General features: G+C 57.1%; 52 protein-coding genes (1 of these 52 running past the window's edge). 37 read left to right on the top strand and 15 right to left on the bottom strand.

What is annotated here, in order from left to right:
* Positions 1-253: 253 nt before the first annotated feature.
* From metA to aceK, 4 genes are all read left to right on the top strand, one after another.
* Positions 254-1,183: a homoserine O-succinyltransferase gene (gene metA, locus IM271_RS13705; RefSeq protein WP_045631510.1), complete on the top strand. Its 930-nt coding sequence runs from the start codon at positions 254-256 to the stop codon at positions 1,181-1,183.
* 270 nt (positions 1,184-1,453) lie between these two features.
* Positions 1,454-3,055, top strand: coding sequence for a malate synthase A (gene aceB / locus IM271_RS13710; RefSeq protein WP_047362605.1), 1,602 nt, complete (start codon positions 1,454-1,456; stop codon positions 3,053-3,055).
* Between the two features lie 31 nt (positions 3,056-3,086).
* Positions 3,087-4,391 (top strand): isocitrate lyase, encoded by a 1,305-nt coding sequence (aceA, locus tag IM271_RS13715; RefSeq protein WP_028015114.1) that lies wholly within the window; start codon positions 3,087-3,089, stop codon positions 4,389-4,391.
* A 51-nt stretch (positions 4,392-4,442) separates the two neighbouring features.
* Positions 4,443-6,206: a bifunctional isocitrate dehydrogenase kinase/phosphatase gene (gene aceK, locus IM271_RS13720; RefSeq protein ID WP_062936164.1), complete on the top strand. Its 1,764-nt coding sequence runs from the start codon at positions 4,443-4,445 to the stop codon at positions 6,204-6,206.
* Here aceK and iclR read toward each other — a convergent pair.
* Entirely contained in the window at positions 6,160-6,987 is an 828-nt protein-coding gene (gene iclR / locus IM271_RS13725) for a glyoxylate bypass operon transcriptional repressor IclR (RefSeq protein WP_072201792.1), read from the bottom strand. The two genes, aceK and iclR, sit on opposite strands and share 47 nt — an antisense overlap.
* Before the next feature lie 193 nt (positions 6,988-7,180).
* Between iclR and metH the strand changes: the two genes are divergently transcribed.
* Together metH and IM271_RS13735 are read left to right on the top strand one after the other, a co-directional pair.
* Entirely contained in the window at positions 7,181-10,864 is a 3,684-nt protein-coding gene (gene metH, locus IM271_RS13730; RefSeq protein ID WP_193052745.1) for a methionine synthase, read from the top strand.
* A 113-nt stretch (positions 10,865-10,977) separates the two neighbouring features.
* Positions 10,978-12,609, top strand: a complete 1,632-nt coding sequence (locus IM271_RS13735) for a Na/Pi cotransporter family protein (protein ID WP_193052746.1) — start codon at positions 10,978-10,980, stop codon at positions 12,607-12,609.
* Here the strand turns inward: IM271_RS13735 and IM271_RS13740 are convergent.
* Together IM271_RS13740 and IM271_RS13745 are read right to left on the bottom strand one after the other, a co-directional pair.
* Positions 12,606-12,893 carry an addiction module antidote protein gene (locus tag IM271_RS13740; protein WP_021242718.1) on the bottom strand — a complete coding sequence of 96 codons (288 nt, stop codon included), beginning with the start codon at positions 12,891-12,893 and terminating at the stop codon, positions 12,606-12,608. The genes IM271_RS13735 and IM271_RS13740 overlap by 4 nt on opposite strands.
* A gap of 6 nt (positions 12,894-12,899) precedes the next feature.
* Positions 12,900-13,202 carry a type II toxin-antitoxin system RelE/ParE family toxin gene (locus IM271_RS13745; RefSeq protein ID WP_028015119.1) on the bottom strand — a complete coding sequence of 101 codons (303 nt, stop codon included), beginning with the start codon at positions 13,200-13,202 and terminating at the stop codon, positions 12,900-12,902.
* Between the two features lie 197 nt (positions 13,203-13,399).
* Here IM271_RS13745 and rluF point away from each other — a divergent pair, with 197 nt between their 5' ends.
* The gene (gene rluF, locus IM271_RS13750; protein WP_022646725.1) at positions 13,400-14,272 is read left to right on the top strand and encodes a 23S rRNA pseudouridine(2604) synthase RluF; all 873 of its coding nucleotides are present in this window, start codon (positions 13,400-13,402) and stop codon (positions 14,270-14,272) included.
* On the opposite strand, the gene IM271_RS13755 is transcribed toward rluF, so the two are convergent.
* The 3 genes from IM271_RS13755 to lysC form a co-directional block, all read right to left on the bottom strand.
* Positions 14,273-14,545 (bottom strand): DUF3811 domain-containing protein, encoded by a 273-nt coding sequence (locus tag IM271_RS13755; RefSeq protein ID WP_003860346.1) that lies wholly within the window; start codon positions 14,543-14,545, stop codon positions 14,273-14,275.
* Between the two features lie 50 nt (positions 14,546-14,595).
* Positions 14,596-15,540: a ketopantoate/pantoate/pantothenate transporter PanS gene (gene panS / locus IM271_RS13760; protein WP_063943940.1), complete on the bottom strand. Its 945-nt coding sequence runs from the start codon at positions 15,538-15,540 to the stop codon at positions 14,596-14,598.
* A 93-nt stretch (positions 15,541-15,633) separates the two neighbouring features.
* Positions 15,634-16,983, bottom strand: a complete 1,350-nt coding sequence (lysC, locus tag IM271_RS13765; protein WP_041911575.1) for a lysine-sensitive aspartokinase 3 — start codon at positions 16,981-16,983, stop codon at positions 15,634-15,636.
* Between the two features lie 374 nt (positions 16,984-17,357).
* Between lysC and pgi the strand changes: the two genes are divergently transcribed.
* From pgi to IM271_RS13790, 5 genes are all read left to right on the top strand, one after another.
* Positions 17,358-19,007, top strand: a complete 1,650-nt coding sequence (gene pgi, locus IM271_RS13770; protein WP_193052747.1) for a glucose-6-phosphate isomerase — start codon at positions 17,358-17,360, stop codon at positions 19,005-19,007.
* 366 nt (positions 19,008-19,373) lie between these two features.
* On the top strand, positions 19,374-19,616 hold the full coding sequence (gene yjbE, locus IM271_RS13775) for an exopolysaccharide production protein YjbE (protein ID WP_013095034.1): 243 nt from the start codon (positions 19,374-19,376) through the stop codon (positions 19,614-19,616).
* Between the two features lie 63 nt (positions 19,617-19,679).
* Positions 19,680-20,318, top strand: coding sequence for a YjbF family lipoprotein (locus IM271_RS13780; RefSeq protein ID WP_028015124.1), 639 nt, complete (start codon positions 19,680-19,682; stop codon positions 20,316-20,318).
* Entirely contained in the window at positions 20,315-21,055 is a 741-nt protein-coding gene (locus IM271_RS13785) for a capsule biosynthesis GfcC D2 domain-containing protein (RefSeq protein ID WP_193052748.1), read from the top strand. The genes IM271_RS13780 and IM271_RS13785 overlap by 4 nt, the downstream gene beginning before the upstream one ends.
* Positions 21,052-23,148, top strand: coding sequence for a YjbH domain-containing protein (locus tag IM271_RS13790; protein WP_028015126.1), 2,097 nt, complete (start codon positions 21,052-21,054; stop codon positions 23,146-23,148). The genes IM271_RS13785 and IM271_RS13790 overlap by 4 nt, the downstream gene beginning before the upstream one ends.
* Before the next feature lie 78 nt (positions 23,149-23,226).
* On the opposite strand, the gene IM271_RS13795 is transcribed toward IM271_RS13790, so the two are convergent.
* Entirely contained in the window at positions 23,227-23,679 is a 453-nt protein-coding gene (locus IM271_RS13795; protein ID WP_028015127.1) for an acyltransferase, read from the bottom strand.
* A 96-nt stretch (positions 23,680-23,775) separates the two neighbouring features.
* Here IM271_RS13795 and psiE point away from each other — a divergent pair, with 96 nt between their 5' ends.
* Positions 23,776-24,186: a phosphate-starvation-inducible protein PsiE gene (gene psiE, locus IM271_RS13800; protein ID WP_000202963.1), complete on the top strand. Its 411-nt coding sequence runs from the start codon at positions 23,776-23,778 to the stop codon at positions 24,184-24,186.
* 96 nt (positions 24,187-24,282) lie between these two features.
* Here psiE and malG read toward each other — a convergent pair whose 3' ends face one another.
* The 3 genes from malG to malE form a co-directional block, all read right to left on the bottom strand.
* Positions 24,283-25,173 carry a maltose ABC transporter permease MalG gene (gene malG, locus IM271_RS13805; RefSeq protein ID WP_006810496.1) on the bottom strand — a complete coding sequence of 297 codons (891 nt, stop codon included), beginning with the start codon at positions 25,171-25,173 and terminating at the stop codon, positions 24,283-24,285.
* Positions 25,174-25,187: 14 nt separating this feature from the next.
* Positions 25,188-26,732 carry a maltose ABC transporter permease MalF gene (gene malF / locus IM271_RS13810; RefSeq protein ID WP_193052749.1) on the bottom strand — a complete coding sequence of 515 codons (1,545 nt, stop codon included), beginning with the start codon at positions 26,730-26,732 and terminating at the stop codon, positions 25,188-25,190.
* Positions 26,733-26,852: 120 nt separating this feature from the next.
* Positions 26,853-28,043, bottom strand: a complete 1,191-nt coding sequence (gene malE, locus IM271_RS13815) for a maltose/maltodextrin ABC transporter substrate-binding protein MalE (RefSeq protein WP_032644952.1) — start codon at positions 28,041-28,043, stop codon at positions 26,853-26,855.
* 370 nt (positions 28,044-28,413) lie between these two features.
* Between malE and malK the strand changes: the two genes are divergently transcribed.
* The 8 genes from malK to IM271_RS13855 all read left to right on the top strand — a co-directional run bounded on the left by malK (position 28,414) and on the right by IM271_RS13855 (position 36,556).
* Complete coding sequence (gene malK / locus IM271_RS13820; protein WP_028015130.1) at positions 28,414-29,523, top strand: maltose/maltodextrin ABC transporter ATP-binding protein MalK; 1,110 nt, start codon at positions 28,414-28,416, stop codon at positions 29,521-29,523.
* Positions 29,524-29,594: 71 nt separating this feature from the next.
* Positions 29,595-30,938 carry a maltoporin gene (locus tag IM271_RS13825; protein WP_028015131.1) on the top strand — a complete coding sequence of 448 codons (1,344 nt, stop codon included), beginning with the start codon at positions 29,595-29,597 and terminating at the stop codon, positions 30,936-30,938.
* Positions 30,939-31,051: 113 nt separating this feature from the next.
* Positions 31,052-32,005 (top strand): maltose operon protein MalM, encoded by a 954-nt coding sequence (malM, locus tag IM271_RS13830; protein WP_045631390.1) that lies wholly within the window; start codon positions 31,052-31,054, stop codon positions 32,003-32,005.
* Between the two features lie 180 nt (positions 32,006-32,185).
* A complete protein-coding gene (ubiC, locus tag IM271_RS13835; RefSeq protein WP_193052750.1) occupies positions 32,186-32,683 on the top strand; it encodes a chorismate lyase in 498 nt (165 codons plus the stop codon).
* A gap of 12 nt (positions 32,684-32,695) precedes the next feature.
* Positions 32,696-33,565 carry a 4-hydroxybenzoate octaprenyltransferase gene (ubiA, locus tag IM271_RS13840; protein WP_193052751.1) on the top strand — a complete coding sequence of 290 codons (870 nt, stop codon included), beginning with the start codon at positions 32,696-32,698 and terminating at the stop codon, positions 33,563-33,565.
* A gap of 200 nt (positions 33,566-33,765) precedes the next feature.
* Positions 33,766-34,737 (top strand): TRAP transporter substrate-binding protein, encoded by a 972-nt coding sequence (locus tag IM271_RS13845; RefSeq protein ID WP_060573129.1) that lies wholly within the window; start codon positions 33,766-33,768, stop codon positions 34,735-34,737.
* Positions 34,738-34,749: 12 nt separating this feature from the next.
* Positions 34,750-35,259: a TRAP transporter small permease gene (locus IM271_RS13850; protein ID WP_045260961.1), complete on the top strand. Its 510-nt coding sequence runs from the start codon at positions 34,750-34,752 to the stop codon at positions 35,257-35,259.
* A 10-nt stretch (positions 35,260-35,269) separates the two neighbouring features.
* Positions 35,270-36,556 carry a TRAP transporter large permease gene (locus tag IM271_RS13855; RefSeq protein ID WP_028015136.1) on the top strand — a complete coding sequence of 429 codons (1,287 nt, stop codon included), beginning with the start codon at positions 35,270-35,272 and terminating at the stop codon, positions 36,554-36,556.
* 93 nt (positions 36,557-36,649) lie between these two features.
* On the opposite strand, the gene zntA is transcribed toward IM271_RS13855, so the two are convergent.
* On the bottom strand, positions 36,650-38,821 hold the full coding sequence (zntA, locus tag IM271_RS13860) for a Zn(II)/Cd(II)/Pb(II) translocating P-type ATPase ZntA (protein WP_193052752.1): 2,172 nt from the start codon (positions 38,819-38,821) through the stop codon (positions 36,650-36,652).
* Between the two features lie 76 nt (positions 38,822-38,897).
* A complete protein-coding gene (locus IM271_RS13865) occupies positions 38,898-39,524 on the bottom strand; it encodes a lysoplasmalogenase (RefSeq protein WP_193052753.1) in 627 nt (208 codons plus the stop codon).
* A 129-nt stretch (positions 39,525-39,653) separates the two neighbouring features.
* Between IM271_RS13865 and IM271_RS13870 the strand changes: the two genes are divergently transcribed.
* Positions 39,654-40,010 (top strand): DUF2500 domain-containing protein, encoded by a 357-nt coding sequence (locus IM271_RS13870; protein WP_049137671.1) that lies wholly within the window; start codon positions 39,654-39,656, stop codon positions 40,008-40,010.
* Between the two features lie 59 nt (positions 40,011-40,069).
* Here IM271_RS13870 and IM271_RS13875 read toward each other — a convergent pair whose 3' ends face one another.
* Positions 40,070-40,351: a DUF1145 family protein gene (locus IM271_RS13875; RefSeq protein ID WP_014882110.1), complete on the bottom strand. Its 282-nt coding sequence runs from the start codon at positions 40,349-40,351 to the stop codon at positions 40,070-40,072.
* Positions 40,335-40,937: a 16S rRNA (guanine(966)-N(2))-methyltransferase gene (gene rsmD / locus IM271_RS13880; RefSeq protein ID WP_193052754.1), complete on the bottom strand. Its 603-nt coding sequence runs from the start codon at positions 40,935-40,937 to the stop codon at positions 40,335-40,337. The genes IM271_RS13875 and rsmD overlap by 17 nt, the downstream gene beginning before the upstream one ends.
* Positions 40,938-41,064: 127 nt before the next feature.
* Between rsmD and ftsY the strand changes: the two genes are divergently transcribed.
* The 6 genes from ftsY (at position 41,065) to livJ (ending at position 48,050) form a co-directional block, all read left to right on the top strand.
* On the top strand, positions 41,065-42,525 hold the full coding sequence (gene ftsY, locus IM271_RS13885; RefSeq protein WP_041911558.1) for a signal recognition particle-docking protein FtsY: 1,461 nt from the start codon (positions 41,065-41,067) through the stop codon (positions 42,523-42,525).
* 2 nt (positions 42,526-42,527) lie between these two features.
* Positions 42,528-43,199: a cell division ATP-binding protein FtsE gene (gene ftsE, locus IM271_RS13890; RefSeq protein WP_003861525.1), complete on the top strand. Its 672-nt coding sequence runs from the start codon at positions 42,528-42,530 to the stop codon at positions 43,197-43,199.
* Positions 43,186-44,241 carry a permease-like cell division protein FtsX gene (gene ftsX / locus IM271_RS13895; RefSeq protein WP_028015142.1) on the top strand — a complete coding sequence of 352 codons (1,056 nt, stop codon included), beginning with the start codon at positions 43,186-43,188 and terminating at the stop codon, positions 44,239-44,241. The genes ftsE and ftsX overlap by 14 nt, the downstream gene beginning before the upstream one ends.
* A 251-nt stretch (positions 44,242-44,492) precedes the next feature.
* Positions 44,493-45,350: an RNA polymerase sigma factor RpoH gene (gene rpoH / locus IM271_RS13900; RefSeq protein ID WP_028015143.1), complete on the top strand. Its 858-nt coding sequence runs from the start codon at positions 44,493-44,495 to the stop codon at positions 45,348-45,350.
* A 136-nt stretch (positions 45,351-45,486) separates the two neighbouring features.
* Entirely contained in the window at positions 45,487-46,752 is a 1,266-nt protein-coding gene (locus IM271_RS13905; RefSeq protein ID WP_048998301.1) for a 4-aminobutyrate--2-oxoglutarate transaminase, read from the top strand.
* A 197-nt stretch (positions 46,753-46,949) separates the two neighbouring features.
* A complete protein-coding gene (gene livJ / locus IM271_RS13910) occupies positions 46,950-48,050 on the top strand; it encodes a branched chain amino acid ABC transporter substrate-binding protein LivJ (protein WP_072201786.1) in 1,101 nt (366 codons plus the stop codon).
* 177 nt (positions 48,051-48,227) lie between these two features.
* On the opposite strand, the gene panM is transcribed toward livJ, so the two are convergent.
* On the bottom strand, positions 48,228-48,611 hold the full coding sequence (panM, locus tag IM271_RS13915; protein ID WP_045631384.1) for an aspartate 1-decarboxylase autocleavage activator PanM: 384 nt from the start codon (positions 48,609-48,611) through the stop codon (positions 48,228-48,230).
* A 424-nt stretch (positions 48,612-49,035) separates the two neighbouring features.
* Between panM and livK the strand changes: the two genes are divergently transcribed.
* From livK to IM271_RS13960, 9 genes are all read left to right on the top strand, one after another.
* A complete protein-coding gene (gene livK / locus IM271_RS13920) occupies positions 49,036-50,145 on the top strand; it encodes a high-affinity branched-chain amino acid ABC transporter substrate-binding protein LivK (protein ID WP_028015146.1) in 1,110 nt (369 codons plus the stop codon).
* 46 nt (positions 50,146-50,191) lie between these two features.
* Positions 50,192-51,118 carry a high-affinity branched-chain amino acid ABC transporter permease LivH gene (livH, locus tag IM271_RS13925; RefSeq protein WP_028015147.1) on the top strand — a complete coding sequence of 309 codons (927 nt, stop codon included), beginning with the start codon at positions 50,192-50,194 and terminating at the stop codon, positions 51,116-51,118.
* On the top strand, positions 51,115-52,392 hold the full coding sequence (locus tag IM271_RS13930; RefSeq protein ID WP_193052755.1) for a high-affinity branched-chain amino acid ABC transporter permease LivM: 1,278 nt from the start codon (positions 51,115-51,117) through the stop codon (positions 52,390-52,392). The genes livH and IM271_RS13930 overlap by 4 nt, the downstream gene beginning before the upstream one ends.
* Positions 52,389-53,156 carry a high-affinity branched-chain amino acid ABC transporter ATP-binding protein LivG gene (gene livG, locus IM271_RS13935; RefSeq protein WP_045260954.1) on the top strand — a complete coding sequence of 256 codons (768 nt, stop codon included), beginning with the start codon at positions 52,389-52,391 and terminating at the stop codon, positions 53,154-53,156. Before IM271_RS13930 ends, livG begins: the two co-directional genes overlap by 4 nt.
* Position 53,157: 1 nt before the next feature.
* Positions 53,158-53,871, top strand: a complete 714-nt coding sequence (gene livF, locus IM271_RS13940; RefSeq protein WP_008500102.1) for a high-affinity branched-chain amino acid ABC transporter ATP-binding protein LivF — start codon at positions 53,158-53,160, stop codon at positions 53,869-53,871.
* A gap of 257 nt (positions 53,872-54,128) precedes the next feature.
* Positions 54,129-55,445: a sn-glycerol-3-phosphate ABC transporter substrate-binding protein UgpB gene (gene ugpB, locus IM271_RS13945; RefSeq protein WP_041911554.1), complete on the top strand. Its 1,317-nt coding sequence runs from the start codon at positions 54,129-54,131 to the stop codon at positions 55,443-55,445.
* Positions 55,446-55,551: 106 nt separating this feature from the next.
* Entirely contained in the window at positions 55,552-56,439 is an 888-nt protein-coding gene (ugpA, locus tag IM271_RS13950) for a sn-glycerol-3-phosphate ABC transporter permease UgpA (RefSeq protein WP_023618241.1), read from the top strand.
* On the top strand, positions 56,436-57,281 hold the full coding sequence (gene ugpE / locus IM271_RS13955; protein WP_063943962.1) for a sn-glycerol-3-phosphate ABC transporter permease UgpE: 846 nt from the start codon (positions 56,436-56,438) through the stop codon (positions 57,279-57,281). The genes ugpA and ugpE overlap by 4 nt, the downstream gene beginning before the upstream one ends.
* 1 nt (position 57,282) lies before the next feature.
* Positions 57,283-57,671: the beginning of a sn-glycerol-3-phosphate import ATP-binding protein UgpC gene (locus IM271_RS13960; protein ID WP_028015154.1), read on the top strand. The gene runs 682 nt beyond the window's last position; only the first 389 of its 1,071 coding nucleotides appear in the window; its start codon is at positions 57,283-57,285; its stop codon lies off the right edge, out of view.

Raw genomic sequence — 57,671 nt, forward strand, 5'->3', positions numbered from 1 at the left:
CCGAACTCAGAAGTGAAACGCCGTAGCGCCGATGGTAGTGTGGGGTCTCCCCATGTGAGAGTAGGGAACTGCCAGGCATCAATCAAGAAGAACCCCGCACCGTAAGGTGCGGGGTTTTTTGCTTTTGTTTTTCTCCCTCTCCCTGAAACTTTCTCACCTTCGACTTGCAGGCTCGACATTCATATCATTTCTGAGTATCGTTAGCTGTCTGGATGTCTAAACGTTTATACGTATATTGTGAGGAAGTAAGGTTATGCCGATTCGGGTGCAGGACGAGCTACCAGCCGTCAATTTCTTACGTGAAGAGAACGTCTTCGTGATGACGGCTTCACGCGCGACAGGTCAGGAAATTCGCCCGCTGAAGGTTCTCATCCTCAACCTGATGCCGAAAAAGATTGAGACGGAGAATCAGTTTCTGCGTCTGCTGTCGAACTCCCCGCTGCAGGTCGATATTCAACTGCTGCGTATTGATGCCCGCGAGTCACGTAACACGCCCTCTGAGCATTTGAATAACTTCTACTGTAACTTCGAAGATATTCGGGGGGAAAACTTCGACGGACTGATTGTGACAGGCGCGCCGCTCGGTCTGGTTGAATTTAACGATGTTGCTTACTGGCCGCAGATCAAACAGGTGCTGGAGTGGGCAAAAGATCACGTCACGTCAACGCTGTTTGTCTGCTGGGCGGTACAGGCCGCACTCAACATTCTCTACGGTATTCCCAAGCAAACCCGCACTCAAAAGCTCTCCGGCGTATACGAACACCACATTCTTCATCCACACGCGCTGCTGACGCGTGGTTTTGATGACACCTTCCTGGCCCCGCATTCCCGCTACGCCGATTTTCCGGCCCAGCTGATTCGTGATTACACCGATCTGGAGATCCTGGCCGAAACGGAAGACGGGGATGCCTACCTGTTTGCCAGTAAAGACAAACGTATCGCGTTCGTTACCGGCCATCCTGAGTATGATCCCGATACTCTCGCATCAGAGTATTTCCGTGATGTCGAAGCGGGTCTTAATCCGGATATCCCGTACAACTATTTCCCGAAAAACGATCCGCAAAACAAACCAAGGGCCACCTGGCGCAGCCACGGAAATCTGCTGTTCACTAACTGGCTCAACTATTACGTCTACCAGATTACGCCGTACGATCTTCGCCACATGAATCCGACGCTGGAGTAATCGTCTGCATTAAACGATCCTAAAGCGTTTCAGCTATTCAGATCAGGCACCTTCGGGTGCCTTTTTTATTTCCGAAATCCCGTTCAACATGCCAGGAAACTTTAACTCCATATTAATCATCATGTTGCGTTGTAATTAAAATTAAAATGGAAATTGTTTTTGATTTTGGAAAAATTATAGATAGTCTTAATTCTGCTGAGCGAAAACTACACAACGATCTTTCGTTCGCATTGGGGGCGTGATTTTGGATCTTTGATGAGGAGCAGAACGATGACTCAACAGGCAACCACGGTCGATGAATTGACCTTTACCCAGCCGAATGGTGAGCAAGAACAGCAGGTTTTGACGGCCGAAGCGGTAGAGTTTCTGACTGAGCTGGTGACCCGCTTTACGCCGCAGCGCAATAAGCTGCTGGCGGCACGCATTCACCAACAGCAGGAAATCGATAACGGCAAGTTGCCAGGATTTATTTCGGAAACTGCTTCCATTCGTCGTGGTGAGTGGAAAATCCGCGGCATTCCTGAAGATTTACAGGATCGTCGCGTTGAGATCACTGGTCCGGTAGAGCGCAAAATGGTGATCAACGCCATGAACGCCAACGTTAAAGTCTTTATGGCCGATTTTGAAGATTCGCTGGCCCCGGACTGGAACAAAGTTATCGACGGGCAGATCAACCTGCGCGATGCCGTCAACGGCACCATCAGCTACACCAACGAAGCCGGGAAAATCTACCAGCTCAAACCGAATCCGGCGGTGCTGATCTGTCGCGTACGAGGTCTGCACCTCCCTGAAAAACATGTCACATGGCGTGGAGAAGCCATTCCGGGCAGCCTGTTTGATTTCGCACTTTATTTCTTCCATAACTACAAAAACCTGCTGGCAAAAGGTAGCGGTCCCTATTTCTATCTGCCAAAAACGCAGGCCTGGCAGGAAGCCGCCTGGTGGAGCGAAGTATTTAGCTACGCGGAAGATCGCTTCAACCTGCCGCGCGGCACGATCAAGGCCACGCTGCTGATTGAAACGCTGCCCGCCGTGTTCCAGATGAATGAAATTCTGCATGCCCTGCGCGACCACATTGTCGGCCTGAACTGCGGACGCTGGGACTATATTTTCAGCTACATCAAAACCCTGAAAAACTATCCCGATCGCGTACTGCCGGACCGCCAGGTCGTGACCATGGATAAACCCTTCCTGAGCGCCTATTCGCGTCTGCTGATTAAAACCTGCCACAAGCGCGGTGCCTTTGCGATGGGCGGCATGGCGGCCTTTATTCCGAGCAAAGACGCGGAGCGCAATAATCAGGTGCTCAACAAGGTGAAAGCCGATAAAGAGCTGGAAGCCCGTAACGGTCACGACGGCACGTGGATTGCCCATCCGGGCCTGGCCGATACGGCGATGGAGGTCTTCAATCGCGTACTCGGCGATAACAAAAATCAGCTGTTTGTCACGCGCGAAGAAGATGCCCCAACGGCTGAAGAACAGCTGCTGGCACCGTGCGCGGGCGAGCGAACGGAAGAGGGGATGCGTGCCAATATTCGCGTCGCGGTCCAGTACATCGAAGCGTGGATCTCCGGCAACGGCTGCGTGCCTATCTACGGCCTGATGGAAGATGCTGCCACGGCGGAAATTTCGCGCACCTCTATCTGGCAGTGGATCCACCATCAAAAAACGCTCAGCAACGGCAAGCCGGTCACCAAAGCCCTGTTCCGTCAGATGCTGGCCGAAGAGATGCGGGTCATCCAGGACGAGCTGGGCGAACACCGCTTCAGCAGCGGACGCTTTGACGACGCAGCGCGCCTGATGGAGCAAATCACCACATCAGATGACTTAATCGACTTCCTGACCCTGCCGGGCTACCGCTTCCTGGCGTAACTCACCACATAACAATATGGAGCATCTGCACATGAAAACCCGTACCCAACAAATCGAAGAATTAAAGAAAGAGTGGACTCAACCGCGCTGGGAAGGCATCCGCCGTCCTTACAGCGCGGAGGACGTGGTGAAATTACGCGGCTCGGTCAACCCGGAATGCACGCTGGCACAGAACGGTGCGGCGAAAATGTGGAAGCTGCTGCACGGTGGCTCCAAAAAGGGTTATATCAACAGCCTCGGTGCTCTGACCGGCGGTCAGGCATTGCAGCAGGCGAAGGCCGGCATAGAAGCCATTTACCTTTCCGGCTGGCAGGTCGCGGCGGACGCCAACCTGGCCTCCAGCATGTATCCGGATCAATCTCTTTATCCGGCCAACTCGGTACCGTCGGTGGTGGATCGGATCAACAATACCTTCCGCCGCGCGGATCAGATCCAGTGGGCCGCAGGCATTGAGCCCAACGATCCGCGTTTTATTGATTACTTCCTGCCGATCGTGGCGGATGCGGAAGCGGGCTTCGGCGGCGTGCTGAACGCCTTCGAACTGATGAAATCGATGATTGAGGCCGGTGCAGCGGCCGTTCACTTCGAAGACCAGCTGGCGTCGGTGAAGAAGTGCGGGCATATGGGCGGAAAAGTTCTCGTCCCGACCCAGGAAGCGATTCAGAAGCTGGTTGCCGCGCGTCTCGCTGCTGACGTGCTCGGCGTGCCGACGCTGGTGATTGCCCGTACCGATGCGGATGCGGCAGACCTGATCACCTCTGACTGCGATCCGTACGATAGCGAATTTATTACCGGCGAGCGCACCAGCGAGGGGTTCTATCGCACGCATGCCGGTATCGAACAGGCCATCAGCCGCGGCCTGGCCTATGCCCCTTACGCCGACCTGGTCTGGTGTGAAACGTCCACGCCGGATCTGGCGCTGGCGAAGCGCTTTGCCGATGCGATTCATGCGAAATACCCGGGCAAACTGCTGGCCTACAACTGTTCGCCGTCCTTCAACTGGCAGAAAAAGCTGGATGACAAAACCATCGCCAGCTTCCAGCAGCAGCTGTCGGATATGGGCTACAAGTACCAGTTCATCACCCTGGCAGGCATCCACAGCATGTGGTTCAACATGTTCGACCTGGCGCACGCTTACGCGCAGGGGGAGGGCATGAAGCACTACGTTGAGAAGGTGCAGCAGCCGGAGTTTGCCGCTGGTAAAGACGGCTATACCTTTGTTTCTCACCAGCAGGAAGTGGGTACGGGCTACTTTGATAACGTGACGACCATCATCCAGGGAGGCGCCTCATCCGTTACCGCCTTAACGGGGTCAACCGAAGAAGCACAGTTCTAAACTTTTCCCCCTCTCCCCTCCGGGGAGAGGGACGTGGTGAGGGGGGAATATATGTCGCGTGGCCTGGAATTGCTGATTGCCCAAACCATACTGCAGGGCTTTGATGCCCAGTATGGCCGTTTTCTGGAAGTGACCTCCGGCGCGCAGCAGCGCTTCGAACATGCAGACTGGCATGCGGTTCAGCAGGCCATGAAGCAGCGTATTCATCTCTATGACCACCATGTGGGTCTGGTGGTGGAGCAGCTGCGCTGTATTACCGACGGTAAAAGCCCGGACGCGGCATTTTTACTGCGCGTGAAAGAGCATTACACCCATCTGTTACCCGACTACCCTCGCTTCGAGATTGCGGAGAGCTTTTTCAACTCCGTCTATTGCCGGTTATTTGACCACCGCTCATTATCTCCTGAGCGGTTATTTATCTTCAGCTCCCAGCCTGAGCGCCGCTTCCGTACCATTCCGCGTCCGCTGGCGAAAGATTTCTTTCCCGATCGCGGGTGGGAAAAGCTCCTGCATCGCATCTTAACGGATTTGCCGCTGCGCCTTCCGTGGGAGAACAAGCTGCGGGATATCGGCTATATTCATGCGCATCTTCGTGAAACCTACGGCGAGGAGGTGCTCAGCCGCAGCCATTTGCAGGTGGCCAACGAGCTGTTCTACCGGAATAAGGCCGCCTGGCTGGTGGGCAAACTGGTTACGCCGACGGCCATTGTGCCGTTTCTGTTGCCCATTCACCGTACCGACGACGGCGAACTGTTTGTCGATACCTGCCTGACCACCAGCGCCGAGGCCAGCATCGTATTTGGCTTCGCCCGCTCCTATTTCATGGTTTACGCCCCGCTGCCTGCCGCCCTGGTGGAGTGGCTGCGCGAGATCCTGCCGGGCAAAACCACCGCCGAGCTGTATATGGCGATTGGCTGTCAGAAGCATGCCAAAACGGAAAGTTATCGGGAGTATCTGCGCTATGTCACCGCGGCGGATGAGCAGTTTATCGAAGCGCCAGGTATCCGCGGTATGGTGATGCTGGTCTTCACGCTGCCGGGCTTCGACCGGGTCTTTAAGGTGATAAAAGACAAATTCGCCCCGCAGAAAGAGATGACCGCCGCGCACGTCCGCGCCTGCTATCAGTTGGTAAAAGAGCACGATCGCGTCGGGCGAATGGCCGATACCCAGGAGTTTGAAAACTTTGTGCTGGATAAGCAGCAGATCGATCCGGCGCTTATGTCGCTGTTAATGCAGGAAGCGCCGACGAAAATCACCGATCTGGGCGATAAAATAGCGATTAGCCATCTCTACATTGAGCGCCGTATGGTGCCGCTCAATATCTGGCTGGAACAGTCAGAGGGCCAGGCATTGCGTGATGCCATCGAAGAGTACGGCAACGCCATCCGCCAGCTCGCCGCCGCCAATATCTTCCCGGGCGATATGCTGTTTAAAAACTTCGGCGTCACCCGTCACGGGCGGGTGGTGTTCTACGATTACGATGAAATTTGCTACATGACCGAGGTGAACTTTCGCGATATCCCGCCGCCCCGTTACCCGGAGGATGAGCTCTCCAGCGAGCCGTGGTACAGCGTTTCGCCGGGCGATGTGTTTCCCGAGGAGTTTCGCCACTGGCTGTGTGCGGACCCACGCATCGGGCCGTTATTTGAAGAAATGCATGAAGATCTGTTCCACGCCAGCTACTGGCGCGGGCTACAAACGCGGATCAAAAATGGGCACGTGGAGGATGTGTACGCTTACCGCCGCAAGCAGCGGTTTTGTGTGCGGTTTAACGAATCCCACCATACGCCAGCGTCACCTCTTTCGCGGCCTTAATCACCAGCGCGCCCAGCTCGGTCACCCGGTCGTCGGTCATACGTGAGATGGGGCCAGAGATGGAGATCGCAGCAAACGGCTCGCGATGTTCGTCGAAAATACAGGACGCGAGGCAGCGCAGCCCCAGCGCATGTTCCTCGTCATCAAACGAATAGCCGCGCTTGCGGGTCAACGCCAGATCTTCTTTCAGATGCACCGGCGACACCAGCGTGGCGTGGGTATAGGCGTGCAGCCCTTTTCGGTGCAGCAGCCCGGTCACCTGCTCTTCGCTCAGCTGCGAGAGAAACGCTTTCCCCGCCCCGGATGCGTGCATCGGCAGCTTGCCGCCAATCGGCGCGGACATGCGCATCAGCTGCGTGCACTGCACCTGGTCGATGATAATCGCCTGGTGGTCGCTCTGGTCGAGCACCGCAAGGTTCACCGTCTCGCCGGACTCCTCCATCAGCTTGCGCAGGATCGGGTGCACAATCGCCAGCAGGTTACGGCTCTGCAGGAAGCTGCTGCCCACGATAAACGCATGCGCGCCCACCGCCCAGTGCCCCAGCTCGCCGACCTGGCGGACAAAACCCAACTGCTGCATGGTGGTCAGCAGGCGGTGCGTGGTGGAGTTCGGCAGGCCAGCCTGCTGGGCCAGCTCCGTCAGGGCCACGCTACCGTGCGACTCGGCTATCCACTCCAGCAGCTTCAGACCGCGCGTCAGGGATTGAACCTGTCCGCCGGGTTGTGCTGCGGCGGTGGCGGCAGGTTTTCTGCCGCGTTTGGCGGGAACGGTCGCGACCATGACGATCTCCTTTTTCTGTATCGTGGAAATCATTTTCGTTTTATTTGGTGAATTTGCAACCGCTTTCCTGACTGATCGGAGGAGTGATGGTGAACATGTCTCATGTTACCGCGGCGTGACTTTTCCACCCTGCGAGATTGTGCCAGTATGGAACGCAGCCTTTTGGCCTTGTTGAGCGTTGTCGGGAGCAAGTGTGAGCAGCAAAGTAGAGCAACTGCGTGCGCAGTTAAATGAACGAATTCTGGTGCTGGACGGCGGCATGGGCACCATGATCCAGAGCTATCGTCTGAGCGAAGACGATTTCCGCGGCGAGCGCTTCGCCGACTGGCCCTGCGACCTGAAAGGAAACAATGACCTGCTGGTGTTGAGCAAACCGTCCGTCATCAGGGATATCCACAGCGCCTACTTTGAAGCGGGTGCGGATATCGTTGAAACCAACACCTTCAACTCGACAACCATCGCCATGGCGGATTACCAGATGGAATCCCTGTCGGCGGAGATCAACTATGAGGCGGCCAGGCTCGCCCGCGCCTGTGCCGACGAGTGGACGGCCCGCACGCCGGACAAGCCGCGCTACGTTGCCGGGGTGCTGGGCCCGACCAACCGCACCGCGTCGATTTCACCGGACGTCAACGATCCAGCGTTTCGTAATATCACCTTTGACCAGCTGGTTACGGCGTATCGTGAATCGACCAAAGCGCTGGTGGAAGGTGGCTCCGACCTGATCCTGATTGAAACGGTGTTCGATACCCTCAACGCCAAAGCCGCGATATACGCGGTGAAAGAGGAGTTTGAGGCGCTGGGCGTTGACCTGCCGATTATGATCTCCGGCACCATCACCGACGCCTCCGGCCGCACCCTGTCCGGCCAGACAACCGAAGCGTTTTATAACTCCCTGCGCCACGCCGACGCGCTCTCCTTCGGCCTGAACTGCGCGCTGGGACCAGACGAACTGCGTCAGTACGTGCAGGAGCTTTCGCGCATCGCCGAATGCTACGTTACCGCGCATCCGAACGCCGGTCTGCCGAACGCGTTTGGCGAGTACGATCTGGATGCTGACACCATGGCGGCGCAAATCCGCGAGTGGGCCGAGTCAGGCTTCCTGAACATCGTCGGCGGCTGCTGCGGCACCACGCCGGAGCACATCGCCGCCATGAGCCGCGCCGTGGACGGGCTGCCGCCGCGCAAGCTGCCCGAGCTGCCGGTTGCCTGTCGCCTTTCCGGTCTGGAGCCGTTGACCATCGGCGACGACAGCCTGTTTGTGAACGTGGGTGAACGTACCAACGTTACCGGTTCCGCTAAATTCAAGCGTCTGATCAAAGAAGAGAAGTACAGCGAAGCGCTGGACGTCGCCCGCCAGCAGGTGGAAAGCGGGGCGCAGATTATCGATATCAACATGGACGAGGGGATGCTTGACGCCGAAGCGGCGATGGTGCGTTTCCTCAACCTGATTGCCGGTGAGCCGGATATCGCCCGCGTGCCGATCATGATTGACTCCTCCAAGTGGGAGGTCATCGAAAAAGGGCTGAAGTGCATTCAGGGCAAAGGCATCGTTAACTCCATCTCGATGAAAGAGGGCGTGGATATCTTTATCCACCACGCGAAGATGGTGCGCCGCTACGGTGCGGCCGTGGTGGTGATGGCCTTCGATGAAGTGGGCCAGGCCGACACCCGCGAGCGCAAAATTGAGATATGCCGCCGCGCGTACAAAATTCTGACCGAAGAGGTGGGCTTCCCGCCGGAAGACATTATTTTCGACCCGAACATCTTTGCCGTCGCGACCGGCATCGAAGAGCACAACAACTACGCCCAGGACTTTATCGGCGCGTGTGAAGACATCAAGCGCGAGCTGCCGCATGCGCTGATCTCCGGCGGCGTGTCGAACGTCTCGTTCTCGTTCCGCGGCAACGACCCGGTGCGTGAGGCGATCCACGCCGTGTTCCTCTACTACGCCATCCGCAATGGGATGGACATGGGTATCGTCAACGCTGGACAGCTGGCGATTTACGACGATCTGCCTGCCGAACTGCGCGATGCCGTAGAGGACGTGATCCTCAACCGTCGCGACGACGCCACCGAGCGCATGCTCGACCTGGCGGAAAAATACCGCGGCAGTAAATCGGATGAATCGGCCAATGTTCAGCAGGCCGAGTGGCGTTCCTGGGACGTGAAAAAGCGTCTGGAATACTCGCTGGTGAAAGGGATTACCGAGTTCATTGAGCAGGACACCGAGGAAGCGCGTCAGCAGGCAGCCCGCCCGATTGAGGTGATCGAAGGGCCGCTGATGGACGGCATGAACGTGGTCGGCGATCTGTTCGGCGAGGGCAAGATGTTCCTGCCGCAGGTGGTGAAATCCGCTCGCGTCATGAAGCAGGCAGTGGCTTATCTTGAACCCTTCATCGAAGCCAGCAAAGAGAAGGGCTCCAGCAACGGTAAAATGGTTATCGCCACCGTGAAGGGCGACGTGCACGACATCGGCAAAAACATTGTTGGCGTGGTGCTGCAGTGCAATAACTACGAAATTATCGACCTTGGCGTGATGGTTCCGGCGGATAAAATCCTCAAGACCGCGCGCGAAGTGAACGCCGATCTGATTGGCCTCTCCGGCCTGATTACGCCGTCGCTCGACGAAATGGTCAACGTGGCAAAAGAGATGGAGCGTCAGGGCTTCACCATTCCGCTGCTGATTGGCGGGGCGACCACCTCGAAAGCGCACACGGCAGTGAAGATCGAGCAGAACTACAGCGGACCGACGGTTTACGTGCAGAACGCCTCGCGCACGGTGGGCGTGGTTTCCGCACTGCTCTCCGAGACTCAGCGCGACGATTTTGTGGCGCGCACTCGCCAGGAGTACGAAACCGTTCGCGTGCAGCACGGGCGCAAAAAACCGCGCACGCCGCCGGTGACGCTCGCTGCCGCACGCGATAACGACCTGGCCTTTGACTGGGCAAGCTATACGCCGCCGGTCGCGCATCGTCTGGGCGTGCAGGACGTGACGGCCAGCATCGAGACGCTGCGCAACTACATTGACTGGACGCCGTTCTTTATGACCTGGTCGCTGGCGGGCAAATATCCGCGCATCCTCGAAGATGAAGTCGTAGGCGAAGAGGCGAAGCGTCTGTTTAAAGACGCCAACGATATGCTGGACACGCTGAGCGCAGAGAAAACCCTCAACCCGCGCGGCGTGGTGGGGCTGTTCCCGGCGAACCGCGTGGGTGACGACGTGGAAATCTACCGCGATGAAACCCGTACCCACGTGCTGGCCGTGAGCCATCACCTGCGGCAGCAAACCGAAAAAGTGGGCTTTGCCAACTACTGCCTGGCTGATTTCGTTGCGCCGAAGCTGAGCGGGAAAGCTGACTATATCGGCGCCTTTGCGGTAACCGGCGGTCTGGAAGAAGACGCCCTGGCGGACGCGTTTGAAGCGCAACACGATGATTACAATAAGATCATGGTGAAAGCGATTGCCGATCGCCTGGCGGAAGCCTTTGCTGAATACCTGCACGAACGCGTGCGTAAGGTGTACTGGGGTTACGCGGCGAATGAGAACCTCAGCAACGAGGAGCTGATCCGCGAAAACTACCAGGGGATTCGTCCGGCGCCGGGCTATCCGGCCTGTCCGGAACACACCGAAAAAGGCACTATCTGGCAACTGCTGGACGTAGAAGCGCATACCGGCATGAAGCTCACCGAGTCGTTCGCCATGTGGCCGGGCGCATCCGTGTCGGGCTGGTACTTCAGTCATCCGGACAGCAAGTACTTCGCCGTGGCGCAGCTGCAGCGCGATCAGATCGAAGATTACGCCCTGCGCAAAGGCATGAGCGTGTCAGAGGTAGAGCGCTGGCTGGCGCCGAATTTAGGCTACGACGCGGACTAACGTCACTTTTCCTTACAACAAACAGGGCACCTCAACGGTGCCCTGTCTCTTTCTTACGTTTAAACCCTTATACTTAATCATAAAATCTATAACGATAAGGAGAACCCACTTCCGTGCTGACGTTGTTACATCTGCTTTCGGCAGTCGCACTGCTCGTATGGGGCACCCATATTGTCCGCACCGGCGTGATGCGCGTGTTCGGCGCGCGCTTACGTACCGTCCTCAGCGGCAGCGTTGAGAAGAAGCCGCTCGCCTTCTGCGCGGGGATTGGCGTCACGGCGCTGGTGCAAAGCAGCAATGCCACCACCATGCTCGTCACCTCCTTCGTGGCGCAGGATCTGGTCGCGCTCGCCCCGGCGCTGGTGATCGTGCTGGGTGCCGACGTCGGTACCGCGCTGATGGCGCGTATCCTGACGTTCGATCTCTCCTGGCTGTCGCCGCTGCTGATTTTCATTGGGGTTATCTTCTTTCTTGGCCGCAAGCAGACCCGGGCGGGGCAGCTTGGCCGCGTGGGCATTGGCCTCGGGCTGATTCTGCTGGCGCTGGAACTGATTGTGCAGGCGGTGACGCCTATCACCCAGGCAAACGGCGTGCAGGTCATCTTCGCCTCGCTGACCGGTGACATCATGCTGGATGCGCTGATCGGGGCAGTGTTTGCCATCATCAGCTACTCCAGCCTGGCCGCCGTGCTGCTGACGGCCACGCTCACCGCCGCCGGGGCGATCTCCTTCCCGGTCGCGCTCTGTCTGGTGATCGGTGCCAACCTCGGCTCTGGTCTGCTGGCAATGCTCAACAACAGCGCGGCCAACGCTGCCGCCCGTCGCGTGGCGCTCGGTAGCCTGCTGTTTAAGCTGGTGGGCAGCCTGATTATTCTGCCGTTTGTCCATCCTCTGGCAAACCTGATGGACAGCCTCCCGCTGCCGAAGGCGGAGCTAGTGATCTACTTCCACGTCTTCTATAACCTGGTGCGCTGCTTGGCTATGGTGCCGTTTGCCGCGCCGATGGCCCGCTTCTGCGAGCGTCTTATCCGTGATGAACCGGAGCTGGATGCGCGCCTTAAGCCGAAGCACCTGGATACCTCTGCGCTGGACACTCCGGCGCTGGCGCTGGCGAATGCCGCGCGCGAGACGCTGCGCATGGGCGATGCCATGGAAACCATGCTCGAAGGGCTGAAAAAGGTGATGCACGGCGAGCCGCGAGAGGAGAAAGAGCTGCGCAAACTGGCGGACGACATCAACGTGCTGTACACCGCCATCAAGCTCTACCTGGCGCGCATGCCGCAGGACGAGCTGGCGGAGGAGGAGTCCCGCCGCTGGGCGGAAATCATTGAGATGTCGCTCAACCTTGAGCAGGCCTCCGATATCGTTGAGCGTATGGGCAGCGAGATTGCTGATAAGTCGCTGGCCGCGCGTCGGGCGTTCTCCGTTGAAGGACTGAAGGAGCTGGAAGCGCTGCACGAGCAGCTGGTCAGCAACCTCAAACTGGCGATGCTGGTCTTCTTCTCCAGCGACGTGCCAAGCGCGCGCCGCCTGCGCCGCAACAAGCATCGCTTCCGCATTCTTAACCGCCGCTACTCGCACGCCCACGTTGAACGTCTGCACCAGCAGAACGTGCAAAGTATCGAGACCAGCTCCCTGCACCTGGGGCTGCTGGGGGATATGAAGCGTCTTAACTCGCTGTTCTGCGCAGTGGCGTATAGCGTGATGGAACAGCCGGATGAAGATGACGAGCGGGATGAGTATTAATCCCCGGCGTGTTTGAGTGTTAGCCCAAAGCCCAATGCTTTCATGACCGCGAGCGTGGTTTTGAGCGTTGGGTTTCCTTTATCACTGAAGGACCGATAAAGCTGCTCACGTGATAAGCCAGTTTGCTGTGAAATGTTCGACATTCCTTTGGCTCGCGCTACAACCCCAAGGGCTTTAGCGATATACGTCGAGTCGCCTGTTTCTAGTGCATCAGCGATAAACACGGCGATTTCCTCGTCATCCACCAGCGCGTTGGCGGGATCGTAAGGTGTTAATTTATGCATGCTCATTCACTCCTGCCATTGGGATACATTGCTCAGCATTTTTGCTGTCAGTATGTCTCTGTCCTGGCTGCTTTTGTCACCACCACATAACAGCACGATGATGCAATTGCCCTGGTCTTTAAAATAGATTCTGTAGCCCGGACCAATGTGGATCCTTAGCTCACTTATACCTTCTCCCACGGGTTTAACGTCACCCGCTAAGCCATTTGCCAACCGAAAGAGGCGGGAAGCGATAATGGTCTTCGCTCGTCGATCTTTTAAGTTTTGCTCCCAGCGTCGGAAGGATTCTGTCTGAACAATCTCCTTCATATTACTCCCTGTGATTTATAAACTACAAACATTTCTACATGGAGAGTAAAACTAAAAGGCTTGAACACATGGGTAAATGACAGGACGTAAAATCCTGAAAGCGTCTCGCAAACTTAAAAACCCGTCTCAGTTACCGTCGGCTAATCTTTTTTTCCAGTCCATACCTAAGGTATATTTCGCCCTTCACAGGAGAAACTATGCTGCCAACTCAATCAACCCGATTAAACAAGTACATTAGCGAGAGCGGGATCTGCTCACGTCGCGAGGCTGACCGTTACATTGAACAAGGTAACGTGTTCCTCAACGGCAAACGCGCCACCATCGGTGACCAGGTGGTCCCTGGCGATGTGGTTAAAGTAAATGGTCAGGTCATCGAACCGCGTGATGCAGAAGACCTGGTGTTTATCGCGTTGAACAAACCGGTTGGGATTGTCAGCACCACCGAAGACGGTGAGCGGGACAACATCGTTGATTTCGTGAACCACAGCAGCCGTATCTTCCCGATTGGTCGCCTGGATAAAGACTCTCAGGGGCTGATTTTCCTCACCAACCACGGCGACCTGGTGAACAAAATTCTGCGTGCCGGTAACGACCACGAGAAAGAGTATATCGTTACGGTGAACAAGCCGGTGACGGACGAATTTATCCGCGGCATGGGCGCAGGCGTGCCGATTCTGGGCACCGTGACGAAGAAGTGCAAGGTCAAAAAAGAAGCGCCGTTTGCGTTCCGTATCACGCTGGTGCAGGGCCTGAACCGCCAGATCCGCCGCATGTGCGAGTATTTTGGTTATGAAGTGACGAAGCTGGAACGTACGCGCATCATGAACGTCAGCCTGTCCGGGATCCCGCTGGGCGAGTGGCGTGACCTAACGGACGACGAGCTGATCGAGCTGTTCAAGCTTATCGAAAACTCCTCGTCCGAAGCGAAGCCGAAAGCCAAAGCCAAACCGAAAACGCAGGCGATTAAACGTCCGGTGGTGAAGGCACCGCAGGCGGAAGAGAAAGGGCGGGGCAAGCCGGGTAACGGAAAACGCTTTACCCAGCCGGGTCGCAAAAAGAAAGGGCGCTGATTAGCGCCTTCCACGGGTTGATGTATTGGCGGACCAGGAAAAGGTCGCCTCTGCATCCGGCTTATAAGCCTGCTCTTTTTTCAGCTTGCGGGCTTTTTTCGCCGCAGCCTCACGTTGCGCCATCAGCTTGTCGATATACTCTTTTTTAACCTGATTGGTTTCGGCGTTCGTCAGCGTGCGGCCATGGGCGATGCGGGCGCGGTCGAGAAGCGTTTTAAGTTCTCGCTGCTCGGCTTCCGTCATGTCTTTCTGGGTCAATCGTGGTGTAGCCATTGCTGAAGCCTCCTGATGGGGAGGCTTCAGTGTAAAGCAAGCCGCGTCAATTAACCCTGCTTCAGCGCATCTTTTTTCGGTTGCTCATCAATCGGTTTACCGGACCAGTAGCCCGCCAGCAGCGAGCCGGACAGGTTGTGCCAGACGGAGAACAGCGCGCCCGGCAGGGCCGCCAGCGGTGAGAAGTAAATTTTACCCAGCGCCGCTGCCAGGCCGGAGTTCTGCATGCCTACCTCGATTGCCAGCGTGCGGCAGGTGGACTCGTCAAAGCCAAACAGCTTCCCGCCCCAGTAGCCGCCCAGCAGGCCAATGGTGTTATGCAGCACCACCGCGACGATCACCACAAAGCCCACCGAGGCAATGTGCGACGCGGAACCAGCCACCACGGCGCTGATGATCGCCAGAATGCAGACCATCGAAAACGCGGGCAGGTACGGCTCAACCGCTTTCACCACGCGTGGGAACAGATGGTGAATGACCAGCCCCAGCGCAATCGGGATCACCACAATCTGCAGAATGCTGAGCAGCATGCCCATCACGTCCACCTGAATATGCGCGTCCACGTACAGGCGGGTTAACAGCGGTGTGGCAATCACGCCCACCAGCGTGGATACCGAAGAGATGGTCACGGAGAGCGCCACGTCACCTTTCGCCAGATAGATCATCACGTTAGATGCCGTACCGCTGGCGACGCTGCCCACCAGCACCATCCCGGCGGAAAGGTCCGGCGGCATCTTAAAGGCCATCGCCAGCAGCCAGGCCGCGAGCGGCATCACCAGGTAGTGCAGGAAGATCCCTGCTGCCACCGGCGCCGGGCGCGACAGCACGCGTTTAAAATCGTCGATTTTCAGGTGCACGCCCATGCCGAACATAATCAGCATCAGCAGCGTGGTGACCCACGGACCAATGCCCGTGAACGTGGTAGGGGTGTAATACGCGAGTACGGAGAGCAGCAGCGCCCATAGCGGGAACAGCCGGGTGATAACGGATAACATAGTGAATTCCTTGCAGTATTGTCGTGTTGTTTAGTTATGAAAAAGCCGGGTCTGTGCCCGGCTTATAGGTATTGTTTATCGTGCTAACGAATTTTATTCAAACAAATTCTGATGAAGTTTCTGCACCACCTGCTCGGCCTGATCGGCAGGGACCAGGAAGCAAAGGTTATAGCTGGAGGCACCGTAGCAGATCATGCGGATGTTGAACGGGTCAAGCACGCCGAACACCTCTTTGCCCACGCCGCAGGCGCGAGACAGCTTGTTACCGATGATGGCCACCAGCGCCAGGTCTTCTTCGACCTCCACGCGGCACAGCTCAGACAGCTCAATCAGCAGCGACTGCGTCAGCAGGGTGTCGCCGGTGGAGGTGGAGCCGGTGGTGTCCAGCGTCAGCGCAATGCTCACCTCGGAGGTGGTAATCAAATCTACAGAGATGTTATGGCGCGCGAGGATGCCAAACACTTCCGCCAGGAAGCCGCGGGAGTGCAGCATATTGTGGCTGTGCAGCGTGACCAGCGTCTGGCGGCGGCGCAGGGCCAGCGCGCGGAACAGCGGCGGGTTCTCGGTTTTCTTGCAGACCAGCGTCCCGCCCGCTTTTGGATCTTTACTGGAGCCAACGAAGACCGGAATATCGCTGCGCACGGCGGGCAGCAGCGTTGCCGGGTGCAGCACTTTCGCGCCGAAGGTGGCCATTTCCGCCGCTTCTTCAAAGGCAATCACGTCAATACGTTTTGCCGCGGAAACGACGCGCGGATCGGTGGTGTAAATACCCGGCACGTCAGTCCAGATATCCACGCGCGTTGCGTGCAGGGCTTCGCCCAGCAGCGCGGCGGTGTAATCGCTGCCGCCACGGCCAAGCGTGGTCGTGCGTCCTTTCGCTTCGCTGCCGATAAAGCCCTGGGTGATCACCATGCCTTCTGCCAGGCGCGGCGCCAGCTGCTGGTTGGTGAGCTCGGCCAGCATCTCAACGTCCGGTTCGGCGCGCCCAAAACGATCGCTGGTGCGCATCACTTTACGCACGTCAAACCACTGCGCCTGAACGTTACGCTCGCGCATAATTTCAACGAACAGCAGGGTAGACATCAATTCACCGTGGCTGACCAGTTCATCGGTCAGGGCGGTAGAGGTGGCCAGGGACGCCGCTTCTGCCAGGGTGGTGATATTTTCCAGCAGACGCTCCACCTCCTCACGAATAACGTTCGGGTTTTGCAGACGTTCAAGAATGTCGAACTGAATTTTGCGCAGTGCATCCAGCTTCACGAAACGTTCTGTCGCTTCCAGTCCTTCAGACAGAGAAACCAGCAGGTTCGTCACGCCGGCGGATGCAGAGAGCACCACCAGGCGGGTATTCGGATCGGCCAGCACCACATCGGCGCTGCGGTTCATGGCATCGTAATCGGCCACACTGGTGCCGCCAAACTTGGCGACCACAAAACTCGTCATAACAACCTCGTGTCAGGGAATGAATAAGCGACCTTGGCACAAGAATGAAACGAAAACAGGTGCAGGCGCAAAATACGGCCCTATAAATAAAATGCGGGGGAGGTCCTGTCAATGCTGGGATTATGCGGATTTTTTATGGGGGGGTACCCCTGAGAAACAGGACTTATAACAGGCCCATATTTTATGCTCCTTTTTACCCCCTTTTGACCGACATTTCGCCACGCCGGAAGGGCGCGACAGCAGCTATACTTTTCGGGTCTTTTCACCTGCGTTTGATGCAGACCAGGGCAATGGCATAAAAACCATCACAATTTTTATTTGCAGGCGCTACAATCGACCGCAGTCACAATTCTCAAATCAGAAGAGTATTGCTAATGAAAAACATCAACCCAACGCAGACCGCTGCCTGGCAGGCACTCCAGAAACATTATGATAAAATGAAAGACGTCACCATCGCGGATCTGTTCGCGAAAGATGCCGATCGTTTCACTAAGTTCTCCGCGACCTTCGATGACCTCATGCTGGTGGATTTCTCCAAGAACCGCATTACCGAAGAGACGCTGGCAAAACTGCAGGATCTGGCGAAAGAGACCGAGCTGGCCGACGCCATCAAATCCATGTTCTCCGGCGAGAAGATCAACCGCACCGAAGACCGTGCCGTGCTGCACGTGGCGCTGCGAAACCGTAGCAATACGCCAATCATCGTTGACGGCAAAGATGTGATGCCGGAAGTGAACGCGGTGCTGGAAAAGATGAAAACCTTCTCCGAAGCGATCATCTCCGGCAGCTGGAAAGGCTACACCGGCAAAGCGATCACCGACGTGGTGAACATCGGTATCGGCGGCTCTGACCTCGGCCCGTTCATGGTGACCGAAGCCCTGCGCCCGTACAAAAACCACCTCAACATGCACTTTGTCTCTAACGTCGATGGAACCCACATCGCCGAAGTGCTGAAGAACGTAAACCCGGAAACTACCCTGTTCCTGGTGGCGTCTAAAACCTTCACCACCCAGGAAACCATGACCAACGCCCACAGCGCGCGCGACTGGTTCCTGAAAACCGCGGGCGACGAAAAGCACGTGGCGAAACACTTTGCGGCGCTCTCCACCAACGGTAAAGCGGTAGGCGAGTTTGGCATCGATACGGCGAACATGTTCGAGTTCTGGGACTGGGTTGGCGGCCGCTACTCTCTGTGGTCTGCAATCGGTCTGTCCATCATCCTGTCCGTAGGCTTCGACAACTTCGTTGAGCTGCTCTCCGGCGCGCATGCGATGGACAAACACTTCTCCACCACCGCCCCTGAGAAAAACCTGCCGGTGCTGCTGGCGCTGATCGGTATCTGGTACAACAACTTCTTCGGCGCTGAAACCGAAGCGATCCTGCCGTACGACCAGTACATGCACCGTTTTGCGGCCTACTTCCAGCAGGGCAACATGGAATCCAACGGTAAGTACGTTGACCGTAACGGCAACGCGGTGGATTACCAGACTGGCCCGATCATCTGGGGCGAGCCGGGCACCAACGGCCAGCATGCGTTCTACCAGCTGATTCACCAGGGTACCAAAATGGTACCGTGCGATTTCATCGCCCCGGCGATCACGCACAACCCGCTTTCCGACCACCATCCGAAGCTGTTGTCTAACTTCTTCGCACAGACCGAAGCGCTGGCGTTCGGTAAATCCCGCGAAGTGGTTGAGCAGGAATACCGTGACCAGGGTAAAGATCCGGCCACGCTGGAGCACGTTGTGCCATTCAAAGTGTTCGAAGGCAACCGTCCAACCAACTCCATCCTGCTGCGCGAAATCACCCCGTTCAGCCTGGGCGCGCTGATTGCGCTGTACGAGCACAAGATCTTCACCCAGGGCGCGATCCTGAACATCTTCACCTTTGACCAGTGGGGCGTTGAGCTGGGCAAACAGCTGGCAAACCGCATTCTGCCAGAGCTGGGTGACGATAAAGCCATCGACAGCCACGACAGCTCCACCAATGGTTTGATTAACCGTTATAAAGCATGGCGTGCGTAATTAATATGTCATGAAAAATGCCGGCGATATGCCGGCATTTTTTTATCGGATAATTCCTGATGTCTGTTAGTTAACTCAAATTCTGACTCTGAGTTTAATCTGAAAAAGGCGGTTAACCTGCTAATTGCTGCGGTTTATTTTAAGAAAATACGTAGAGCTAAGATAATAAGGATATATTATAATTTATTGATTTTCATCGATTATTTATTCCAAATATTTGTTTTTCGTTTCTGTTTTATCCATTAGTCCGAAAACCATCCCCCTATTTCCCCCCACGGTAAACCCTCTGCTGTAGTTGTGTATACTCGATTCCGCCTGAATTTCTTTTCGGGCAAATCTCCATTCATTCATTGAAGGGAAATTGTTATGAAGAAAGTACTGTATGGCATTTTTGCCATATCTGCACTTGCGGCGACGTCTGTCTATGCAGCTCCGGTCCAGGTCGGGGAAGCAGCAGGGTCGGCAGCGACGTCTGCGTCTGCGGGAAGTTCTACCGCAGCCAGCACCAGCACCGTAAGTTCAGCCGTGGGTGTCGCGCTGGCGGCAACCGGTGGCGGTGATGGCTCCAATACCGGAACCACGACCACTACGACAACCAGCACCCAGTAATACAGGGTGTTTTAATCATAACCACACTTCGGTGTGGTTATTTCGCCCCTTCGGAGAAGAGTCGTGAAGCGACCTGCAATCATTCTGATTTGCCTGCTGTTGCAGGCGTGCTCAGCCACCACCAAAGGGCTGGGACATTCACTGTGGGAAAGCCTGTTCGGCACGCCGGGCGTTCATCTGACCGATGACGAACTTCAGAACATGCCGTACGCCAGCCAGTACATGCAGCTAAACGATGGCCCGCAGCTGTTTGTGGTGCTCGCTTTCGATGAAAACGGGCAGCAGAAATGGGTGACGCAGGATCAGGCCACCATCGTCACGCAGCATGCCCGAATCGTGAAAACGCTGCTCGGCGGCGACAACTTGCTCGAGGTGAATAATCTCGCCGAAGACCCGCTCATCAAGCCAAATCAGATCGTCGACGGCGCAAGCTGGACGCGCACGATGGGCTGGACCGAGCATAAGCAGGTGCGCTACGCCACGGCCCGCTCCACCTTCCGCTGGGACGGTACGGACAACGTGAAAGTCGGCAGCGACGAAACTCAGGTGCGCGTATTGGATGAGAAGGTGACAACCGACCAGGCCACCTGGCATAACCGCTTCTGGATCGACGAGGATGGGCAGATCCGTCAGTCCTTGCAGTATCTCGGTGCCGGTTTCTTCCCGGTGAAAACCACCCTGATCAAGGCGGCGAAATCATGAAAACGCTCATCCACGCTGCGCTTCTCGCCAGCCTTGCCGCGCCGCTCGCGTGGTCTGCAGGAACGGTAAAGGTCTACACGCCGGACAGTGAAAAACCCAAAACCTTAACCAACGCCGAGCATCTGCTCGATCTCGTCGGGCAGCCAAGGCTTGCCAAAAGCTGGTGGCCGGGAGCGGTGATCGGCGAGCGTCAGGCGACGGTTAAGGCGGAGCAGGAACACCGTGCCCTGCTGGCCCGCCTGACGAGCCTGGCGGAGCAGGAAGACGGCGACGATGCCGCGGCCATTAACAGCGTTCGCCAGCAGCTTCAGGCGCTGAAGGTGACAGGCCGCCAGAAAGTCAATCTTGATCCAGATGAAGTGCGCGTCACTGAAAAGGGCAACCCCACGCTTGAAGGGGAGTACACCCTCTGGCTTCCGGTGAAGCCGACGACGGTGACCGTGATGGGGCTTATCAGCAGCCCCGGTAAAAAGCCCTTTACGCCCGGTCGCGACGTGGCGAGCTATCTCGACGAACAAAGCCTGCTGAGCGGCGCGGATAACAGCTACGCATGGATTATTTATCCAGACGGGCATACGCAAAAAGCGCCGGTGGCGTACTGGAATAAACGCCATATCGAACCCATGCCGGGCAGCATCATTTTTGTCGGTTTTGCCGACCATTTCTGGACGAAGGCATATGACGGGCTTAACGCCGATATCCTTCACTCCCTGACACAGCGGATACCGGAAGAATGAAAAGAACCTATCTCTACAGCATGCTGGCGCTCTGCGTAAGCGCCGCCTGCCATGCAGAAACGTATCCGGCACCTGTTGGTCCGTCTCAGTCAGACTTCGGCGGCGTCGGTTTACTGCAAACGCCTACCGCGCGCATGGCGCGTGAAGGGGAAATTAGCCTGAACTACCGCGATAACGACCAGTATCGCTACTATTCCGCCTCCGTACAGCTTTTCCCGTGGCTTGAAACCACGCTGCGCTACACCGACGTGCGTACGAAACAGTACAGCAGCGTCGACGCCTTCTCCGGCGATCAGACCTACAAAGATAAAGCCTTCGACGTCAAGCTGCGCCTGTGGGAAGAGAGCTACTGGATGCCGCAGGTCTCCGTGGGTGCAAAAGATATCGGCGGTACCGGCCTGTTCGACGCGGAATACATCGTGGCCAGCAAGGCCTGGGGACCGTTTGATTTTTCTCTCGGTCTTGGCTGGGGCTATCTCGGCACCAGCGGCAACGTTAAAAACCCGTTCTGTACCTACAGTGACAAATACTGCTACCGCGATAACAGCTACAAGAAAGCCGGTTCCATCAACGGCGACCAGATGTTCCACGGCCCGGCCTCGCTGTTCGGCGGCGTGGAATACCAGACGCCGTGGCAGCCGCTGCGCCTGAAGCTGGAGTACGAAGGAAACGACTACTCGCAGGACTTCGCCGGGAAGATTGAGCAGAAGAGCAAGTTTAACGTCGGCGCCATTTATCGCGTCACCGACTGGGCCGACGTTAACCTCAGCTACGAGCGCGGCAACACGGTGATGTTTGGCTTCACGCTGCGCACTAACTTTAACGACATGCGGCCGCACTACAACGATAACGCGCGGCCTGCCTATCGGCCGGAGCCGCAGGATGCGATTCTGCAGCACTCCGTGGTGGCAAACCAGCTGACCCTGCTGAAATACAACGCCGGTCTGGCCGATCCGAAAATTCAGGTGAAAGGCGATACGCTGTACGTCACCGGCGAGCAGGTGAAATACCGCGACTCGCGGGAAGGAATCGAACGCGCCAACCGGATCGTGATGAACGATCTCCCGGACGGGATCCGCACGATCCGCGTGACGGAGAACCGCCTGAATCTGCCGCAGGTCACCACCGAAACCGATGTCGCCAGCCTCAAGCGCCATCTTGAAGGCGAACCGCTCGGGCATGAAACCGAGCTGGTGCAAAAACGCGTAGAGCCGATCGTGCCGGAAACCACCGAGCAGGGCTGGTATATCGATAAATCGCGCTTTGATTTCCACATCGATCCGGTACTGAACCAGTCCGTCGGCGGGCCGGAAAACTTCTACATGTATCAGCTGGGTGCGATGGCGACGGCGGATCTGTGGGTCACCGACCACCTGCTGACCACCGGCAGCCTGTTCGGCAACATTGCGAACAACTACGACAAGTTTAACTACACGAACCCGCCGAACGACTCGAAGCTGCCGCGCGTGCGTACCCGCGTGCGTGAATACGTGCAGAACGATGTCTACGTGAATAACCTGCAGGCCAACTACTTCCAGTACTTCGGCAACGGTTTCTACGGCCAGGTTTACGGTGGCTATCTGGAAACCATGTTTGGTGGCGCGGGGGCGGAGGTGCTGTATCGTCCCGTCGACAGCAACTGGGCGTTCGGGATTGATGCCAACTACGTTAAGCAGCGTGACTGGCGCAGCGCGCAGGACATGATGAAGTTCACCGACTACAGCGTCAAAACCGGCCACCTGACCGCCTACTGGACGCCTTCGTTCGCGCAGGACGTGCTGGTGAAAGCCAGCGTCGGCCAGTATCTGGCGGGCGACAAGGGCGGCACGCTGGATATCTCCAAACACTTCGACAGCGGCGTCGTGGTGGGCGGCTACGCCACCATCACCAACGTCTCGCCGGACGAGTACGGGGAAGGGGACTTCACCAAAGGGGTCTACGTGTCGATTCCGCTGGATCTGTTCTCATCCGGTCCGACCCGCAGCCGTGCGGCAGTGGGCTGGACACCGCTGACGCGTGATGGCGGCCAGCAGCTTGGGCGTAAGTTCCAGCTGTACGACATGACCAGCGATAAGAACATTAACTTCCGCTGATGCTTCACGCCGGGCGGCACTGCGTTTGCCCGGCCTACGGTTTTTGTAGGCCCGGTAAGCGCAGCGCCTCCGGGCGAATCACAAGCGGCGTAGCAGCCTCGCCGGGTTCCCGGCATAGACACCTTTCTCGACGATCGATTTCGTCACCACGCTTCCCGCCCCAATCACCGCTCCGTCGCAAATGGAGACCGCCAGGATGGTGGCACCGCTGCCAATCGACACATCATTTCCGATGGTAATGTGGCCCCAGCTGGTCCGGTCGGCGTTCGGTTTCCCCTCACGAAACATATCGTTCGCAAACATCACGCCATGGCCAACAAAGCAACGCTTACCGATGGTCACATACTCACAGATGAAGGTGTGCGACTGAATTTTGCTGTCGTCACCGATGCGCGAATTGCCCTGAATTTCAACAAACGGGCCGACGAACACGCCGTTGCCCAGTACACAGTCGTAAAGATTAGTGGGTTCATATACGGTCACATTGTCGCCGCACGTCACGTTGCGAACCCCGGTTGGTTTACGATCCATCGGTTACCTCCCTACATAAAACATAATTAAAAAATATAGATCCCCGTCACATTTTTGCGTTATACAGGAATCTCGTCCTGGAGAATGAGGTGCTGTATGACATCCCTGACTCGCCCGCGCGTTGAGTTTATCTCAACGATACTCCAGACCGTGCTGAACCTCGGTCTGCTGAGCCTTGGCCTGATCCTGGTCGTCTTTCTCGGCAAAGAGACGGTGCATCTGGCGGATGTGCTGTTCGCCCCTGAGCAAACCAGCAAATATGCGCTGGTGGAAGGCCTGGTGGTCTACTTTCTCTACTTTGAATTTATCGCCCTGATTGTGAAGTACTTCCAGTCCGGCTTTCACTTCCCGCTGCGCTATTTTGTTTACATTGGCATCACCGCCATTGTGCGGCTGATCATTGTCGATCATAAATCCCCGCTCGACGTGCTGATCTACTCGGCGGCGATCCTGCTGCTGGTGATCACCCTTTGGCTGTGTAACTCGAAGCGGCTGAAACGCGAATAAAAAAATGGCGGCCCGGAGGCCGCCTAACAACAGTCACAAGTTGGGTCAATACAATACGTCTAAAGTTGAGGGTTGCAGTGGCATAACAGATGAAACTTAACCTTTCACGCCGCCCGCCGTCAGGCCATTCACCAGCCAGCGCTGGGCCAGCAGGAACACCACGGTAATCGGGATGGCAGACAGTACGGCCGCCGCGGCAAAGTCGCCCCACAGGTAGTTTTGCGGGTTGAGGTATTGCTGCATACCTACGGCCAGGGTGTAGCTGTTCACATCGCGCAGTAACAATGAGGCGACCGGTACTTCGGTGATCGCCGCGATAAACGACAGGATAAACACCACCGCCAGAATCGGCACTGACAGCGGCAGCAGCACCAGACGGAACGCCTGCCACGGGGTAGCTCCATCCAGCGACGCCGCCTCTTCCAGCGAGCCGTCGATGGTTTCGAAATAGCCTTTAATGGTCCACACATGCAGGGCGATACCGCCAAGATAGGCAAAGATCACGCCGCCGTGGGTATTCAGGCCGATAAACGGCACGTACTGGCCCAGACGGTCAAACAGGGCATACAGCGCCACCAGCGACAGCACCGCCGGGAACATCTGGAAAATCAGCATGCCTTTCAGCAGCGTTGCTTTGCCCGGGAAACGCATGCGGGCGAAGGCATAAGCACAGGTGGTGGAGAGCGTCACGATGCCGATCGCGGTGATGGTTGCTACCTTCACCGAGTTCCACAGCCACAGCAGCACCGGGAACGGCGGCGGGGTGACGCGGCCATCGGCGTGCTCCACGCTGAAGCCCAGCGCGAGCTTCCAGTGCTCCCAGGAGATTTCATCCGGGATCAGGCTCCCGGTCGCAAAGTTACCCGAACGCAGGGAGATGGCGATAACCATCAGCAGCGGGAACATGATGGCCGCGATGAAAATCAGCAGGCCTAAGTGCGTCGCGAGGAGGCGCAGCTTCTGAGATTTGGGTTGTACCATTGCCATGTTCAGTGCCCTCCTTAATCAAATTTCATACGTGTGGCTTTCAGGTTCACAATCGCCAGAGCGCCAACCAGCAGGAAGATCAGGGTGGCAATCGCCGCCGCCAGACCAAAGTCCTGGCCGCCGCCGCCTTCAAAGGCGATACGGTAGGTGTAGCTCACGAGCAGGTCGGTATAGCCTGCCGGCGTGGTGGTGCCGAGACGGTCCGGGCCGCCGTTGGTCAACAGCTGAATCAGCACGAAGTTATTAAAGTTAAAGGCGAAGCTGGCAATCATCAGCGGCGTCAGCGGCTTAATAAGCAGCGGCAGCGTAATTTTAAAGAAGTTCTGGAACGGACCCGCGCCGTCCATCGCCGAGGCTTCATACAGATCGTCCGGAATCGCCTTCAGCAGCCCCATGCACAGGATCATCATGTACGGATAGCCCAGCCAGGTGTTGACGATGATAATCATCGAGCGGGCGGTGGTCGGGTCGCTGAACCAGGCCGGTTTGATACCGAACAGCGCGCTCAGCATCATGTTGATTTCACCGAAGCTCTGGTTAAACAGCCCTTTGAAAATCAGAATCGAGATAAACGACGGTACGGCGTAAGGCAGAATCAGCAGCACGCGGTAAATCGCTTTGCCTTTCAGGGACTCCCACTGCACGAGGCAGGCCAGCACCATGCCTACGGCAACGGTCAGGATCACCGTCAGCACCGAGAAGACCACCGTCCAGACGAAGATGGCGAAGAACGGTTTCTGGATACCTTCGTCGGTAAACACGCGGGTAAAGTTGTCCCAGCCGATGGTGACGGTATAGCCAGGGCTGAGCTTGTCATCACCCCATTTGCCATCGGCATTTATAGACTGATAGAAACCAATGTCGTTATTCGGACGGTACTTCACGCCGCTCTGGTTGTTGGTCAGCGTGCCGTCATCCGCCAGGGTATAAAGCGGCTGCGTGCCGGAGAACTGGCGCAGCGAGCTCATGGTCACTTTGCTTTCATCGGGCAGCACGGCGGTGAGCTGGGTCAGCGCCTGGCGATTCTGGGTAATGATACGCAGGTTCGCACGTTCACCCTCCGGCAGGGCCGCGGCCTCTTTTAAGATCAGCTTCTGCTCGCCGCCAAATTTGAACGCGTCGGAAAGATAGTTTTTGCCGCTCTCACCGTCAGTGAGCGCTAACTTCCACTCGTCACCTGCAGGATACAGGCCGAAGTTAAAGGTTTTACCCGCCTGATAAGAGCGATCCAGAAGCACCTGAGTGGCGCGCTCCTGCGCGAGCTGGTTGGTGCTGCTGTAGTTGGTGAACGCAATGGCGATGGTGCAGATCAGCGGGAACAGGACAAACAGCCCCATCCCGGCCACGCCCGGGTAGACATAGCGCCAGGCATAGGCTTTACGGTTGGCGAAAATATACAGGCCAGCAGAGCTTAAGATCAGCGTCATGATGGCGAACAGATATTCCCCTTGTACGTACATTAAAACAACAAGGTAACCCACCAGCAGACACAGCAGACCGATCGCTGACCACTTCAGCGCGTCGCTTTGCCACCAGTGCTTCTTTTTAATGACATCCATGGGGTTCTTCCTCTACAACGGTGGAAACTTTTCGTCAGGTGGCGCTGCGCTTACCTGACCTACGGATCGTGCCGTAGTCGTAGGGCGGGTAAGCGCACGCGCCACCCGCCGTTTTTCTTCTTACTTAGTAATACGACCCTGAGCATCCTTCAGCGCGGCATCGACAGTCTGGCGACCGCTTGCAGCGTTGATGACGGCGGTACGGGTGGCGTACCAGAACGCGGCCATCTGTGGGATGTTTGGCATGATTTCGCCTTTCTGGGCGTTATCCATGGTTGCCGCGATGCGTGGATCTTTTGCCAGCTGATCCTGGAAGGATTTCAGCGCCACGGCGCCCAACGGTTTGTCCTTGTTCACTTCACCCAGACCCTGATCGGTCAGCAGGTAGTTTTCCAGGAACTCTTTCGCCAGCTCTTTGTTCGGGCTGGCGGCGTTGATGCCCGCGCTCAGCACGCCCACGAACGGTTTAGACGGCTTGCCGTTGAAGGTTGGCAGCAGGGTCACGCCGTAGTTGATTTTGCTCTTGTCGATATTGGTCCAGGCCCACGGACCGTTGATGGTCATCGCGGTTTCGCCTTTGTTGAACGCCGCTTCCGCGATGGAGTAGTCGGTATCCGCGTTCATGTGTTTGTTCTTAATCAGGTCAACCAGGAAGGTCAGGCCTTTTTTCGCGCCCGCGTTGTCCACGCCCACGTCTTTCACGTCATATTTGCCGTTTTCAAACTTGAACGCGTAGCCGCCGTCGGCAGCAATCAGCGGCCAGGTGAAGTACGGCTCTTGCAGGTTGAACATCAGGGCGGATTTACCTTTCGCCTTCAGCTCTTTATCCAGTTTCGGGATCTCTTCCCAGGTTTTCGGTGGGTTCGGCACCAGGTCTTTATTGTAAATCAGTGACAGGGCTTCAACCGCGATTGGGTAGGCGATCAGCTTGCCGTTATAGCGAACTGCGTCCCAGGTGAACGGGAACAGTTTGTCCTGGAAAGCTTTGTCTGGCGTGACTTCAGCCAGCAGGCCAGACTGCGCGTAACCGCCGAAACGGTCGTGTGCCCAGAAGATGATGTCCGGGCCGTCACCGGTTGCCGCAACCTGCGGGAATTTCTCTTCCAGTTTGTCCGGGTGCTCTACGGTGACTTTGATACCGGTGTCTTTCTCGAATTTTTTGCCCACTTCGGCCAGGCCGTTATAGCCTTTGTCGCCGTTAATCCAGATAACCAGCTTGCCTTCTTCAATTTTGGCGAGCGCTGGGGCGGAAACCATCATTGCTGCAAGGGCGGACAATGCGAAAACGCGTGCGCCAGTCTTGATATTCATATCTGCCATCCTTTTTGGTGATGTGCTCGTGGATACATAAGGTGGTTCAACGTGACTCAGTCTCCTTATTTGACATCCTCTTTCCATCCTCCCAACCCCTACGCCCCACCCCCCGTTTGTGTGATCTCCGTTGCATAAATTTAAGTTATGAGTGCTGGCGCACATAAAAACCCACCGAATTTTGCAGGCGGCTTCACGAATTTCGCCTCAGCCCCCCGGCTGCGGTCGCAGAGCCTGTTCTCTCATCCTCCCGCCTCCTCCCCCATAAAAAAGGCGGGGGGTGGAGGATTCATGAAAGTAATGGATACCCCATAGTGAACTTATCTTGAATGTTTCTGTCGGTGACAGGTTGTAACGAAGGGAGAAGGGCATGGCGAGCGTACAGCTGCGTAATGTAACGAAAGCCTGGGGCGACGTAGTGGTGTCGAAAGACATCAATCTGGACATCACTGAAGGCGAATTTGTGGTGTTTGTCGGCCCATCAGGCTGTGGTAAATCAACTCTGCTGCGTATGATTGCCGGTCTTGAAACCATCACCAGCGGCGACCTGCTGATCGGTGATACCCGAATGAACGACATCCCGCCAGCCGAACGCGGCGTAGGCATGGTGTTCCAGTCTTATGCGCTTTATCCCCATCTTTCCGTTGCCGAGAACATGTCCTTTGGCCTGAAGCTGGCCGGGGCGAAAAAAGAGGTCATTAACCAGCGCGTCACGCAGGTGGCTGAAGTGTTGCAACTGGCGCACCTGCTGGAGCGTAAACCGAAAGCGCTTTCCGGCGGTCAGCGTCAGCGCGTGGCGATTGGCCGTACGCTGGTGGCCGAGCCGCGCGTGTTCCTGCTTGATGAACCTCTCTCTAACCTGGATGCCGCCCTGCGCGTCCAGATGCGTATTGAAATCTCCCGTCTGCACAAGCGCCTTGGCCGCACGATGATTTACGTCACCCACGATCAGGTCGAAGCGATGACCCTCGCCGACAAAATCGTGGTGCTGGACGCCGGTCGCGTGGCGCAGGTGGGCAAACCGCTGGAGCTGTATCACTACCCGGCAGACCGCTTTGTTGCGGGCTTCATTGGCTCGCCAAAGATGAACTTCCTGCCCGTCAAAGTGACGGCGACAGCCATTGAACAGGTACAGGTGGAGCTGCCAAACCGCCAGCAGGTCTGGCTCCCGGTCGACAGCGCCAACGTACAGGTCGGGGCAAATATGTCCCTCGGTATCCGTCCTGAGCATCTACTGCCAAGCCACATTGCGGATGTGACGCTGGAAGGTGAAGTTCAGGTCGTCGAACAGCTTGGTCACGAAACACAGATTCATATCCAGATCCCCGCCATCCGTCAGAACCTGGTCTACCGCCAGAACGACGTGGTGTTGGTAGAAGAGGGTGCCACATTCGCTATCGGCTTGCCGCCAGAGCGCTGCCATCTGTTCCGTGAGGATGGCACCGCATGTCGTCGGCTGCACAAAGAGCCAGGCGTTTAAGCAATCCCAAAAGAAGACACGAAACCGACAGGTGAAGTGTTCAAAGAAAAGCAATGATCTCAGGAGATAGAATGATGATTACTCTGCGCAAACTTCCTCTGGCAGTTGCCGTCGCAGCGGGCGTAATGTCTGCTCAGGCGCTGGCCGTGGATTTCCATGGTTATGCTCGTTCCGGTATCGGCTGGACGGGTAGTGGCGGCGAACAACAGTGCTTCCAGGCAACCGGTGCCCAAAGTAAATACCGTCTGGGTAACGAATGTGAAACCTATGCGGAACTGAAGCTGGGCCAGGAAGTGTGGAAAGAAGGCGACAAGAGCTTCTACTTCGACACCAACGTAGCGTACTCCGTGGCGCAGCAGAACGACTGGGAAGCCACTGACCCGGCGTTCCGTGAAGCTAACGTGCAGGGTAAAAACCTGATCGAATGGCTGCCAGGTTCCACCATCTGGGCCGGTAAGCGCTTCTATCAGCGTCATGACGTCCACATGATCGACTTCTACTACTGGGATATCTCTGGTCCTGGTGCGGGTCTGGAAAACATCGATGTCGGTTTTGGTAAGCTCTCTCTGGCAGCAACCCGTTCTTCTGAAGCTGGTGGTTCTTCCTCCTTCGCCAGCAACAGCATTTATGATTACACCACTCGTACAGCGAACGATGTCTTTGACGTGCGCCTGGCACAGATGGAAATCAACCCAGGTGGCACTCTGGAACTGGGTGTTGATTACGGTCGTGCTAACCCGCGTGATGATTATCGCCTGGTTGATGGTGCTTCAAAAGATGGTTGGATGTTCACCGCTGAGCACACCCAGAGCATGCTGAAGGGCTATAACAAGTTTGTGGTTCAGTATGCCACTGACTCAATGACGTCTCAGGGTAAAGGCTTGTCTCAAGGTTCTGGTGTAGGCATCGATTCTAACTCGGGTTATGCCTACGACATTAACAACAACGGTAGCCTGCTGCGTATTCTCGACCACGGTGCAATCTCTCTGGGCGATCGCTGGGACCTGATGTATGTCGGTATGTACCAGGACATCGACTGGGATAACAACAACGGGACCAAGTGGTGGACCGTGGGTGTACGTCCGATGTTCAAATGGACGCCTATCATGAGCACCTTGCTGGAAGTGGGTTACGACAACGTGAAATCACAAAGCGCTGACGAAACCAACAACCAGTACAAAATCACCCTGGCACAACAGTGGCAGGCAGGCGACAGCATTTGGTCTCGCCCGGCAATCCGTGTATTCGCAACCTACGCCAAGTGGGATGAGAAGTGGGGTTATGACTACAACGGTAACCCATCTAACAACGCTAACTACGGTAAAGCGTTCAAAGATGGTTTCAATGGAAGCTCCTTCGGTCGTGGCGACAACGACGAGTGGTCCTTCGGCGCCCAGATGGAAATCTGGTGGTAATCCCGTCTTAACCTGACGTAATGACCAAACTGAGGGGCGCAAGCCCCTCAATCCTTGGGACGGCGCGCTATTGCCTGGCTACCGCTGAACCTGTGCATTTTGAGGTGATAACAATGAAAATGAACAAAACTCTCCTTGCCCTTTGTTTATCCGCAGGGCTGCTGGCAAGCGCGCCTGCCGTAACGCTCGCTAACGTCAACTTCGTTCCGCAAAACACAACATCTGCGCCAGCTATTCCGACAGCGGCACTGCAACAGCTTGTCTGGACGCCTGTCGATCAGTCTAAAACCCAGACCACCCAGCTCTCAACGGGCGGCCAGTCGCTTAATGTTCCGGGTATTACCGGCCCGGTTGCTGCGTATAGCGTACCCGCCAATATCGGTGAACTGGCCATTACCCTGACCAGTGAAGTCAACAAGCAGACGAGCGTATTTGCGCCTAACGTGCTGATTCTCGATCAGAACATGACGCCATCAGCCTTTTTCCCAAGCGAATACTTTACCTACCAGGAGCCTGGCGTGATGAGCGCCGATCGTCTGGAAGGCGTCATGCGCCTGACCCCTGCGCTGGGCCAGCAAAAACTCTACGTGCTGGTCTTTACCACCGAGCAAGACCTCCAGAAGACCACCACGCTGCTCGATCCGGCTAAAGCCTACGCAAAAGGCACCGGTAACGCGATTCCTGATATTCCGGACCCGATTGCTCGTCACGTCACAGACGGAACGTTAAAGCTGAAGGTGAAAACGAACAGCGGTTCCAGCGTGCTGGTCGGCCCGCTGTTTGGCTCCTCCGGTAACGGCCCTGTTACTGTGGGCAATACCGCAGCACCTGCTTACACCGCGCCTGCTGCCACGGCAGCCGCACCGGTCGCCGCCGCAGCGCCAGCCCCGGCGAAGAAAGCCGAGCCCGTACTGAACGACACCGAAGAGTACTTCAACAACGCCATTAAGCAGGCGGTGAAGCGCGGCGATGTCGATAAAGCGCTGAAACTGCTTGATGAAGCCGAACGTTTAGGTTCAACCACTGCCCGTTCCACCTTTATCAGCAGTGTAAAAGGCAAGGGGTAACTGTTCCCCACAGTGCTGATTTGTTAGTAGTTTAGTGCGCCTGAGTGGGCGCACTTTTTTTCGTATTCGCCAGGCTGTTGCGCCTATGTTGCGATAGTGATCGTTAAATAACGTTTGGCCCCCCCTCATTGCCCGTTTCTGCGATACAATGCCATTACGTTATGTATCGGAGAGTCTGGCATGTCACACCCCGCGCTAACGCAACTGCGTGCGCTGCGCTATTTCGACCAAATACCTGCGCTTGATCCGCAGCAGCTGGACTGGTTGCTGCTGGAAGATTCCATGACAAAACGTTTTGAGCAGCAGGGTAAAACGGTCACGGTAACCCTGATACAGGAAGGGTTTGTCTCCGGAGATGAGATCGCCAGCGAGCTGCCGCTGTTGCCGCAAGAGGAACGCTACTGGCTGCGTGAAATTTTACTCTGTGCCGATGGCGATCCCTGGCTTGCCGGGCGGACGGTGGTGCCCGAATCTACCCTATCCGGGCCTGAGCTGGCGCTGCAGCGGCTGGGGAAAACGCCGCTGGGACGTTATCTTTTCACCTCATCTGAGCTGACCAGGGATTTCATTGAAATTGGGCGTGATGCCGAACTGTGGGGGCGCCGTTCCCGCCTTCGCCTGAGCGGTAAGCCGTTAATCCTGACGGAGCTATTTTTACCGGCATCACCGTTGTACTAAGAGGAAGAAAAAATGGAGTGGACCCTGACGCAGAATAAGCTGTTGGCGTATCACCGCTTAATGCGTACCGATAAACCCATTGGCGCGTTGCTGCTGCTGTGGCCGACCTTATGGGCGCTGTGGGTGGCCACGCCGGGCATGCCGCCGCTGTGGATCCTGGGCGTATTCGTTGCCGGCGTCTGGCTGATGCGCGCGGCGGGCTGCGTGGTGAATGACTATGCCGATCGTAAATTTGACGGCCACGTAAAGCGCACTGCCAACCGCCCGCTACCCAGCGGCCAGGTGACCGGGAAAGAAGCCCGCGTACTGTTCATCGTTCTGGTGCTGCTCTCTTTCCTGCTGGTATTAACCCTGAACACCATGACGATTCTTCTGTCCGTCGCGGCGCTTGCTCTGGCCTGGGTTTATCCCTTTATGAAGCGCTACACCCATCTGCCTCAGGTGGTGCTGGGAGCGGCGTTTGGCTGGTCGATTCCGATGGCGTTTGCGGCAGTTAGTGAGTCCTTACCGCTTAGCTGCTGGCTGATGTTCCTGGCGAACATTCTCTGGGCCGTGGCGTATGACACGCAATACGCGATGGTTGACCGCGACGATGACCTGAAAATTGGCATTAAATCCACCGCCATTCTCTTTGGACGCCAGGACAAACTCATCATTGGCATTCTGCAGGTTGCGGTACTGGCGCTGATGGTCGCGATTGCGCGCCTGAACGAACTGAACTGGGAATTTTACTGGTCGATACTGGTAGCAGGACTGCTGTTTGCCTACCAGCAGAAGCTGATTGCAAAACGCGAACGTGAAGCCTGCTTTAAAGCGTTTATGAACAATAACTATGTCGGACTGGTGCTGTTTTTAGGCCTGGTCATGAGCTATTTATCCTGATTGACGCGCGGTCATGCCCCGCCGGGTATGACCGCGTCGTTACCCGGCATTACCGCCCTCACAAATTTAAACCATCGTTTCATAAATTCGCGCTTTTGTGAGGCGCTTCACCTACGCTTCTCCCGGGCTAGTCTATTTTCTAAGCGTAAAAAAATAAAACACTGTTTTAACGCTGACATCGCTACCCTGGAGCTGACTCAATGAAAACGACCCTCAAGCCGTTATTGGCCGCGCTGTGCCTGTCTGCTTTTGCCTGCACCGTTTCTGCCCAAACCATCAAAGCCGCCGATGTGCATCCTGAAGGCTACCCGAACGTGGTGGCGGTTCAGCAGATGGGTGAAAAACTCAAACAGCAAACCGACGGCAAGCTGGAGATTAAGGTCTTCCCCGGCGGCGTGCTGGGGGATGAAAAGCAGATGATTGAGCAGGCGCAGATGGGGGCGATTGACATGATCCGCGTCTCCATGGCGCCGGTTGCCGCCATCCTGCCGGATATCGAAGTCTTCACCCTGCCGTACGTTTTCCGGGATGAGGATCATATGCATAAAGTGATCGACGGGGATATCGGCAAGCAGATCGGCGACAAGCTGACCGCGAACCCGAAATCCCGCCTGGTGTTCCTCGGCTGGATGGATTCCGGCACCCGCAACCTGATCACCAAAGAGCCGATCGTCAAACCTGAAGATCTGAAAGGGAAGAAAATCCGCGTGCAGGGCAGCCCGGTGGCACTCGCCACGCTGAAGGACATGGGGGCGAACTCGGTGGCGATGGGCGTTAGCGAGGTTTACAGCGGCATGCAGACCGGCGTGATCGACGGCGCGGAGAATAACCCGCCCACCTTTATCGCCCACAACTACATGCCGGTTGCTAAAAACTACACCCTCAGCGGCCACTTTATCACCCCGGAAATGCTGCTCTATTCAAAAGTGAAATGGGACAAGCTGAGCGCTGATGAACAGCAAAAAATCCTGACCCTGGCCCGTGAAGCGCAGTTCGAACAGCGCAAGCTGTGGAATGCGTATAACGACCAGGCGCTGGCGAAAATGAAGGCGGGCGGCGTGCAGTTCCACGATATCGATAAGACGGTATTCATCAAGGCCACAGAGCCGGTGCGCGCCCAGTATGGCGACAAGCATCAGGATCTGATGAAAGCCATCGCTGACGTCCAGTAATACGGAGCACGTATGTCCGAACTCTACCTGAAGTGGATGGACCGTCTGTACCTGCTCGCCATGGCGGTGGCGGGTGTCTCGCTGCTGGTGATGACGATTGTCATCCCCATCGGCATCTTCTCACGCTACGTGCTCAACCGCGGCGAATCCTGGCCGGAGCCCGTCGCCATTATCTGCATGGTGACGTTCACCTTCATCGGCGCGGCGGTGAGCTACCGCGCCGGGTCGCACATTGCGGTCAATATGCTCACCGACCGTCTGCCCGCGTCGCTGCAAAAGTTGTGTGTACGTGTGGTTGATCTGCTGATGCTGCTGATTTCCGGTCTGATGTGCTGGTACAGCTACTGGCTGTGCGTCGAGCTGTGGGAGCAGCCGGTGGCGGAGTTCCCGATCCTGACTTCCGGCGAAAGCTACCTGCCGCTGCCGATCGGGTCGGCGATTTTGATTCTGTTCGTGCTTGAACGCCTGCTGTTTGGCGCGCAGGAAAACCGTCCGGTCGTGCTGATCGGCAATCACAGTTAAGGGGTGAACAATGGATGCTTTTGTTTTGTTATTCACCCTCGCCATTTTGCTGGCGCTGGGGATGCCGGTGGCCTTCGCCGTGGGGCTGAGCGCCGTGGCAGGTGCGCTGTGGATTGATTTACCGCTGGAGGCGCTGATGATCCAGATCACCAGTGGGGTGAACAAATTTACCCTGCTGGCGATCCCGTTCTTCATCCTTGCCGGAGCGATCATGGCGGAAGGGGGCATTGCCCGACGGCTGGTTAACTTCGCCTATGTGTTTGTCGGCTTTATTCGCGGCGGGCTGTCGCTGGTGAACATCGTCGCCTCGACGTTCTTCGGCGCGATTTCTGGCTCGTCGGTGGCGGATACAGCGTCCATCGGCAGCGTGATGATCCCGGAGATGGAGAAGAAGGGCTATCCGCGCGAATACGCGGCGGCGGTCACGGCGAGCGGGTCGGTGCAGGCGATTCTGATCCCGCCCAGCCACAACTCGGTGATTTATTCCCTGGCGGCGGGGGGAACGGTCTCCATCGCCACGCTGTTTATCGCCGGCGTGCTGCCGGGGCTGCTGCTGGGGCTGTGCCTGATGATCCTCTGTCTCGGATTCGCCCACAAGCGCGGTTACCCGAAGGGTGAGAAAATCCCGTTTAAGCAGGCGGTGAAGATTTTACTTGATGCCCTGTGGGGGCTGATGACGGTGGTGATTATCCTCGGCGGGATCTTGTCCGGGATATTTACGGCGACGGAATCCGCCGCCGTGGCCTGCCTGTGGGCATTCTTCGTCACCATGTTTATCTACCGCGACTACAAATGGAGCGAACTGCCGAAGCTGATGTGCCGCACGGTGAAAACCGTCACCATCGTGATGATTTTAATCGGCTTTGCCGCGGCGTTTGGCGCGGTGATGACCTACATGCAGCTGCCGATGCGCATCACCGAGTTCTTCACGTCGCTCTCTGATAATAAGTACGTGATCCTGATGTATCTCAACATCATGCTGCTGCTGATCGGCACGCTGATGGACATGGCGCCGATCATTCTGATCCTGACGCCGGTGCTGCTGCCGGTGACCAACTCTTTGGGGATCGACCCGGTGCACTTCGGGATGATCATGATGGTTAACCTGGGGATCGGGCTGATCACCCCGCCGGTCGGGTCGGTGCTGTTTGTGGCGAGCGCGGTGAGCAAGCAGAAGATTGAAACCGTGGTACGGGCGATGCTGCCGTTTTACGGTATGTTGCTGGTGGTGCTTGGGATGGTGACGTACATCCCGGCTATATCATTGTGGCTGCCGAGGATGTTGGGGATGCAGTAACGCCGTTTTTTGCCGGGTGGCGGCTGCGCCTTACCCGGCCTACGGTTCAGAGTTGTTATTGGCCCGGTAAGGCGCAGCCGCCACCGGGCGTTTTTATTTCCGCCGTAATAATCTCAACGCGTTCGCCGTGACCAGCACCGTCGCCCCGGTATCCGCCAGCACCGCCAGCCACAGGCCAGTCATGCCGAGCAGCGTGGTGACGAGAAATATCCCCTTCAGACCCAGCGCAATGCCGATGTTCTGGCGAATATTGGCGCGCGTCGCCCGCGCAAGATCTATCATCTGTGCCAGCCCGGTCAGGCGGTTGTGCGTCAGCGTCGCGTCGGCGGTCTCCAGCGCCACGTCGGTGCCGCTGCCCATGGCAATGCCAATGGTTGAGGCCTTCATCGCCGGGGCATCGTTAATTCCGTCACCTACCATCGCCAGCGGCGCGCGGCTGTTCAGTTCAGTTACCGCGCTGACCTTGTCCGCAGGCAGTAATCCGGCCTTAAACGCCAGCCCCAGCTCGTCGGCAATCGCAGCCGCCGCGCGCGGGTTATCGCCGGTGAGGATCACGCCCTGTACGCCCAACTGATGCAGCGCCGCCACGGCGTCTTTGGCGTCATCGCGCAGAGTGTCGCGCAGTGCCAGCATGCCCTTCGACACGCCGTCCTGCATCACGGCAACGACCGTCTGCCCGGCCTGCTCTAACGCCTCAACCTGTGGATGAGAGAACGCGCCCGCCGCAACAATCAGCACTTTTTTGCCGTCGACGACGGCCTCAATCCCTGACCCGACCAGCGCCCGTTGGGCGGTTGCCGAAGGGATAGCCAGCCCGCGCCTCTGCGCCTCACGCACTATCGCCTGCGCCAGCGGGTGAGTGGAGCCCTGCTCAACGGCGGCGGCTATTATCAGCAGTTCGTCTTCGCTGATGTCCTGCGGATAGACGCCGGTGACCTGCGGCTTGCCAACCGTCAGCGTACCGGTTTTATCGAAGGCGATGTGCTGAACCTGGCTCAGCTGTTCCAGGGCCGCGCCGCCCTTAATCAGCGCCCCGCGACGTGCCGCCGCCGCCAGACCCGAGGTAATCGCCGCGGGCGTAGAGATCACCAGCGCGCACGGGCAGCCAATCAGCAGCAGGGTCAGCCCTTTATAAATCCAGCCCTCCCACGGCGCGCCGAAGAACAGCGGTGGAACGACGGTGACCAGCAGGGCGACCAGCATGATGGCGGGGGTGTAAATCCGGCTGAAGCGGTCAATAAAGCGTTCGACCGGCGCGCGGCGCTCCTCGGCCTCTTCAATCAGCTTCAGGATGCGGTCGATGGCGCTGTCGCCCGGCTCGGACAGGACTTTGAGCTGTACCAGGCGGTCGACGCTGGTGGCACCGGCAGGGACTTTTTCGCCTGCCGCACGCTCCACCGGAATGGATTCCCCGGTCAGGGCGCTTTCGTCAAAGCTCGCGGTGGCGGTAACGAGAGCCCCATCGGCAGGCAGACGCCCGCCCGCGGCGACTTCAATCACGTCGCCCGGGCGCAGCGTGTTGATGGCGACCGTTTCACGTTTGCCTTCATTAACCCGCGTGGCGGTTTCTGGCTTCAGCGCCATCAGCGCGCTCACCCCTTTGCGTGCCCGGCTCGCTGCCCAGCCCTCAAGCCGCTCGCCGATCAGGAACAGCAGCAGCACCATCGCCGCTTCCGCCGTCGCGCCAATGAACAGCGCGCCAATGGCCGCCACGCTCATCAACGTTTCAATGGCAAACCAGCTGCCGCTTCTCATCAGGCGCAGTGCCTGACGGGCAATCGGGAACAGCCCGACCAGGGTAGTGGCAATAAACGCCAGATTACCGAACGGGTGGTTAATCTGCTCCAGACCCCAGCTCAGGGCCATCATGATGATGAGGGTAATAAGCGGCAGGTTTTCTTTCAGGGGAGAGGTTTTTTCGGCAGGTGCCGTTTCGCTGCGCAGGGCATAGCCCGCCTTGCTGACGGCGGCTTCAACCTGCTTGCTGACGTCTTTTTCGGCGCTGACCAGTAGCTTTTCGGTGGCGAACAGGACCTGAATGTGGTTCACGCCCGGTACCTGCCTCACCGCGTTTTCAACTTTGCGGGCGCAGGCCGCGCAGTCCATACCGTTGACGACCCAGCTGTAGCGGTTGCCGCCTTCAGGCAGCGCGTCGACCTGCGTTTCGCACGCGGCCTCGCAGCAGCAGTCGTCTTTCGGCGGAACCGGGCTGAGCTTAAGCGCCGAGAATTGTGGGACTTTTTTTGGAATTTCTGGAGTCGACATGGCAGTCTCCGGTAATGATAATTTTCTCATTAACCGCAGCATACACTCTGGAGTCGACTCCAGAGTCAAGCGTTATTTAGATATACAATGAACGCACGATCAGGAAGTGCCCGGCAAAGTAGCAGGCGGACGAAATCGCGTTATCCGCGCGGAAGCGGCGGCGATAGTGGCTGCCCAGCCAGACGATATTACCGATTAACAGCAGCGCCGCGCCGAAGAACGCGGACATCGCCTGAGATGTCGGGCGGAAGAACCATAGTTCACCGGCCAGCCACACCATCACCAGCGTCATGGCGATAAACGTGCATACCGGCAGACTCATCTCTTCCAGACGCGACCAGATCACCGCAATCAGCAGCGCGCCAATCACCAGCAGCACCAGCGGCAGCGGCCAGAAGAAGGAGAGCGTCATCTGGCTGGCAAAGTAGATGGTATACAGCAGATGGGAGAGGAAAAATGCCCCCACGGCATACAGCAGGCGCTGACGCGGCAGCAGGGTTAAGGCATCGCCAATCAGAGAGGCACACAGCCCGGCGAGCACCAGATAGCTGATGGCGTTAAACATCGGAGCCTGCCAGGCGAGCAGCAGAAGCAACAGCAGCGTGACGGGTTTAAACAACCAGCGCTGCCAGGCTGGACCGCGATAGGACGCATCGACATAAAGCCATGCGGAAAAACAGACAGCGATAAATGACCAAAGCATATTAACTCCCTGTAACTGTTGAGGCTGAATAATCAGTTTCTGATCCAGTGTAGTGACGCGAGCGGGCGTTTGGCAATGCCGGGGCAGGCGAGGTATCCTGAATTCCGCATAATCTGATGGGATGTTTCAATGAGCAAGATGCCGCTGTTTTTCATTATCGTGGTGGCGATTATCGTCATTGCCGCCTCGTTTCGCTTCGTGCAGCAGCGCCGCGAAAAGGCGGACAACGACGCCGCGCCGCTGATGCAAAAGCGCGTAGTGGTGGCGAACAAACGCGAGAAACCGCTTAACGACCGCCGCTCTCGCCAGCAGCAGGTGACGCCCGCGGGCACCGGCATGCGCTATGAAGCCAGCTTTAAGCCGGAAACCGGCGGTCTGGAGATGACCTTCCGCCTGGAGGCGCAGCAATACCATCAGCTGACGGTGGGAGAGAAAGGCACGCTGAGCTATAAAGGGTCGCGTTTTGTAGATTTTAGGGCTGAATAATGCGCGATCGGTCCCCTCTCCCGTGGGAGAGGGTTAGGGTGAGGGCATCACACCGCACCTTACTTCTTCACCTGCGCCTTAAACTTCTTCATCCACACCAGCAGTTCAAACACGCCGAAAATAAACACCCGCAGCTGCTGCCAGCCGGTCATCGGTGGGCCATCTTTCGGCAGGCCGTTTTTCAGCATCACCATCTGCAGGGCGTGCATGAACGAGGTGAAAATCAGCGCCACGTTAACAAAGATGTTCAACGGGCGCGGGAACGGGTGCACCAGATTCAAAATCAAAAATGCCCAGACGCCCAGCATCAGCAAGCGTCCCAGGTTAATCAGTACCGGCATCGGATCCTCCTTTTGCCTGACGGTGATACAGACGATAAGCCACCTGGCCTGCGACCTTCTCGCGGTGCAGATCCCAGTGAACGGGAACGGGTGGCAGGCCGTTTTCCACTTCGCTTTCTACATAAATCAGCGCGTCATCCGCCAGCCAGCCATTGTGCTCCAGCAGGGATAACGTCTCTTCCAGCAACCCCTTGCGGAACGGCGGGTCGACAAAGACCACGTTATGCGGCGTACCCTGCTGCGCGAGGAAGCTCAGCGTATTGGTGTTGACCACTTTCGCGTTCGTCGCCTTCAGCGTCGCCAGATTTTGCTGCAGCGTCTGCGCAACGCCGCGCTCCATCTCCAGCAGCGTGGCGCTGGCGGCGTAGCGCGACAGCGCCTCCAGCCCTAAGGCACCGCTTCCGGCGAAGCAGTCCAGGCAGTGGGCGTCTACCATTGATGGGGCAAGCCAGTTAAACAGCGTCTCGCGAACGCGGTCGGTTGTAGGGCGTAAACCGGGGCTGTCCGGCACCGGTAATTTCCGGCCTCGCCACTGGCCGCCGATAATGCGAATTTGACCGGCCGGGGCGCGGGTGGGTTTCTTCATCTCTGGAAAGCTCTGTTAACCATAGCCCTGCGATTGCGGGCGGTGATGTCAATTAAGTAAAGTGTTAGACTATTTCATCATTTTTTTAGCTTCCCTGTATATAGCGCCGCGAGGAGTGTAGTCGCAGATGGCAAAACAAAAAAAACGTGGCTTCTTTTCCTGGTTGGGTTTCGGTGAAAAAGAGCAAGAAACAGAACAGAAAACCGAAGAGCAACAGGTTGTAGAAGAGCAGTCACAGCCTGAAACGCCTGTCGAAACCGCTGCGATTGTCGAAGCGGAAGAACCAGCGCACAGCAAAGAAGAGATTGAATCCTTTGCTGAAGAGGTGGTTGAGGTCACTGAGCAGGTTCAGGAGAGCGAGAAGCCAGAGCCGGTTATCGTCGAAACCCTTACCGAAGCGCCGCAGGCCGCTATCGAACACGAAGCGCTGCCGCTGCCCGAAGAGGTTAAAGCTGAAGAGGTTTCTGCCGAAGAGTGGCAGGCCGAAGCGGAAACCGTTGAAATCGTTGAGGCGGTGGAAGAAGAGGCGGCACTTGAGCCAGAGCTGACCGACGAAGAGCTGGAAGCTCAGGCGCTGGCGGCGGAAGCGGCTGAAGAAGCGGTAATCGTCGTGCCGGTGGAAGAGCAGGCCGAAGAAGAGATCGTTCAGGAGCAGGAAAAACCGACCAAAGAAGGTTTCTTCGCGCGCCTGAAGCGCAGCCTGTTAAAAACCAAAGAAAACTTAGGTTCCGGATTTATCAGTCTTTTCCGCGGCAAGAAGATCGACGACGATCTGTTTGAAGAGCTGGAAGAGCAGCTGCTGATTGCGGACGTGGGCGTGGAAACTACCCGTAAGATCATCGCCAACCTGACCGAAGGGGCGAGCCGCAAACAGCTGCGCGACGCCGAGGCGCTGTACGGCCTGCTGAAAGACGAGATGGGTGAAATTCTCGCAAAAGTTGACGAACCGCTTAATATTGAAGGCAAAACGCCATTTGTTATTCTGATGGTTGGCGTTAACGGCGTGGGTAAAACCACCACCATCGGCAAGCTGGCGCGCCAGTTTGAGCAGCAGGGGAAATCGGTGATGCTGGCGGCGGGCGATACCTTCCGTGCGGCAGCGGTTGAGCAGCTCCAGGTGTGGGGCCAGCGCAACAACATTCCGGTGATTGCCCAGCACACCGGCGCGGATTCCGCATCCGTGATTTTCGACGCCATCCAGGCGGCGAAGTCGCGCAACGTGGACGTGCTGATTGCTGACACCGCAGGGCGTTTGCAAAACAAATCGCACCTGATGGAAGAGCTGAAGAAAATCGTTCGCGTCATGAAGAAGCTGGACGAAGATGCACCGCATGAAATTATGCTGACTATCGACGCCAGCACCGGGCAGAACGCCATTAGCCAGGCGAAGCTGTTCCATGAAGCGGTAGGGCTGACGGGGATCACGCTGACCAAACTGGACGGCACCGCGAAAGGCGGGGTGATCTTCTCCGTGGCCGACCAGTTCGGCATTCCTATCCGCTACATCGGTGTGGGCGAGCGTATTGAGGATTTGCGTCCGTTTAAGGCGGACGACTTTATTGAGGCATTATTTGCCCGAGAGGACTAACAATGATTCGCTTTGAACACGTCAGCAAGGCCTATCTCGGTGGGAGACAAGCGCTGCAGGGGGTGACGTTCCACCTGCAGCCAGGCGAGATGGCATTCCTGACCGGCCATTCCGGCGCGGGGAAAAGTACCCTGCTCAAGCTTATCTGTGGGATCGAACGGCCAAGCGCCGGGAAAATCTGGTTCAGCGGCCACGAAATTAGCCGTCTGAAAAACCGTGAAGTGCCGTTTCTGCGTCGTCAGATTGGCATGATTTTCCAGGATCACCACCTGCTGATGGATCGCACCGTTTTCGATAACGTGGCGATCCCGCTGATTATTGCCGGCGCCAGCTATGACGATATCCGCCGTCGCGTCTCTGCGGCGCTGGACAAGGTCGGGCTGCTGGACAAAGCGAAGAACTTCCCGATCCAGCTTTCAGGCGGTGAACAGCAGCGCGTGGGCATCGCCCGCGCGGTGGTGAACAAGCCTGCCGTACTGCTGGCGGATGAACCGACCGGTAACCTGGACGATGCCCTGTCCGAAGGGATTTTGCGTCTGTTTGAGGAATTCAACCGCGTAGGGGTAACGGTACTGATGGCGACGCACGACATGGGGCTGATTTCCCGTCGTTCGTACCGCATGCTGACCCTGAGCGACGGGCATTTGCACGGAGGCCACGGTGAACAAGCGTGATGCAATGAACCAGATTCGGCAGTTCGGGAACCGGTTCGACCGTTTCCGTAAGCCGCAGGGCGGCGGTGACGGCAATCGTAATGCGCCTAAGCGCCAGAAAGCGGCGCCGAAACCGGCCTCCCGCAAGACCAACGTGTTTAACGAACAGGTGCGCTACGCCTTCCACGGCGCGCTGCAGGACCTGAAAAGCAAACCGCTGGCGACGTTCCTGACGGTGATGGTGATTGCCATCTCCCTGACGCTGCCAAGCGTCTGCTACATGGTCTATAAGAACGTCAACCAGGCGGCGTCGCAGTATTATCCGTCACCGCAGATCACCGTTTATCTGGATAAAGCGCTCGACGATAACGCGGCGGCGCAGGTGGTCGGGCAAATCCAGGCCGAGCAGGGCGTGGAGAAGGTGAATTATCTCTCCCGTGAAGAAGCGTTGGGCGAGTTCCGTAACTGGTCAGGCTTTGGCGGCGCGCTGGACATGCTGGAAGAGAACCCGCTGCCCGCCGTGGCGGTGGTGATCCCGAAGCTGGATTTCCAGGGTACCGATTCTCTGAATACCCTGCGCGACCGCATCACACGCATCAACGGGATTGATGAAGTGCGCATGGACGACAGCTGGTTTGCCCGTCTTGCGGCGCTGACCGGGCTGGTGGGGCGCGTGTCGGCGATGATCGGCGTGCTGATGGTGGCGGCGGTGTTCCTCGTCATCGGTAACAGCGTGCGTCTGAGCATCTTTGCGCGTCGCGATACCATCAACGTGCAAAAACTGATTGGCGCAACGGATGGTTTCATCCTGCGTCCGTTCCTCTACGGTGGCGCACTGCTCGGTTTCTCCGGCGCATTTCTTTCACTGATATTGTCAGAAATTTTGGTGATGCGGCTTTCGTCTGCCGTCACAGAAGTGGCGCAGGTTTTCGGAACTAAGTTTGATATCAGTGGCTTAGGCTTCGATGAGTGCCTGCTGTTGCTGCTGGTGTGCTCAATGATCGGCTGGATTGCCGCATGGCTGGCAACGGTTCAACATTTACGCCACTTTACTCCCGACTAATAAAAGCGTGATATAATCTTTCCCTGCACCGAGATGTTCGCTCTGCAGGGAAAGCGTCCCTGTTGTCTCTTCCCCTGTTATCATCTCCATGTCACATTTTGTGCGTAATTTATTCACCGTTGCACCTGGAACTTGTGGATAAAATCACTGTCTGATAAAAGAGTGAATGCTAATCTCGTTGCTCAAACGCTTTGGCATGGTTGTTGCCTGACGGGGACAGCCTGGACCAGAAGAAATATTGAGAGGAATGAATGACCAAAGAAATGCAAACTTTAGCTTTAGCCCCTGTTGGTAACCTGGAATCTTACATCCGGGCTGCGAACACCTGGCCGATGTTAACGGCCGAGGAAGAAAAGGAGCTTGCTGAAAAGCTGCATTACCAGGGCGATCTGGAAGCAGCGAAAAAGCTGATCCTGTCTCACCTGCGCTTTGTTGTTCACATTGCTCGTAACTATGCGGGCTATGGCCTGCCGCAGGCGGACTTGATTCAGGAAGGTAACATCGGCCTGATGAAGGCTGTACGTCGCTTTAACCCGGAAGTGGGCGTGCGACTGGTCTCCTTCGCCGTACACTGGATCAAAGCAGAAATTCATGAATACGTGCTGCGCAACTGGCGTATCGTGAAAGTCGCCACGACAAAAGCGCAACGTAAGCTGTTCTTCAACCTGCGTAAAACTAAGCAGCGTCTGGGCTGGTTCAATCAGGATGAAGTGGAAATGGTGGCGCGCGAGCTGGGTGTATCCAGCAAAGACGTCCGTGAGATGGAATCCCGTATGGCCGCGCAGGACATGACCTTTGATATGTCCTCCGACGACGACGCATCTGACAGCCAGCCGATGGCACCGGTTCTGTATCTGCAGGATAAAACCTCTAACTTTGCCGACGGCATTGAAGAGGACAACTGGGAAGATCAGGCCGCGAACAAGCTGACCCATGCGATGGAAGGCCTCGACGAGCGTAGCCAGGACATTATCCGCGCCCGCTGGCTGGACGAAGACAACAAGTCCACGCTGCAGGAGCTGGCCGACCGCTACGGCGTTTCTGCGGAACGTGTCCGTCAGCTTGAAAAGAACGCCATGAAAAAACTTCGCGCTGCTATCGAAGCGTAATTACCGCGAAGTACACCGAGAGCCCTCGAATGCAAATTCGGGGGTTCTGTTTTTTTAGCGCCCGCTCTGGCGAATTTCTCCCCCCTGGCAAACACTTACTGATGCGCTAAGCAGGCGATTTTCTCAGGGGGTCAGGGTGAAAAATAACGAACTGAACGACCGGCGTTTACAGGCGACGCCGCGCGGCATCGGCGTGATGTGTAACTTCTATGCTGATAAAGCCGAAAACGCCACGGTGTGGGACGTGGAAGGCAATGAGTACATCGATTTCGCCGCCGGGATCGCGGTGCTGAATACTGGCCATCGCCATCCCAAAGTTATCTCCGCCATCGAAAAACAACTCCACGCTTTTACCCACACGGCCTACCAGATTGTGCCGTATGAGGGCTATGTGGCGCTTGCCGAGCGCATCAACCAGCGCGTGCCGATTGACGGCCCGGCCAAAACCGCCTTCTTCTCGACGGGTGCTGAAGCGGTCGAAAACGCGGTCAAAATTGCCCGCGCGTATACCAGACGCCCCGGCCTTATCACCTTCGGCGGCGCGTTCCACGGTCGCACCTTTATGACCATGGCGCTGACCGGTAAGGTCGCGCCGTACAAGCTGGGTTTCGGCCCGTTCCCCGGTTCGGTATACCACGCTCAATTCCCTGACGATCTGCACGGCATCAGCACGGCGGAAGCATTAAAAAGCCTGGAGCGCATCTTTAAGGCCGATATCGCCCCAGACCAGGTGGCGGCCATTATTCTCGAACCGGTTCAGGGAGAGGGCGGGTTCAACATTGCGCCCGCTGATTTTATGCAGGCGCTGCGCGCCCTGTGCGATACCCACGGAATTTTGCTGATTGCCGACGAGGTGCAAAGCGGCTTCGCCCGCACCGGCAAGCTGTTCTCGATGGAACACCACTGCGTGAAGCCGGACCTGATCACCATGGCAAAAAGCCTCGCGGGCGGGATGCCGCTCTCAGCAGTATCGGGCCGCGCCGAGGTAATGGACGCGCCTGCACCTGGCGGTCTGGGCGGTACCTACGCAGGTAACCCGCTGGCGATTGCCGCGGCGCACGCGGTGCTGGACGTGATTGATGAGGAAGATCTCTGCACGCGCTCGGCGCACCTCGGCCATCATCTGGTAGAAGTGCTCAACAAAGCGAAGGAAAACTGTCCGTTCATCGCCGACATCCGTGCCCAGGGCTCGATGGTCGCGGTGGAGTTTAACGATCCGCAATCCGGGCAACCGTCGCCGGAATTCACCCGGCAGGTGCAGGAGCGCGCGTTGAACGAAGGGCTGCTGCTCCTGAGCTGCGGCGTTTACGGCAACGTGATCCGCTTCCTTTATCCGCTTACCATCCCAGAAGCGCAGTTCCGCAAAGCGCTGGACATTATCTTCGCGTCGCTGACACGTTAAAGCCACCAGCCCGGCGGTAAATCCTGTCGGGCTTATCATATATTCATTTCAAATTAGCTATTCCAAAATCATAAAAATGGGGTATGTTTTAGCAGAGTATGCTGAAAAAGCGCGAACAGCATACCAATAACTGAAATAAAGCGCTGCACAACAACATCACAACAATCGTAATAACCATAATAATGGGGAATCTCAGGATGAACATGAAGGGTAAAGCGTTACTGGCAGGATGTATCGCGTTGGCATTCAGCACCATGGCGCAGGCAGATATTAAAGTGGCCGTGGTGGGCGCAATGTCCGGTCCGGTAGCACAGTACGGCGACCAGGAATTTACGGGCGCAGAACAGGCGGTTGCAGACATTAATGCTAAGGGCGGCATCAAGGGCGAAAAACTGCAGATCGTAAAATACGACGATGCCTGTGACCCGAAGCAAGCGGTCGCGGTGGCGAACAAAGTGGTCAACGACGGCATCAAATACGTTATCGGTCACCTGTGTTCCTCTTCTACTCAGCCCGCGTCTGACATCTATGAAGACGAAGGTATCCTGATGATCACCCCGGCTGCGACCGCACCGGAGCTGACCGCGCGCGGCTACAAGCTGACCCTGCGTACCACCGGTCTGGACTCCGATCAGGGCCCAACGGCGGCTAAGTACATTCTGGAAAAAGTGAAGCCGCAGCGTATCGCGATTGTTCACGATAAACAGCAGTATGGTGAAGGTCTGGCCCGTGCGGTGCAGGACGGTCTGAAAAAAGGCAATGCCAACGTGGTCTTCTTTGACGGGATCACCGCTGGCGAGAAAGACTTCTCCACCCTGGTGGCGCGTCTGAAGAAAGAGAATATCGATTTCGTTTACTACGGCGGCTACCACCCGGAAATGGGCCAGATCCTGCGCCAGGCGCGCGCTGCGGGTCTGAAAACCCAGTTCATGGGCCCCGAAGGCGTGGCGAACGTTTCCCTGTCTAACATCGCGGGTGAATCTGCCGAAGGTCTGCTGGTGACCAAGCCGAAGAACTACGACCAGGTGCCAGCGAACAAACCTATCGTAGATGCCATCAAGGCGAAGAAGCAGGATCCAAGCGGCGCGTTCGTCTGGACCACCTACGCAGCGCTGCAGTCTCTGCAGGCAGGTCTGAATCAGTCAGCCGATCCGGCTGAGATTGCCACCTGGCTGAAAGCGAACACGGTCGAGACCGTGATGGGGCCGCTCTCCTGGGACGCGAAGGGCGATCTGAAGGGCTTCGAGTTCGGCGTGTTTGACTGGCATGCGAACGGAACGGCAACTGACGCCAAATAATTTTCCCGTCGCCTTTCGCGCCGCAGGTGCGTTGGCTGCGTTATTCAACCCCGGTCACTTACTTATGTAAGTTCCCGGGGATTTCATAACTTGCCGCCTTCCTGCAACACGAAATGCTTGGGAAAATGCGGTAGAAATTGTAGGCCGGGTAAGGCGCAGCCGCCACCCGGCTTTCTTTTAGCGCTTCTCCCACCCGCTCTCCTGCGCCGTAAACCCTAACGCCTGCATAAACGCTGCCATCACGCCGCGGTCTTCCACGCCTACGTCGGCCATCCACCATGAGTTTACGTTCGGGTTTTCGCGGATCACTTCTTCAATTAAATACTGTCCCACACCGCGACGACGGGTCACGTCACGCACGCGCAGCGAGTCCAGCGCTCCCTCCGTGCCGCTCAGGGTCACGCGAACCGCGGCCAGCAGGCGCTCGTTGAAGCGCGCGGCATAAATGCGATGGTTCTCGTCGACATGCAGCGACGAAGGGGAATATTCCGGCCAGATCTTGCCCAGGTCGATATGATCCTGGTCGCTAAAGGTCACCAGACGCACGATAGTCAGTTTCATTAGCAGCTTGTCCAAATCAAATTGAGTAGAGGCAGTGTACTCAATTTATTCACTCAGCGGCTTCCTCTTTTTATTCTCATTAACCAGGTGATTAGTTTTTTAGCAATGCAATGGGCAGTGTGAAAACACATGGATCGAAAAATAAGCAGAATTTTAACCTGAATGGCAGCGATTTATTCGGCGCTTTGTACCGTTATTTTATGCTGCAAACTGCACTTTTATTTGTTTATCTCTGCCTGATTTCAGAATATTATCTTTCCTTAATCGCCTGAAAAATAGAGATTTTAGTCTGGTTTTTGACAAAAAACTGCGCTAAACCATTAAAGGCACTGGTAAAAATAGCGTTGTTCATTAAAAGTACAGAATGCTTTTTAACCATAATAAAACAAAATATAAACACGACATCACGAATGGGGATTCTGAGATGAAAAGGAACGCGAAGACATTTATCGCGGGAATGGTTGCACTGGCGATCTCGCATGCGGCCATGGCAGAAGAGATTAAAGTTGCGGTAGTCGGTGCGATGTCCGGCCCTGTTGCCCAGTGGGGTGACATGGAGTTTAACGGCGCGCGTCAGGCTATCAAAGACATCAACGCCAAAGGCGGCATCAAGGGCGACAAGCTGGTAGGCGTGGAGTATGACGACGCCTGCGATCCGAAACAGGCCGTTGCGGTCGCCAACAAAATCGTCAACGACGGGATTCAGTACGTCATCGGCCACCTGTGCTCATCCTCCACCCAGCCCGCGTCCGATATCTACGAAGACGAAGGTATTTTGATGATCACTCCGGGCGCCACCAACCCGGAGCTGACCCAGCGCGGTTACCAGCACATCATGCGTACCGCCGGTCTGGACTCCTCTCAGGGGCCAACCGCGGCCAAATACATCCTCGAGACCGTTAAGCCACAGCGTATCGCCATCATTCATGACAAGCAGCAGTACGGCGAAGGCCTGGCGCGCTCCGTGCAGGACGGCCTGAAAAAAGGCGGCGCGAACATCGTCTTCTTCGACGGCATTACCGCAGGCGAAAAAGACTTCTCCGCGCTGATCGCCCGTCTGCAAAAAGAGAACATCGACTTCGTCTACTACGGTGGCTACTACCCGGAAATGGGCCAGATGCTGCGCCAGGCGCGCGCCACCGGTCTGAAAACCCAGTTTATGGGGCCAGAGGGCGTGGGCAACGCCTCCCTGTCAAACATCGCAGGGGATTCTGCCGAAGGCATGCTGGTGACGATGCCAAAACGCTATGACCAGGATCCGGCCAACAAGGCTATCGTGGATGCGCTCAAGGCGCAGAAGAAAGATCCGAGTGGTCCATACGTCTGGATCACCTACGCGGCCGTGCAGTCTCTGGCAACCGCACTGGAGCGTACCGGCAGCAAAGAGCCGCTGGATCTGGTGAAAGATTTAAAAGCACACGGGGCGAACACCGTGATTGGGCCGCTGAACTGGGATGAGAAAGGCGATCTGAAGGGATTTGAGTTTGGTGTCTTTAAGTGGCACGCCGACGGTTCGTCCTCGGTCGCCAAATAATTATCCCACCGCCCGGCTCACCGGGCGGGTATAAAAAGGTTTGCATATGTCCGAGCAGTTTCTCTACTTTTTGCAGCAGATGTTTAACGGCGTCACGCTGGGAAGCACCTACGCGCTGATCGCCATCGGCTATACGATGGTTTACGGCATTATCGGCATGATCAACTTCGCCCACGGCGAGGTGTACATGATCGGTAGCTACGTCTCCTTTATGATTATCGCCGCGCTGATGATGATGGGCATCGACAGCAGCTGGCTGCTGGTCGCCGCCGGGTTTGTTGGCGCGATCGTGATCGCCAGCGCCTACGGCTGGAGCATCGAACGCGTGGCCTACCGGCCGGTGCGCAGCTCCAAACGTCTTATTGCGCTGATTTCCGCGATTGGGATGTCGATCTTCCTGCAAAACTACGTCAGCCTGACCGAAGGTTCGCGCGACGTGGCGTTGCCAAGCCTGTTTAACGGCCAGTGGATTGTGGGGGCCAGCGAAAACTTCTCTGCCTCTATTACCACGATGCAGCTGGTGATCTGGGTCGTGACCTTTGTCGCCATGCTCGCCCTGACCCTGTTCATCCGCTACTCCCGCATGGGACGCGCCTGCCGCGCGTGCGCGGAAGACCTGAAGATGGCGAGCCTGCTCGGCATCAACACCGACCGCGTAATCGCCCTGACCTTCGTGATTGGCGCGGCGATGGCGGCGGTGGCTGGCGTGCTGCTCGGCCAGTTCTACGGCGTAATTAACCCGTACATCGGCTTTATGGCCGGGATGAAAGCCTTCACCGCGGCGGTACTGGGCGGCATCGGCAGCATTCCGGGCGCGATGATCGGCGGCTTGATCCTGGGCGTGGCGGAAGCGCTCTCCTCGGCGTATCTGAGCACCGAATATAAAGACGTGGTGTCGTTTGCCCTGCTGATTCTGGTTCTGCTGGTGATGCCTACCGGTATTCTGGGCCGTCCGGAGGTAGAGAAAGTATGAAACCGATGCATTTTGCAATGGCGCTGCTCTCTGCCGCCATGTTTTTCGTGCTGGCCAGCGTCTTTATGGGCGTCCAGCTTGAGCTGAATGGCACCAAACTCGTTGTCGATACTGCAGCTGATATTCGCTGGCAGTGGGTCTTTATCGGCACCGCCGTGGTGTTCCTGTTCCAGCTGCTGCGCCCGCTGTTCCAGAAAAGGCTGAAAAATGTCTCCGGACCGAAATTCGTCCTGCCGGCGATCGACGGTACAACGGTAAAACAGAAGCTGTTCCTCGTGGCGCTGCTGGTGGCTGCCGTGGCGTGGCCGTTTATGGTGTCGCGCGGCACGGTGGACATCGCCACCCTGACCATGATTTATGTGATCCTCGGCCTCGGTCTGAACGTGGTGGTGGGACTGTCCGGCCTGCTGGTGCTGGGCTACGGCGGTTTCTACGCTATCGGCGCGTACACCTTCGCGCTGCTGAACCACTATTACGGCCTCGGCTTCTGGACCTGCCTGCCGCTGGCGGGGCTGGTCTCTGCCGCCGCAGGCTTCCTGCTCGGCTTCCCGGTGCTGCGCCTGCGCGGTGACTACCTGGCGATTGTGACCTTAGGCTTCGGTGAAATCGTCCGTATCCTGCTGCTCAACAACACCGAAGTGACCGGCGGCCCGAACGGCATCAGCCAGATCCCAAAACCGACCTTCTTCGGCCTGGAGTTCAGCCGTACCGCCCGCGAAGGCGGCTGGGATACCTTCAGCAACTTCTTTGGCATCAAATATGATCCCTCTGACCGCGTGATCTGGCTCTACCTGGTGGCGCTGCTGCTGGTGGTCATCACCCTGTTCGTGATCAACCGCCTGCTGCGCATGCCGCTGGGCCGAGCGTGGGAAGCGCTGCGCGAAGATGAGATCGCCTGCCGCTCTCTGGGCCTGAACCCGACCCGCATCAAGCTGACCGCGTTCACCATCAGCGCCGCGTTTGCCGGTTTCGCCGGCACGCTGTTCGCCGCGCGCCAGGGCTTCGTCAGCCCCGAGTCGTTCACCTTTGCCGAATCGGCCTTTGTGCTGGCGATTGTGGTACTCGGCGGGATGGGCTCGCAGTTCGCCGTTATCCTCGCGGCCATCCTGCTGGTGGTCTCTCGCGAGTTGATGCGCGACTTTAACGAATACAGCATGCTGATGCTGGGTGGTTTGATGGTGCTGATGATGATCTGGCGTCCGCAGGGTCTGCTGCCGATGACGCGTCCACAGCTGAAGCTTAAGAATGTGGAAGCGAAAGGAGAGCAGGCATGAGTCAGCCATTATTATCCGTAAACGGTCTGATGATGCGTTTTGGCGGCCTGCTGGCGGTCAACAACGTGAACCTGGACCTGCATAAAAAAGAGATCGTCTCCCTGATTGGCCCGAACGGCGCGGGGAAAACCACGGTCTTTAACTGCCTGACCGGTTTCTACAAGCCGACGGGCGGCACCATCATGCTGCGCGACCAGCACCTGGAAGGGCTGCCGGGCCAGCAGATTGCCCGCATGGGCGTGGTACGTACCTTCCAGCACGTGCGCCTGTTCCGCGAGATGACGGTGATTGAGAACCTGCTGGTGGCACAGCATCAGCAGCTGAAAACCGGCCTGTTCTCCGGCCTGCTGAAAACCCCGGCCTTCCGCCGCGCGCAGGAGGAGGCGCTCGATCGTGCCGCCACCTGGCTCGAGCGCATTGGCCTGCTCCAGCACGCCAACCGTCAGGCGAGCAACCTGGCCTACGGCGACCAGCGTCGACTGGAGATTGTGCGCTGCATGGTGACCCAGCCGGAGATCCTGATGCTCGACGAACCGGCGGCGGGCCTCAACCCGAAAGAGACCAAAGAGCTGGACGAGCTGATTGCCGAGCTGCGCGATCATCACGACACCACCATCCTGCTGATTGAGCATGACATGAAGCTGGTGATGGGTATTTCGGACCGTATCTACGTGGTTAACCAGGGCACGCCGCTGGCAAACGGCACGCCGGAAGAGATCCGCAACAACCCGGACGTGATCCGCGCATACCTTGGTGAGGCATAAGATGGAAAAAGCGATGTTAACGTTCGACAAGGTCAATGCGCACTACGGCAAGATCCAGGCGCTGCACGACGTCAGCCTGCACATCAATCAGGGTGAAATCGTCACCCTGATTGGCGCCAACGGCGCGGGCAAAACCACGCTGCTCGGCACCCTGTGCGGTGACCCGCGCGCCACCAGCGGGCGGATTGTGTTCGATGGTAAAGACATTACCGACTGGCAGACCGCCAGAATCATGCGTGAGGCGGTGGCGATTGTCCCGGAAGGGCGCCGCGTCTTCTCCCGCATGACGGTGGAAGAGAACCTGGCGATGGGCGGGTTCTTCGCTCACCGCGATGAATACCAGACCCGCATCAAGTGGGTGTACGAACTCTTCCCGCGCCTGTGGGAGCGCCGCATCCAGCGTGCGGGCACCATGTCCGGCGGTGAACAGCAGATGCTGGCGATTGGCCGCGCGCTGATGAGCCAGCCGCGTCTGCTGCTTCTGGATGAACCGTCGCTCGGTCTGGCACCGATCATCATCCAGCAGATCTTCGACACCATCGAGCAATTGCGCAAAGAGGGGATGACCATCTTCCTCGTCGAGCAGAACGCCAACCAGGCGCTGAAGCTCGCTGACCGTGGCTACGTGCTGGAGAATGGCCGCGTGGTGCTGGAAGACACCGGCGACGCGCTGCTGGCGAACGAAGCGGTGCGGAGCGCGTATTTAGGCGGGTAGATAAAAGCAAAAAGGCAACGCAAGTTGCCTTTTTTTAGTGTTTTCTCCCTCTCCCTGTGGGAGAGGGCCGGGGTGAGGGCACCAGACCGCACCCAATCATGCACCTAATTCCCTTCACACAACCATCATCCCCCTGACCCTTTACTGTCACTTATCTGTAAACAAACAGTTATTTTTCTGTCATTCGAGCATGTCATGTTACCTCGCGAGCATAAAACGCGTGATATCGCGCATCCGGCACAATAAGAGAGATGACAATGACATCGTTACGACACACAGCTTTGGGTCTGGCACTGGGTCTGGCTTTTGCGACGAACGCAATGGCTGTGACCACCATTCCGTTCTGGCATTCCATGGAAGGGGAGTTGGGTAAAGAGGTTGACTCCCTGGCGCAGCGTTTCAACGACACCCACCCGGATTACAAAATTGTGCCGGTGTACAAAGGTAACTACGAGCAGAGCCTGAGCGCGGGCATCGCCGCCTTCCGTACCGGCAACGCGCCTGCACTGTTACAGGTGTATGAAGTGGGCACCGCCACCATGATGGCCTCCAAAGCCATCAAGCCGGTGTATGAAGTGTTCAAAGAAGCGGGCATCAACTTCGATGAATCCCGGTTCGTGCCGACCGTAGCGGGTTACTACACCGATTCCAAAACCGGTCACCTGCTGTCCCAGCCGTTTAACAGCTCCACGCCGGTGCTGTACTACAACAAAGACGCCTTCAAAAAAGCCGGTTTAGATCCGGAGCAGCCGCCAAAAACCTGGCAGGACCTGGCCGAATACACCGCGAAGCTGAAAGCGGCGGGCATGAAGTGCGGCTACGCCAGCGGCTGGCAGGGCTGGATCCAGATTGAAAACTTTAGCGCCTGGCACGGCCTGCCGGTTGCCACCAAAAACAATGGCTTCGACGGCACCGACGCGGTACTGGAGTTCAACAAGCCGGAGCAGGTGAAGCACATTGCGCTGCTTGCCGATCTGAACAAGAAGGGCGACTTCAGCTACTTCGGGCGTAAAGACGAATCCACCGAGAAGTTCTACAACGGCGACTGCGCCATTACCACCGCCTCGTCCGGCTCGCTGGCGGATATTCGTCACTACGCCAAATTCAACTACGGCGTGGGCATGATGCCGTACGACGCTGACGTGAAGGGCGCGCCGCAGAACGCCATCATCGGCGGGGCGAGCCTGTGGGTGATGCAGGGTAAAGACAAGGGCACCTATAAAGGCGTGGCCGAATTCCTCGACTTCCTGGCCAAGCCGGAAAATGCCGCCGAGTGGCATCAGAAGACCGGCTACCTGCCGATCACCAAAGCCGCGTACGATCTGACCCGCGAGCAGGGCTTCTACAGCAAAAACCCGGGTGCGGACATCGCGACGCGTCAGATGCTGAACAAGCCGCCGTTGCCGTTCACTAAAGGCCTGCGTCTGGGCAATATGCCGCAGATCCGCACCATCGTGGATGAAGAGCTGGAAAGCGTGTGGACCGGGAAGAAAACCCCGCAGCAGGCGCTGGACTCTGCGGTAGAGCGCGGGAATCAGCTGCTGCGCCGCTTTGAGCAGTCGACGAAATCGTAATCTGTGATTCGCCCGGTGGCGCTGCGCTTACCGGGCCTACGACGTGCCCCATCCAGGCCGGGTAAGGCGCAGCCGCCACCCGGCATTGTTCAGGAACCCAATCTCCATGTCTTCATCCCGTCCGGTGTTTCGCTCCCGCTGGCTGCCGTACCTGCTGGTCGCGCCTCAGCTGGTCATCACCGTTATCTTCTTTATCTGGCCTGCGGGCGAAGCGCTGTGGTACTCGGTACAAAGCGTCGATCCGTTCGGGCTCTCCAGCCAGTTCGTCGGGCTGGACAACTTTACCGCGCTATTCCATGACAGCTACTACCTGGACTCCTTCTGGACGACGATGAAGTTCAGCGCGCTGGTGACCGTGAGCGGCCTTGTTGCCTCGCTGTTTTTCGCCGCGCTGGTGGATTACGTGGTGCGCGGCAGCCGCCTGTATCAGACCCTGATGCTGCTGCCTTACGCCGTGGCCCCCGCCGTTGCCGCTGTGCTGTGGATCTTCCTGTTTAACCCCGGACGCGGGCTGATTACTCACTTCCTGGCAGAGTTCGGCTACGACTGGAACCACGCCCAGAACAGCGGTCAGGCGATGTTCCTGGTGGTGTTCGCCTCGGTGTGGAAGCAGATCAGCTATAACTTCCTGTTTTTCTTTGCCGCGCTGCAGTCCATTCCGCGCTCGCTGGTGGAGGCCGCGGCAATTGACGGCGCAGGCCCGATCCGCCGCTTCTTCAGGCTGTCCCTGCCGCTGATTGCCCCGGTGAGCTTCTTCCTGCTGGTGGTTAACCTCGTGTACGCCTTCTTCGACACCTTCCCGGTGATCGACGCCGCCACCGCAGGCGGCCCGGTGCAGGCGACCACCACGCTGATTTACAAAATCTACCGCGAAGGTTTTGCGGGGCTGGATCTCTCTGCTTCTGCCGCCCAGTCCGTCGTGCTGATGTTCCTCGTCATCATCCTCACGGTGGTGCAGTTCCGCTATGTTGAAAGTAAGGTGCGCTACCAATGATCGAGAACCGTCGCGGGCTGACGATTTTCAGCCATACCATGCTGATTTTAGGGATTATCGTCATCCTGTTCCCGCTGTACGTGGCCTTTGTCGCCGCCACGCTGGACACCAAAGCGGTGTTCGACACGCCGATGACGCTGATCCCGGGCGGGCATCTTTTCGAGAACATGAAAACCATCTGGACCCAGGGCGTGGGCGCCAACAGCGCGCCGTTCTGGCTGATGATGCTCAACAGCTTCATCATGGCGTTCGGCATTACGGTGGGCAAAATCACAGTGTCGATGCTCTCGGCCTTCGCCATCGTCTGGTTTCGCTTTCCGCTGCGCAACCTGTTTTTCTGGATGATTTTTATCACCCTGATGTTGCCGGTGGAGGTGCGTATCTTCCCGACGGTGGAGGTGATCGCCAACCTCAAGATGCTCGACAGCTACACGGGCTTAACCCTGCCGCTGATGGCATCGGCGACCGCCACCTTCCTGTTCCGCCAGTTCTTTATGACCCTGCCGGACGAGCTGATTGAGGCCGCGCGCATCGACGGTGCCTCCCCGATGCGCTTCTTCCGCGACATTGTGCTGCCGCTGTCGAAAACCAACCTTGCGGCGCTGTTTGTGATCACCTTTATCTACGGCTGGAACCAGTACCTGTGGCCGCTGCTGATTATTCAGGACGTCAACCTCGGCACCGCCGTGGCGGGCATCAAAGGCATGATTGCCACCGGTGAAGGCACCACCCTCTGGAACCAGGTGATGGCGGCGATGCTGCTCACCCTAATCCCACCCGTAGTCATTGTTTTAGCCATGCAGCGCGCGTTTGTCCGCGGCCTGGTCGATAGCGAGAAATAAGATGGCAGGTTTAAAACTTCAGGCAGTTACCAAAAGCTGGGACGGTAAAACCCAGGTCATTCAGCCGCTGACGCTCGACGTGGCGGACGGCGAATTTATCGTGATGGTCGGCCCGTCCGGCTGTGGCAAATCCACGCTGCTGCGCATGGTGGCGGGGCTGGAGCGCGTGACCTCGGGGGACATCTGGATTGACCGCCAGCGCGTCACCGAGATGGAGCCGAAAGACAGGGGCATCGCGATGGTGTTCCAGAACTACGCCCTCTATCCGCACATGAGCGTGGAAGAGAACATGGCCTGGGGGCTGAAAATCCGCGGCATGGGCAAAGGCCATATCGAGGAGCGCGTGAAAGAAGCCGCGCGCATTCTGGAACTCGACGGTCTGCTGAAGCG

It is taken from the genome of Enterobacter cloacae complex sp. I3, from assembly GCF_014896175.1.
GTDB lineage: Bacteria > Pseudomonadota > Gammaproteobacteria > Enterobacterales > Enterobacteriaceae > Enterobacter > Enterobacter bugandensis.

Excerpts from the sequence above, each read along its gene's own strand:
- iclR (WP_072201792.1), bottom strand. The coding sequence starts at position 6,987 with ATGGTCGCGACCGTTCCCGCCAAACGCGGCAGAAAACCTGCCGCCACC.
- ugpA (WP_023618241.1), top strand. The coding sequence starts at position 55,552 with ATGTCTTCATCCCGTCCGGTGTTTCGCTCCCGCTGGCTGCCGTACCTG.
- IM271_RS13845 (WP_060573129.1), top strand. The coding sequence starts at position 33,766 with ATGAAAACGACCCTCAAGCCGTTATTGGCCGCGCTGTGCCTGTCTGCT.
- IM271_RS13795 (WP_028015127.1), bottom strand. The coding sequence starts at position 23,679 with ATGGATCGTAAACCAACCGGGGTTCGCAACGTGACGTGCGGCGACAAT.
- aceK (WP_062936164.1), top strand. The coding sequence starts at position 4,443 with ATGTCGCGTGGCCTGGAATTGCTGATTGCCCAAACCATACTGCAGGGC.
- ftsY (WP_041911558.1), top strand. The coding sequence starts at position 41,065 with ATGGCAAAACAAAAAAAACGTGGCTTCTTTTCCTGGTTGGGTTTCGGT.
- malG (WP_006810496.1), bottom strand. The coding sequence starts at position 25,173 with ATGGCAATGGTACAACCCAAATCTCAGAAGCTGCGCCTCCTCGCGACG.
- livG (WP_045260954.1), top strand. The coding sequence starts at position 52,389 with ATGAGTCAGCCATTATTATCCGTAAACGGTCTGATGATGCGTTTTGGC.
- ubiC (WP_193052750.1), top strand. The coding sequence starts at position 32,186 with ATGTCACACCCCGCGCTAACGCAACTGCGTGCGCTGCGCTATTTCGAC.
- malM (WP_045631390.1), top strand. The coding sequence starts at position 31,052 with ATGAAAATGAACAAAACTCTCCTTGCCCTTTGTTTATCCGCAGGGCTG.
- malK (WP_028015130.1), top strand. The coding sequence starts at position 28,414 with ATGGCGAGCGTACAGCTGCGTAATGTAACGAAAGCCTGGGGCGACGTA.
- rpoH (WP_028015143.1), top strand. The coding sequence starts at position 44,493 with ATGACCAAAGAAATGCAAACTTTAGCTTTAGCCCCTGTTGGTAACCTG.
- IM271_RS13875 (WP_014882110.1), bottom strand. The coding sequence starts at position 40,351 with ATGCCGGTACTGATTAACCTGGGACGCTTGCTGATGCTGGGCGTCTGG.
- IM271_RS13790 (WP_028015126.1), top strand. The coding sequence starts at position 21,052 with ATGAAAAGAACCTATCTCTACAGCATGCTGGCGCTCTGCGTAAGCGCC.
- rluF (WP_022646725.1), top strand. The coding sequence starts at position 13,400 with ATGCTGCCAACTCAATCAACCCGATTAAACAAGTACATTAGCGAGAGC.
- malF (WP_193052749.1), bottom strand. The coding sequence starts at position 26,732 with ATGGATGTCATTAAAAAGAAGCACTGGTGGCAAAGCGACGCGCTGAAG.
- lysC (WP_041911575.1), bottom strand. The coding sequence starts at position 16,983 with ATGACGAGTTTTGTGGTCGCCAAGTTTGGCGGCACCAGTGTGGCCGAT.
- livF (WP_008500102.1), top strand. The coding sequence starts at position 53,158 with ATGGAAAAAGCGATGTTAACGTTCGACAAGGTCAATGCGCACTACGGC.
- IM271_RS13855 (WP_028015136.1), top strand. The coding sequence starts at position 35,270 with ATGGATGCTTTTGTTTTGTTATTCACCCTCGCCATTTTGCTGGCGCTG.
- malE (WP_032644952.1), bottom strand. The coding sequence starts at position 28,043 with ATGAATATCAAGACTGGCGCACGCGTTTTCGCATTGTCCGCCCTTGCA.
- IM271_RS13930 (WP_193052755.1), top strand. The coding sequence starts at position 51,115 with ATGAAACCGATGCATTTTGCAATGGCGCTGCTCTCTGCCGCCATGTTT.
- ubiA (WP_193052751.1), top strand. The coding sequence starts at position 32,696 with ATGGAGTGGACCCTGACGCAGAATAAGCTGTTGGCGTATCACCGCTTA.
- aceA (WP_028015114.1), top strand. The coding sequence starts at position 3,087 with ATGAAAACCCGTACCCAACAAATCGAAGAATTAAAGAAAGAGTGGACT.
- ugpB (WP_041911554.1), top strand. The coding sequence starts at position 54,129 with ATGACATCGTTACGACACACAGCTTTGGGTCTGGCACTGGGTCTGGCT.
- IM271_RS13745 (WP_028015119.1), bottom strand. The coding sequence starts at position 13,202 with ATGAAGGAGATTGTTCAGACAGAATCCTTCCGACGCTGGGAGCAAAAC.
- panS (WP_063943940.1), bottom strand. The coding sequence starts at position 15,540 with ATGTTATCCGTTATCACCCGGCTGTTCCCGCTATGGGCGCTGCTGCTC.
- IM271_RS13785 (WP_193052748.1), top strand. The coding sequence starts at position 20,315 with ATGAAAACGCTCATCCACGCTGCGCTTCTCGCCAGCCTTGCCGCGCCG.
- IM271_RS13825 (WP_028015131.1), top strand. The coding sequence starts at position 29,595 with ATGATGATTACTCTGCGCAAACTTCCTCTGGCAGTTGCCGTCGCAGCG.
- zntA (WP_193052752.1), bottom strand. The coding sequence starts at position 38,821 with ATGTCGACTCCAGAAATTCCAAAAAAAGTCCCACAATTCTCGGCGCTT.
- IM271_RS13870 (WP_049137671.1), top strand. The coding sequence starts at position 39,654 with ATGAGCAAGATGCCGCTGTTTTTCATTATCGTGGTGGCGATTATCGTC.
- IM271_RS13850 (WP_045260961.1), top strand. The coding sequence starts at position 34,750 with ATGTCCGAACTCTACCTGAAGTGGATGGACCGTCTGTACCTGCTCGCC.
- ftsE (WP_003861525.1), top strand. The coding sequence starts at position 42,528 with ATGATTCGCTTTGAACACGTCAGCAAGGCCTATCTCGGTGGGAGACAA.
- metA (WP_045631510.1), top strand. The coding sequence starts at position 254 with ATGCCGATTCGGGTGCAGGACGAGCTACCAGCCGTCAATTTCTTACGT.
- ugpE (WP_063943962.1), top strand. The coding sequence starts at position 56,436 with ATGATCGAGAACCGTCGCGGGCTGACGATTTTCAGCCATACCATGCTG.
- aceB (WP_047362605.1), top strand. The coding sequence starts at position 1,454 with ATGACTCAACAGGCAACCACGGTCGATGAATTGACCTTTACCCAGCCG.
- IM271_RS13865 (WP_193052753.1), bottom strand. The coding sequence starts at position 39,524 with ATGCTTTGGTCATTTATCGCTGTCTGTTTTTCCGCATGGCTTTATGTC.
- livH (WP_028015147.1), top strand. The coding sequence starts at position 50,192 with ATGTCCGAGCAGTTTCTCTACTTTTTGCAGCAGATGTTTAACGGCGTC.
- rsmD (WP_193052754.1), bottom strand. The coding sequence starts at position 40,937 with ATGAAGAAACCCACCCGCGCCCCGGCCGGTCAAATTCGCATTATCGGC.
- livK (WP_028015146.1), top strand. The coding sequence starts at position 49,036 with ATGAAAAGGAACGCGAAGACATTTATCGCGGGAATGGTTGCACTGGCG.
- panM (WP_045631384.1), bottom strand. The coding sequence starts at position 48,611 with ATGAAACTGACTATCGTGCGTCTGGTGACCTTTAGCGACCAGGATCAT.
- IM271_RS13755 (WP_003860346.1), bottom strand. The coding sequence starts at position 14,545 with ATGGCTACACCACGATTGACCCAGAAAGACATGACGGAAGCCGAGCAG.
- IM271_RS13740 (WP_021242718.1), bottom strand. The coding sequence starts at position 12,893 with ATGCATAAATTAACACCTTACGATCCCGCCAACGCGCTGGTGGATGAC.
- yjbE (WP_013095034.1), top strand. The coding sequence starts at position 19,374 with ATGAAGAAAGTACTGTATGGCATTTTTGCCATATCTGCACTTGCGGCG.
- livJ (WP_072201786.1), top strand. The coding sequence starts at position 46,950 with ATGAACATGAAGGGTAAAGCGTTACTGGCAGGATGTATCGCGTTGGCA.
- pgi (WP_193052747.1), top strand. The coding sequence starts at position 17,358 with ATGAAAAACATCAACCCAACGCAGACCGCTGCCTGGCAGGCACTCCAG.
- psiE (WP_000202963.1), top strand. The coding sequence starts at position 23,776 with ATGACATCCCTGACTCGCCCGCGCGTTGAGTTTATCTCAACGATACTC.